Source organism: Corallococcus exiguus (genome assembly GCF_009909105.1).
Classification (GTDB): domain Bacteria; phylum Myxococcota; class Myxococcia; order Myxococcales; family Myxococcaceae; genus Corallococcus; species Corallococcus exiguus.
This window is the reverse complement of record NZ_JAAAPK010000003.1, coordinates 339632-397302: the sequence shown is the minus strand read 5'-3', so window position 1 is coordinate 397302 and position 57671 is coordinate 339632. Positions and strand designations below refer to the sequence as shown.

The window sequence follows — 57671 nt, the reverse complement described above, 5'->3', positions numbered from 1 at the left end:
TGGCCCACTCCAGTTCGCGGTTCTTCTCCAGGAGCGCGTCCTGCAACGCCTTGAGCCGCAGCATGGACTTCACGCGCGCGCCCAGCTCCAGCATGTCGAAGGGCTTCACCAGGTAGTCGTCCGCGCCCAGCTCCAGCCCCTCCACCTTGCCCGCCGCCTGCCGGGCCGTCATCAGGATGACGGGGATGAAGCCGAAGCCGCCCTCGCCCGCGTTCGCCTTGACGATGCGGCACACCTCCACGCCGCCCAGGCCCGGCATCTCCACGTCCATCACGATGAGGTCCGGCCGGCCCGCGCGGATGGCGGACAGCGCCTGCGTCCCGTCCAGCGCTTCCTTGAAGACGTAGCCGTGCGGGGCCAGGCCCTCGCGCACGTGGCGGATCTGCGCCGGATCATCGTCCACGATGAGCACGGTGCGCCCGGAGAAGTCGTTGGCGGGTCCGCTCCTGCGCACGCCCTCCGGCATCCGTTTCCTTTCGGCTTCCGGCATGAGGCGCCCACCCCCCAACAGGATGCGGTCGTGGCCCGACGTCGCGAGTGTCCCCTGGGGCGGGAACCCCGTGGGTGGATTCTCCTCCGGGTGGAGGGCGCTGCCAAGGGCCCTCCCGGGCACCCGCGGACACGAGGCCGCCGGGCGTCCAGGGCCAGACAGGTCCGGTGCGGGCTACGGCGCGGATTTCACCAGGCGTGCGCGGTACACGGGCTCCCCGGATGACAGGTAGCGCCGCTCACGGGTGGAGGGCACCTCCTCCGGGTCGTACGGGTGGAACACCCCGGCGCCCAGCGGGTTGTGGAAGCCCGCCGCCTCCAGGATGCCCAGCATGGCCACCCCGCGGTCCTGCACGTCGGTGCGCATGTCGAAGCGGCCACCGGGCTTGAGCAGCCCCAGCATCACCTTCGCGAAATCCGGCTGCACGACGGCCCGCTTGGCGTGCGAGCGCTTCCACCACGGGTCGGGGAACTGCAGGTGGATGACGTCCAGGGACCCGGGCGCGAAGATGCGCGGCACCACGAAGCGCGCGTCGGATTCGACGACGCGCAGGTTCTTCATGCCCGCCTTCTCCGCGCGCATCTGCGTGTCGCGCGCGTACTTCTTGCGCCACTCGAAGGCCACGAAGCGCACGCCGGGGTTGCGGCGGCAGTACTCCAGCGCGTGCCCACCCGCCCCGGAGCCGATCTCCAGCTCCAGCGGCCCGGTGAAGCCGAACTCCGCGTCCCAGTCCGGGGGCGCTTCCAGGGGGACGAACTTGAGGCCGACCGGTTCAGGGAGCAGGGCAGGGCGCATGGCGGGAACGGGGGGCCTCTAACCATGGAGCCGCGTGGGTTGGCCAGGGCAAAAGCGCGCGGGGTGGTATAGGGAAGGGCCATGAAGGTCTTCCAGTCCGTGTCCGAGGCGGGCCGCCAGCTTCAGGGGCAGGCCCTCGCGCTGGGCAACTTCGACGGCGTGCACGTGGGCCACCAGGCCCTCTTCGCGGAAGCGCTTCGCCACGGCCCCGCGAACGCTCTCACCTTCCAGCCCCACCCGGGCAAGGTGCTCCAGCCGGACCTGGCGCCCAAGCTGATTACGCTCCTGCCGCGCAAGCTGGAGCTGCTCGCCGCGTGCGGCCTGTCCCACGGGGTGGTGCAGCCCTTCACCCGCGACTACGCGCGCTCCACGCCGCAGGACTTCGAGGCCGCCCTCTTCGACACGCTGGGCGTGGGCCACGTCGTCGTGGGCAGTGACTACACCTACGGCGCCCAGCGCGCCGGCACCGTCACCACGCTGCGCGACGCCGCGGCGAAGCGGGGCGCCCGGGTGCACGTGGTGCAGCCGGTGAACGTGGACGGCGTCGTCGCGTCCTCGTCGCGGATCCGCGAGTACATCCTGGAGGGCAGGGTGGGCGCGGCCAGGCGCCTGCTCGGCCGCCCGTTCGACCTGGATGGCACGGTGGTGTCCGGCGCGGGCCGGGGGCGCACCATCGGCTTTCCCACCGCCAACGTGGACACGCAGAACGAGCTGCGGCCCGCGCCCGGCGTGTACGCCATCCGCGTGCGCCTCCTGGCGGAAGCGGATGGGCCCTGGCGGCCGGGGGCGGCCAACATCGGCGTGAAGCCCACCTTCGGCGGCACGGAGGTCACCATCGAGGCGCACCTCCTGGACTTCACCGGCGACCTCTACGGCAAGGAGCTGCGGGTGCAGTTCCTGGAGCGGCTGCGGCCCGAGCAACGATTTGGTTCCGCCGCAGAGTTGGTGGGTCAAATCAAGCGCGACGTGGAGGCCGCCCGCACCGTGGTGGCCCGCGGCGACGGGTAGGGTCTGTCGCGCCCTCTGAAAGAGGGCTCCGGACAGCAAGGGAGCACGCCAGGGCGCCTTGACAGGCCGCGCATCGGTTTCCTCTAATCCGGGAGGATCCGTGCCAGGGCTTCAGGCCCCTGTAGCATGGCCTCATTCCCCCCGCGGGTCCCGCTGACAGCCGGGGCTCTGGCTTTTCCCTCCTCACGCTCAAAGAGGCATCCCAGAAATGTCCGGTCGACTCGGTGAATTGCTGGTGCGCGAGAACCTCATCTCCGTCCAGCAACTCCGCAAGGCGCAGGAGGAGCAGCAGAAGAGTGGTGCGCGCATCGGCACGGCGCTCATCAAGACGGGCGCCATCGAGGAGTCGAAGCTCACCGACTTCCTGTCGAAGCAGTACGGCGTCCCGGCGATCAACCTGAAGGACTTCGACATTGATCCGGACATCATCAAGCTCGTGCCCAAGGAAGTGGCCGAGAAGCACCTGGTGATCCCGGTCAACCGCGCGGGCCCGTCCCTCATCGTGGCCATGTGCGACCCGTCCAACATCTTCGCGGTGGACGACCTGAAGTTCCTCACCGGCTACAACATCGAAGCCGTCGTCGCGTCCGAAATCTCCATCCGCGAATCGATTGAGCGCTACTACGCGGAGAAGGGCCCCTCGCTGGAGGACATCGTCGGCGACGTGGGCGACGACATCGAGGTCGCCAAGGAGGAGCAGGAGAACGTGGATGAGATGGCCAAGGCCGCGGATGACGCGCCCGTGGTCAAGCTGGTGAACCTCATCCTCATGGACGCCATCAAGAAGCGCGCGTCCGACATCCACATCGAGCCGTACGAGAAGGACTTCCGGGTCCGCTTCCGCATCGACGGCGTGATGTACGAGGTGATGCGCCCGCCCATGAAGCTGCGCAACGCCATCACCAGCCGTCTGAAGATCATGGCGTCGCTGGACATCTCCGAACGCCGCCTGCCGCAGGACGGCCGCATCAAGATCAAGATCGGCGGCGGCAAGGAGATGGACTTCCGCGTGAGCGTGTGCCCCACGCTCTTCGGCGAGAAGGTCGTGATGCGCTTGCTCGACAAGAGCAACCTGCAGCTGGACATGACCAAGCTGGGCTTCGACGCGACGCCCCTGGCCTGGTTCAAGGAGGCCATCGACCGTCCCTACGGCATGGTGCTGGTGACGGGCCCCACGGGTTCCGGCAAGACGACGACGCTGTACTCCGCGCTCTCCAGCCTCAACGACGTGGGCACCAACATCTGCACCGCGGAAGACCCGGTCGAGTTCAACTTCGCCGGCATCAACCAGGTGCAGATGCATGAAGACATCGGCCTGAACTTCGCGGCCGGTCTGCGCTCCTTCCTCCGCCAGGACCCCGACATCATCATGATCGGTGAGATCCGCGACTTCGAGACGGCGGAAATCGGCGTGAAGGCGGCGCTCACGGGCCACCTGGTGCTCTCCACGCTTCACACCAACGACGCCCCTGGCACGGTGAGCCGTCTGCTCAACATGGGCATCGAGCCGTTCCTCGTGACGGCGTCGCTCAACCTCATCCTCGCCCAGCGTCTGGCGCGCCGGCTGTGCCCCGCGTGCAAGCGCCCCGCGGAGAAGGTGGACGAGCAGGCCCTCATCGACGCGGGCATCCCGCCGGACAAGATGGGCACCTTCACCATGTACGAGAAGGTCGGCTGCCGCGAGTGCAACGACCGCGGCTACCGCGGCCGCGTGGCCATCTACGAGGTCATGCCCTTCTGGGACGGCCTCAAGGAGCTGGTCATCAACGGCGCCTCCGCCGCGGAGCTCAAGCAGGAGGCCATCCGCCTGGGCATGAGCAGCCTGCGCATGAGCGCGCTCAAGAAGCTCATGGACGGAATGACGACGCTCGAAGAGGTCGTGGGCAACACCGCGCCGGACCGCTTCTAGTTACCCCACCTCCTCTCCACACTTCTTCCTCCGACAGGACACGCATCCGTGGCCAACCTGCACCAGCTCCTCAAGGCGATGGTCGAGAAGGGCTCTTCCGACCTCCACATCACCACCGGCTCGCCGCCGCAGCTCCGCGTGGACGGTGAGCTCGTCCCGCTCAAGACGGCGCCGCTCACGCCCGTGGAGACCAAGCAGCTCTGCTACTCCATCCTCACGGACGCCCAGAAGCACAAGTTCGAGGAGGAGAACGAACTGGACCTGTCGTTCGGCGTGAAGGGCCTGTCGCGCTTCCGCGCGAACATCTTCATGCAGCGCGGCGCCGTCGCCGGTGCGTTCCGCACGATTCCCTTCAAGATTTTGACGTTCCAGGAGCTGGGCCTGCCGCCGGTGGTGGCGGAGCTGGTGAAGAAGCCGCGCGGCCTCATCCTGGTGACGGGCCCCACGGGCTCCGGCAAGTCCACCACGCTGGCCTCGATGATCGACAAGATCAACACCGAGCGTCATGAGCACATCATGACCATCGAGGACCCCATCGAGTACCTGCACCCGCACAAGAACTGCCTGGTGAACCAGCGCGAGGTCGGTGCGGACACGCGCAACTTCAAGACGGCCCTCAAGTACATCCTCCGCCAGGACCCGGACATCGTGCTGGTCGGTGAGCTCCGAGACCTGGAGACCATCGAGGCGGCGCTCACCATCGCGGAGACGGGCCACATCTGCTACGCGACGCTGCACACCAACAGCGCGGTGCAGACCATCAACCGCGTGCTGGACGTCTTCCCGCCGTACCAGCAGCCCCAGGTGCGCGCCCAGATGTCCTTCGTGCTGGAGGGCGTGATGAGCCAGGCGCTCGTCTCCAAGGTGGGTGGGCCGGGCCGCGTGCTGGCCCTGGAGGTCATGGTGCCCAACCCCGCCATCCGGAACCTCATCCGCGAGGACAAGGTCCACCAGATCTACTCGTCCATGCAGGTGGGCCAGGCGAAGTACGGCATGCAGACGTTCAACCAGGCGCTGGCCGCCCTTCTGGCGCGCCGGGTCATCTCCCAGGACGAGGCCTTCGGCCGTTCTTCCGACCCGGAGGAGCTGCGCAACATCCTCGCCTCGGGTGGTGGAACGGGCGGAGCCCAGCGGCCGGCCGGGGGAGCGGGTGCCCGTTAGTTTTGGGGCATGAAAATCACAGGTTAGACTCCTCGCCCTCCCCGGAGGTCCCGTCATGGCAGCACCCGCAGTGCAACAGAAGGCGACAGCGTCCAAGAAGAACAGTGCCCAGTTCCTCTGGGAGGCGAAGACCAAGAGCGGGGAGAACAAGAAGGGCGAGATGGAGGCCCCGGACATCGAGGCCGTCAACGCGCGCCTGAAGTCGCTCGGCCTCAACCCCACGAAGGTGCGCAAGAAGGGCGCCCTCGACGGGGCCATCTCCCTGCCCGGCATGGGCGGGGTGACGGGCAAGGACATCCTCATCTTCACCCGTCAGTTCGCGACGATGATCGACGCCGGCCTGCCGCTGGTGCAGTGCTTGGACATCCTCGCCAGCCAGATGGACAACCCCGCCTTCAAGAAGGTGGTGTTCGCCATCAAGAGCAAGGTGGAGCAGGGCAGCACCTTCGCGGACGCGCTGAAGGAGCACCCCAAGATCTTCGACGAGCTCTACGTGCAGCTGTGCGCCGCGGGCGAGGTGGGCGGTATCCTCGACACCATCCTCAACCGGCTCGCCGCCTACCGTGAGAAGAGCGAGAAGCTGAAGGCCAAGGTCAAGAGCGCCATGACCTACCCGTCGGTGGTCATCCTGGTGGCCATCGGCGTGACGGCGCTGCTGCTGCTCAAGGTGACGCCCGTCTTCGAGAAGATGTTCGCGGACTTTAACTCCAAGCTGCCCGGGCCCACCCAGGTGGTCGTGGACATGTCGAAGTTCGCCCAGGCGTACTTCATCCACACCGTGGTCGGCATCGCGGCGGTGGTGTTCTCCTTCACCTGGAGCTACCGCCAGCCCAAGGGCCGCAAGTTCTGGGACAAGGTCTTCCTCAAGATGCCCCTGTTCGGCGACGTGCTCCGCAAGGTGGCCGTGGCGCGCTTCACGCGCACGCTGGGCACGATGATCTCCTCCGGTGTGCCCATCCTGGACGCGCTGGACGTGACGGCGAAGACGGCCGGCAACCGCACGGTGGAAGAGGCCATCTACTACGTGCGCGGGAAGATCGCCGAGGGCAAGAACATCGCGGGCCCGCTCCTGGAGACGAAGGTGTTCCCCTCCATGGTGGTGCAGATGATTGGCGTCGGCGAGGCGACGGGCGCCATGGACACCATGCTCAACAAGATCGCCGACTTCTACGACGACGAGGTGGACACGGCGGTCAGCGCCCTCACCTCGATGATCGAACCGCTCCTCATGGTGTTCCTGGGCGGCGTGGTCGGCGGCTTCCTCATCGCCATGTACCTGCCCATCTTCTCGCTTGCCGGCGCCATCAAGTAGCGCGGGCGGTGGAAGGCTGATGCGCGGCGTGGCCCCCGGGCTGCGCTCGCGTCTGGTGTGGCTGGTGTTGTTCCGCACCGTGGCGGCGAGCCTGTCGCTCGTCGTGACGGTGGCCCGGCTGGCGACCCAGCCCGCGCAGGAGCCCAGCCGCGCGGACTCGCTGTCGTTCGGTGTCATCGCGGCGGCCTACGTCCTCACGGTGGTGACGGGCCTGCGCTTGCGCCGGGGCACCGCGGGGCGCCTGGACGCCGTGGTGCAGGTGGTGGGCGACGTCATCATCGCCACCGGCCTGGTGTTCCTGAGCGGCGGCGCGGAATCGCCGCTGACGTTCCTCTACAGCCTGGCCGTCATTGGCGCGGCGGTGGTGTTGGATCGGCGTGGCGCGCTGTGGGCCGCGGTCGTGTCCTCGCTGGCCTTCACCGGGCTGCTGCTGGTCATGCGGCTCACCCTGCCGGCGGACGCCCCGACGATGGCGCCCTCGCGGGTGCTCTTCGTGCTGGGCAGCAACGTGCTGGCGCTGGGCCTCATCGCCGTGCTGTCCGGCTACCTGTCGCGCCAGCTGTCCGCCACGGGCGGTGCGCTGTCCCAGAGCGAGGCGGACCTGCGCCGGCTGGGGCGGCTGCAGCAGCTCATCCTGTCCTCCATGCCGTCGGGGCTCGTCACCTGCGACGCCGAGCGGCGCGTCACCTTCCTCAACACCGCGGCCTGCGGCATCCTCCAGGTCACGGACAGCGCGTGCGTGGGCCAGACGCTGGAGAAGCTCCTGCCGGGCGTGTCCGTGCTGGCGCCGCGCGCCACCCGGGGTGAGCTGCGGGTGAAGACGCCGGGGGGCCAGCGGGTGCTGGGGTTGTCCGTGTCGCCCCTGGAGGGCGAGGCGGGCTCGCTGCTCATCGTCTTCCAGGACCTCACGGAGCTGCGGCGCATGGAGGAGGACCTCAAGCGCACGGACCGGCTGGCCAGCCTGGGTGCGCTGTCCGCGCAGCTGGCGCATGAAATCCGCAACCCGCTGGCCGCCATGCGCGGCTCCGCGCAGCTCCTGGCCCAGGACCCGTCCGGTGACGTGGTGGTGACGAAGCTCACCGGCATCCTCACGCGCGAGGCGGACCGGCTGGCGCGGCTGGTGGAGGACTTCCTGCGCTTCGCGCGCCCACCCGAGCCGCAGCGCCGGCCGGTGGCCCTGGACACGCTGCTGTCGGAGACGGTGGACATGCTCCGCGCGGATCCGCTTTCACGCGAAGTGCAACTGGAGGTGCGCCTGTTGGACGCGCTGACGGTGCCGGTGGATCCGGACCAGCTGCGTCAGGTGCTCCTCAACCTGGTGCGCAATGGCATCCAGGCGGCGGGTCCAAAGGGAACCGTCCGGGTGGCGCTGGCGCGCGCGGACAAGGAAGCGCAGATTCGCGTGTGGGACTCGGCGGGAAGCATCACGGAGGAGATGATGGGGCACCTGTTCGAGCCGTTCTTCACGACCCGCAACGGTGGCACCGGGCTGGGCCTGTCCACCGCGCACTCCATCATCCACGCGCACGGAGGCACCATCCGCGTGACGTCCAATCCCGCTGAAGGCACCGAGTTCCTCGTGGGGCTGCCCCTGTGACGGCGCCGCTCCCCCATGACGGTGGGTCGCGCGGCCACGTGCTGGTGGTGGACGACGAGCTGTCCATGCGCGAGTACCTGGAGATCCTCCTGGTGAGGGAAGGCTACGCCGTGACGAGCGTGCCCTCCGTGGAGAACGCGCGCGCCATGTTGGAGAAGGACCAGGTGGACCTGGTCATCTCCGACATGAAGCTGGGCTCGGGCAGCGGCCTGGACGTGCTGCGTACGGCGCGCTCGCGCAAGGAGCCGCCGGAGGTGGTGCTCATCACCGCCTTCGGCACGCCGTCCTCCGCGGTGGAGGCCATGCGCGAGGGCGCCTACGACTACATCTGCAAGCCCTTCGACAACGAGGAGCTGCGGCTGCTGGTGCACAAGGCGCTGGAGAAGCGCGCGCTGCGCCAGGAGAACCTCACGCTCAAGTCGCGGCTCCTGCCCGGCCTGGGCGGGTTGCTGGTGGGGACGAGCCCCCGCATGCGCGCCCTGTGGCAGCTGGTGGAGAAGGTGGCCCCGGGCCGCAGCACGGTGCTGGTGACGGGGGAGAGCGGCACCGGCAAGGAGCTGGTGGCGCGCGCCATCCACCTGCGCGGCCAGCGCGCCGCCCAGCCCTTCCTCCCCTTCAACTGCGGCGCCCTCAATGAAGGCGTGCTGGAGAGCGAGCTGTTCGGCCACCTGAAGGGGTCCTTCACGGGCGCCACGCATGAGCGGCCGGGCCTGCTGGTGTCCGCGGCCGAGGGCACGGTGATGCTGGACGAGGTGGGCGAGATGCCGCTCGCCACGCAGGTGAAGCTGTTGCGCGTGCTGCAGGAGCGCAAGGTGAAGCCGGTGGGCAGCGCGGCGGAGATTCCCTTCCAGGCGCGCGTCATCGCGGCCACCAACCGCCGGCTGGAGGCGGAGGTGAAGGCGGGCCGCTTCCGCGAGGACCTCTTCTACCGGCTCAACGTCATCACGCTGGAGCTGCCCCCGCTGCGCGAGCGGCCGGAGGACATTCCGCCGCTCGCCACGCACTTCCTGGCGCGGCTGGCGGAGGAGCTGGGCCGGCCGGCCCTGCGCTTCGCGCCGGAGACGCTCGCGTTGATGGAGCGCTATGCGTTCCCGGGCAACGTGCGCCAGCTGCAGAACATGGTGGAGCGCGCGGCCACGCTGTCGGACTCGGAGCTGCTGGGGCCGGGGACGCTGCCGCCCGCGGTGCGCGGTGAGTCGGAGCCCCTGAGCCGCCCGGGCGACAGTGGCGAGCCTTCGCTGGGCTCGGGCTTCAACCTGGAGCGCCACCTGGACGAAAGCGAGCGGCGGCACCTGCTGGCCGCGCTCAAGCAGTCCCAGGGCGTGAAGACGCGCGCCGCGGAGCTGCTGGGCCTGTCCTTCCGCTCCTTCCGCTACCGGTTGGCGAAGCACGGCCTCACGGAAGAACTGGACGAGCCGTCCCCCCGGTCGTGACGGACTCCCGGGCGTCTTCCGCCTCCAGGGCCATGAGCGCGGGCTCGGCCAGGTAGCTCAGCCGCTTGGTCTCCAGCGACAGCTGGCTCACGCCCTCGAGCACCAGCCCCACGAGTCCCGACAGCGCGCCCAGCAGCACCAGGCCCGTGCACAGGATGGCGGTGGGGAAGCGCAGCACCTGGCCCGTCTCGAAGAACTGGAGGAAGACGGGAATGGACAAGAGCAGCGCGGTGACGACGAGCACCGCGCCGATGGTGCCGAAGAACTGCCGTGGCCGCAGCAGCCGCTGCAGCCGCAGGATGTGGCGCAGGATGCGCAGGCCGTCGCGCCAGGTGTTCAGCTTGCTGTGCGAGCCCTCCATCCGCTTCGCGTAGCGCGTGGGCACCTCACGCACGGGCATGCGCAGCTGCAGCGCGTGGATGCTCATCTCCGCCTCGATTTCGAAGCCCTCCGAGGCGCAGGGAAACGACTTGATGAAGCGCCGCGACAGCACCCGGTAGCCGGAGAAGATGTCCGACAGTCCCTTGTCGAAGAGGCTGGCCACCACCTGGTTGAAGAGCCAGTTGCCGGCCACGTGCCCCGCCCGGTAGGCCTCGTTCTCGGTGTGCACCCGCGTGCCCACGACCATGTCCAGGCACTCGTCCTGGAGCAGCCGGGCCATCCCTTCCGCCGCGCTGGCGTCGTAGGTGCCGTCACCGTCCGCCACGACGTAGATGTCTGCGTCCACGTCCGCGAAGGCCCGCCGCAGGACGTTGCCCTTGCCGCGCCGGGGCTCGGCGCGCACCTGGGCGCCCGCTTCTCGTGCCACCCGGGCCGTCTCGTCCGTGGAGGCGTTGTCGTAGACGTAGACCGTCGCCGTGGGCAGTGCCTGGCGGAAGGCCTGCACCGTGTGCGCGATGGCCAACGCCTCGTTGAAGCAGGGGAGGATGACCGCGATGCGGGGCGGCATCGCGAGGCTCGGGCGGCTCATTCGGAAGGTCGGCAAAAAAAGGGGCCACGTCCTCGTGGCGTGGAGCGCCACTCTACACGCTCCTTCCGCTGATCCACGCCCCGGGCCGTTGCGCTACGCTGCCGGGCCTTACCCATGGCTCCTCCCCCTGGCAGGTCCCCCTTCCCCCCGCTCGTGCTGGCCGCCGTGCTGTTGCTGGCCCACGCGGCGCTCTGGCTGTCGTACTTCAAGGGCTTCCGCCTGGACCTGGGGAGCATCGACCTGCCAACGCCCCGGTACCTCCTGCTCGCGGCGATGATGGGCTTTCTCGGCGTCCCCGTGGTGGTGTGCCTGGCGCTCGCGGGAGGCCGGGGCCTCCGGGCGGAGCCCCTTCAGCGCTGGCGCTCCGCGTGGCGCGACTACCCTGACCGCCGGAGCCTCGTGCTGCTGGGGCTGATGGGCGTGCTCATTCCGCTCGCCATCCAGTCGCTGCTCCTGGGGCACGCGCCCCTCACGGACGACGAGGCCTCCTACCAGCTCGCGGCGCGCCTCCTGGCCTCCTTCCGGCTGTGGGTGCCCTCGCCGCCCCTGAAGCTCTTCTTCGACAACGGCTTCCTCGTGAATGACGGGAAGCTGTACAGCCAGTATTTCCTCGGGTGGCCGTTCCTCCTGGCGTTCGGCATGAAGGCGGGCGTGCCCTGGCTCATCAACCCGCTGCTCGCGGGAGCGACGACGGTGGCCGTCTTCCTGGTGGCGCGCGAGTGGTTCGGCTCGGCGTGGGCGCGCGTCGCGGGGCTCTTGTGCCTCGTTTCGCCGCTGGTGATGACGGGCGCGGCCACGATGATGTCGCACACCGCGGTCCTCTTCGCGCTGGCGTGGTTGCTGTACTGCGTGCAGCGCTCTCGCGCGGGTGCCGGCGCGGTAGCGAGCGCGGGCGTGGCGTTCTTCTTCTGCCTGGCGTTCTGGACGCGGCCCGCGACCGCGGTGGGCCTGGGGGCGCCGCTGCTCGTGTGGTGGGCCATGGGGCTGTGGCGGGGCGAGCGCCGAGGGGTGCCCGCGCGGGTGGGCGCCTTCCTGGCGGTGGCGGTGCCGCTCGCGGCGCTGTTCCTCGCGGCCAACGCCGCCCAGACGGGCTCGCCGTGGATGACGGGCTACCACGCGGGCCTGTTCTACGCGCGCGCCAACGCCTTCCGCTTCGCCACGTTCGCCCCCGATTCCGCGAGCGGGGAAGGCTTCTGGTACTTCTTCGTGGACCGCTCCCCGTGGCTCGCGGTGGGCCGCGGCGTGGTGGCGCTCTTCCGGCTGAGCGTGGATGGCTTCGGGTGGCCGCTGGGGCTGGCGCTCGCGTGTCTCGCGCGGGGGCCGCACGCGCGCTGGCTGGCGGCGAGCATGGCAGGGCTCTGGGTGATTCACATTCCCGTGGCGGACGCGGGCATCGACTCGTTCGGGCCGGTGCACTACTCGGAGGCGATGCTGCCGTTGGTGCTGCTGACCACGGACGGACTGCGCACGCTGTGGCGCTGGGCATGGGCGCAGGGGCGGCCGGGGCTGGTGCCGGGCACGGTGGCGGGGCTGCTGCTGGTGTGCGCGGCCATGTACCTGCCCCCGCGGTGGACGACGCTGGCCCTGCTGGCCCGGGACGTGCGCGCGCCGTTGGAGTTCGTGGAGCGCGAGGCGCCGGTGCCGTCCATCGTCTTCACGCAGCACCCCATCGCGCCGCCCTGTCAGTCGGCCCCGGCGCGCCACTTCGTGTTCACGCGGCCCAACAACGGTCCGGACCTGGACGACCCCGTGCTCTGGGCCAACCACCTGGGCGTGGAGCGGGACCGGGAGCTGATGAAGCGCTTCCCGGGGCGCGAGGGCTACCTGCTCGTCGTGTCGCGCAAGGACTGCCAGCACCGGCTCGTCCCGCTCGACCAGGCCTCCCCCGACCGCTTCCCCTCGCCGGTGAAGGAACTGCCCTCGGATTTCCCCCCGCCGGAGTGACGTGCCCCGTGTCCGAGCGGCCCTGCGGCCTGCCCCTCAGCGCGCAAGCCGCGCGAGCGTCTGCTCGTAGTCCGTGATGAAGCGCTCCAGGCCCCACCGCTCGCGTCCCCAGCGCGCGACCTGCTCGCGCGGGGGCGGGGAGGCCAGCAGGCTTCGCACCGCCGCCGCCAGCGCGTCCGCGCCCTCCACCCGCAGCACGCCGGGCGCGTCCGAGACGTTGGCGGTGAAGGACGGATCCGTGGACACCACGGCGGGCAGCCCCGTGAGCATGCCCTCCTGGAGCGTCAGGGGCAGGCCCTCGCCCCGTGAGGGCAGCAGCAGCACGTCCGCGCACGCGTAGAGCTCGTGCATGCGTGCGTGGTCCACCTGGCGCAGGTGGTCGGTCCCCGTCAGGCCCTCGATCTCGGAGGCGAGCGGGCCGTCTCCGGCCACCACCAGCCGGATGCCCTCTGGGGCAAGCCTCCGCTGCACCTCGGCCACCAGCGACACCCCCTTCTTCGGCACCAGGCGCGCGGCGAAGAGGACGAGGGGCGCGGACTCGGAAAGGCCGAAGGCGGCGCGGGCCCGGCGTCGTGCTTCCGGGGCGAGCGGCTGGAAGCGCGGCGAGAACCCCAGGGGAATCAGGCGAAGGGAACGCTTCAGGCCCACGCGGGAGAAGTAGGCCTGCACGTGGGGGCTGTACGTCACCACCTCGGTGGCGGACATCAGCACCGCGCGCCCGAGCGTCCGGTAGGCCACGTCCTGCACGGTGTCCAGCACCCCTCCGTAGGGGACCTCACCCACGTGCTGGGTGATGAGCAGCGGCTTGCGGTGGCGCCGGCAGAGCGCGGCCGTCATCGCGGAGGACAGGTAGAGGCAGTCGTGCGCGTGCACCACGTCCACCTCGCGCACGAGCGCGTCCAGCTGCCGCCAGCCCGACGGGGCCCACACCGGCATGGGCACATGGAGGTTGCGCTCCAGCCAGTTCCACGCGGCCACCCGCACGCGCGCGTCGGAGACCCCGGGCGGCTCGGGCGTGGCGCCGGAAATCCACCGCACGTCGTGGCCCCGCTCGCGCAGCCCCTGGAACAGCGTCTCCACCATGATTTCGATGCCGCCAGGGTGGGGCGGCATGAAGTTCGAGACCTCGAGGATGCGCATGGCGAATGGGCCCATCGCGCGGCGGTCCGGTCCGTCTCTCTTGACGGGTGGGAGCCGGCGCGGGCGGTCCCACCATCGCACGGGCCGCCGTGCCACCGAGAGCCGCATGTGACGCGCGGGCCGGGCTCCCTGCTCAGGGAGCGGACCCTCCGGCGCGGGCCGCCGCCGCCTCGTGCTCACGCGCCTGCGCTTCATGCCCCAGCGCGCGGTGGACGCGGCCCAGCGCTCCGAGCACCGCGGGCGCGTCCGGTGCCAGCCTCCGGGCCTCCTCCAGCGAGACCAACGCCTCCTGCGCGTGTCCTGTGCGCAGCAGCGACTCGCCCAGGGAGACCCGGGCGTCGACGCTCGTTGGCGCGAGCCGGACCGCCTCCTGGAAGGCCCGCGTGGCCGCCGCGTCGTCCCGCAGCGCGTGCAGGGCCTCGCCCAGCTGGTAATGGATGCCGGATTGGTCCGGCATCCCGACGAGCGCGGCTTCCAGCAGCTCCCGGGCCCGGGCGGGTTGCCCCGCCTTGATCAGGGCCCGGGCCAGGGCATTCACGGTGGGGGGATGGGTGGGCCGCAGCCTCACCGCGTGCTCCAGCGCGGGCAGGGCTTCGTCCACGCGTCCCTCGCGCAGGAGGGCACTCCCCAACTGGTAGTGCGGCGTGGGCGCGTCCGGGCTCACCTCCACGGCGTTCGCCCACAGGCTGACCTCGTCCTGCCAGACGCCCACCTGCGTCGCGGCGCTCGCGGTGGCCGCCAGCAGCACCGCGCCCGCGACGACCGCGGGCACCAGGGCTCCCGAGGATGCGGCCTCGCGGCGCGCCCGGGCGCTCCAGGCGCCCCATGCCGCGGCGACGCCCAGACAGAACCCCACCGACGGCAGGTAGTCGTAGCGCTCGGAGACCGCGCTCTCTCCGAGCGCGCGAAGGTGCAGCGCCGGCAGCAACGGCAGCATCAGCCACGCCAGGCCCAGCCAGGCCCCGGGCACCCGCCGCCGCAGGCGCACCAGCCCCGCCGCCACGCCCAGCGCGACCCCCAGGCCCACCCACGCCCGGACTGCCGTGAGCGAGGTGACGAGCTCGAAGGGGTGCAGCACGCTCAGGCCCGAGGGCAGGACGAGCAGCCGCGCGTGTTCCGCGAGCAGCGGCAGCGCATTGAACAGCGCGAGACCGGGAGGCACTGAAGCCCACCCCGAATTCACCATGGCGCCGCCCACGGCGTGCAGCCGCAGCGCCAGATAGACGGTGCCGGCGAGCACCAGCGGCCCGTAACGCCAGGCCCACTCGCGCTTGTGTTCAGCGGAAGGCGGCGGGCGGTCCACCAGCTCCCAGGCGAGCAGCATGCCGGGCAGCACGGCGGAGACCTCCTTGAAGAGGAGCGCCACCAGCCACAATCCCGCCCCCGCCACCGCGCGCACGGGCCGCAGCGGCCGGATGGCCACGCACGCCAGCATGCCCAGGCCCGCGGTCGTGGCGGCCACGTCCATGACCGCGCTCACCCACGCCACCGCTTCCACGTGCACCGGGTGGACGGCGAAGAGCAGCCCCGCGACCAGGCCAGCCCCCGGCCGCTGTCCGTCCAGCACGCGCCGGGCCAGGACCCAGACGAGCAGCGACGCGACCGTGTGCAGCAGCAGGGACATCAGGTGGTATCCCCAGGGCGCGGTGCCCGCCACGCCGTGCACGGCCAGGAGCAGCACGTGGGTCATCGGCCGGTAGAACGCGGCGCTCGCGGAGGCGCTGGGAACGAAGCCGAAGAGTTGCTGGGTGAAGATGTCCCCCAGCGCCGCCGCCGAGCGGATCCACGGGTTGGCCTCCACGAGCACGTAGTCGTCGTAGACCAGTCCGCCCGTCAGTGCCGGCGCGTACACGGCGAGCGCCGCGAGCACCACGGCCACGGCCTGGAGTCCTTCGCGCGAAGGCCCGGCGGCGTGGGAGAGGGGAGGGGCGGAAGGCACGGAAGGGATCAAGAAGGAGGCTCCCACGGAGGCTGGGGCCACGATACCCGATGCCCCGGAGCGCCGAGGGGACACGAACCTGGCAGGCCAGCAGGCGTGGGGCGCGGGTGCCCGGAGGATGGCCCACCGGCCCCCTGGCCAGGGGCGGGAGCGGAGTGGGTCGGTGGTAGGGTCCACCCCCTCTCGACCCATGGCCTCCACTCCCTTCCACGGTCCGCCTCCGCGCGCCTCCCTCCAGGTCCTATGGGTGGTCCTCGCGGCGCTGCTCGTCCACGCTCCGGCGCTCGCGAACGGCTTCGTCTACGACGACGTTCCCCTGCTCCTGGAGAACCCCTGGCTGCGCTCCGTGGAAGGGCTTCGCGCCGCGTTCAGCCACTCCCTCTTCGGCTTCGTCGACGACGGCGCGGACTCGGGGCTGGGCTCGGGCTACTACCGGCCGCTCGCGCACGTGACGTTCTGGCTGCTGCGGGCCGTCTTCGGGACCGCCCCCTGGGGCTACCACCTGCTGCTCATCCTGGCGCACGCGGGCGCGTCCGTCCTGGTGTGGAGGCTGCTGCGGACCTGCCTGCGCGGCGGCGAGGGCGGGGAGGACGTGTCCGGGTGGGCGGCCCTCACGGGAGCGCTCCTCTTCGCCCTGCATCCGGTCCACACGGAGGCGGTGGTGTGGGTGAGCGGCTGGATGGACCTGAGCGCCTGCCTCGCGCTGCTGCTCACGGCGCGGTTGCTCGTGCCGGGCCCCGTGTCATCCCCGCGCGCGTGGCTGGCCGCGCTGGCGTGGCTTGGGGGGCTGCTCCTCAAGGAGACGGCCATCGTGCTGCCGGTGCTGCTCGTTGTCCTCGAGTGGGGCACGGGCACGGCATCGGTGGGGTTCCGGGAGCGGCTGCGGCGTCATGGCCCCCTGGCCGTGGCGCTGGCGGTGTACGCCGCCCTCCGGCTGAGCGCGCTGGGGCTGGCCGCGCCCGCGGATCCGCGACGGCTGTCGAATGGAGGCGCGAGCCTGGCGGACGCGCTGTCGCTGGTGACGCGGTTCGGAGGCAAGCTCCTCTGGCCGCACCCGCTGGTGGCGGCGCCTCCCGCGTCATGGGTGCGCTCCCCGTGGGAGCCCGCGGTGCTCCTGGGGGGATTGTGCGTGATGGGCTTCCTGCTGCTGCTGGGCTGGGCGGTGCGAAGGCGCCAGGGCGCGGTCGTGACGGGGCTGTTCTGGCTGGCCGTGCCCCTGCTGCCCGTCCTGGCCCTCCAGTCGCGCGGCGTGGAGGCCTACGCGGAGCGCTACCTCTACCTGCCCTCGGTGGGGTTCGTGCTGCTCGTGGCGGTGGGGCTGCGGGCCCTGCTCGAGCGCTGGCCCGCGAGCGCCCGCGCGCTGACGCTCGCTTCCGGTGGGGTGCTGGCATCCTTCGCCCTGCTGACGCTCTTGCGCATCCCCGTGTGGCACGACGAGGTGTCCCTGTGGGAGACAACCGTGGAGCAGGTCCCCGAGCGTCCGTCAGCCCATGCGTGGCTGGGCGCGGCCTACCTGAACGTGCGGCGCGCACCGGAAGCGGTGCCCCACCTGGAGACCGCCGCGGCGGCGCTGCCCGGGAACTACCGCGTGCGCAGCGACCTGGCCGTCGCCTACGCGATGACGGGGCGCTTCCAGGACGCCGTGCGCCAGCTAGAGGCGGCCATCCGGCTCAAGCCCCGGAGCGCCACCCCGCGCCACAACCTGGGCCTGACGCTGCGCAGGGCAGGGCAGTTGGACGCGGCGGTGGCGCGCTTCCGGGAGGCCCTCCAACTGGAGCCCGCCCGCGCGGACTCGCACCTGGAGCTGGGCCGCACGCTGTTGCAACTGGGCCGGCCCCGCGAGGCCGAGGCCGCCCTCACGGAGGCGCTCCGCCTCAAGCCGGACCTGGAGGCCGCGCGCCGGGCGCTGGCGGCGGCCCGGTCCGCGCCGTCCACCGCGCAGCCCGGGCCGTGAGCTTCAGCGGAAGTCGCGCCGCTCGAAGATGAACATGGCCAGCGCGGTGAAGACCGCGGCCCACGCCGTCCCGTAGCCCAACGCGGACAGCAGGGTGGTCGCGTCGACGGGCAGCGCGTACGTGGCCTGGGGCTTGAAGTTCATCCGCTCCAGGTTGGGCAGCATGTAGAAGATGATGCGGCCCATCCAGCGGACCAGCTGGCTCTCCGAGTAGCTGGAGATTTCATACAGGTCCCCCGCCAGGTGCCCGGCGAAGTACAGGCCCGTCGTGCAGATGGAGGACACCGCGGGGCCGCAGAAGCTGGAGAAGAGGATGCCCGCGCTGCTGAGCACGAGCAGCTCGAACCACATCGCCCCGGCCGCCACCAGGTGCGTGGAGTGGATGGGCGTGCGGAACAGCAGCAGCTGGCTCAGGAAGATGAGCGTCATCGCCACCAGCACCACGCCCAGCGTCAGCATGGTGCCCGCCAGGCGCGCCAGGAGGAACTGCGTGCGCGACACCGGCTTGCTCACCATGAGGAAGATGGTGCGCCGCTCAATCTCCCGGCTCAGCAGGCCGCACGACAGGAAGATGGCGAGGAAGGCCAGGATGAGGCTCATCATCCCCAGGCCGAAGTCGGTCAGCACGCGGTCGAAGGTGGTGACCGTCACCTCCGTCACCAGCGTGGAGGACAACAGGACGATGACCGCGAACACGCCCACCACCACCGTCACGCGGTTGCGGCGCGCCTCGCGAAAACCGTTCCACATCATCGCGCTGAACGCGCTCACGTGTTGATCTCCCCGCCCACGCTCGTCGCGCGGCCCGAGTTCTTCAATGCGTCCATGAACAGCTGCTCCAGCGAGAACCGCGCCGGCTGGATGCGGTTCACCCGACCGCCCGCGCCCAGCACCCCGCCCAGGAGCCGCTGGCTGTCCGCGTCCGACACCTGCAGGAGCACACGCCCGTCCAGGGCCTGCGCGGACTCCAGCACCACGCCCAGCTCCTTCACCTTCTCCAAGGGCAGGTTCTCCACCACCATCTCCACGGTGGGCACCTGCGCGGACACCAGCTCCTGCACGCTGCCTTCGCGCACGCGCCGCCCGCCCACCAGCACCGCCAGGCGGTCACACAGGGCCTCCACGTCCGGGATGATGTGGCTGCAGAACAGCACCGTCGTGCCGTGGTCCCGCTCGGCGAGGATGAGGTCGCGCATCTGCCGGCGGCCCAGCGGATCCAGGCCGCTCGTCGGCTCGTCCAGGATGAGCAGCTTCGGCCGTCCCACCAGCGCCTGCGCCAGCGCCACGCGCTGCACCATGCCCTTGGAGTAGCGGCGGATCTGCAGCTTCTCCGCGCCCGCCATCTCCACCGCGCCCATCACCTCCGTCACCCGCCGGTCCAGGTCCTGGCCGCTCAAGCCGGACAACTGTCCCGCCAGCGTCACGAACTCCCGCCCGGTGAGGTACTCGTAGGGCGCCGGGTTCTCCGGCAGGAAGCCCACCAGCCGCCGGGTGGCCGCGTGGTCCACCGGCTGCCCGTACAAGAGCGCGGTGCCGCCACTGGGCCGCACCAGGTTCATCAGGATCTTGATGGTGGTGGACTTGCCTGCACCGTTGGGACCGAGCAGGCCGTAGATCTGTCCGGGGCCCACCTGGAGATCCAGGCCCTGGAGCGCCCGCACGGTGCGGTTGAGCCAGAAGCCGACCTTGTACGTCTTGGACAGCCCCTGGGCCTGGATGGGAAGGGCTTCAGGGTGTGGTGTCTGCATTGGAACTCGTGCCCTCCGGGTGGGCGTTGGGGCGGATCCGCTTTCCGTCGGCGGTGCGCTCATCGTAGATGACTTGCAGGCGGAACTCCGAGGCCGAGGAGTACACCCGGCCGCCGTCTCCAATGAAGAAGCGGCCACCCAACGGATCCGCTGGCAGCCGGGTCATCCCTCCATCCTCCACCAGTGCTTCCAAGGTGGCGGGAGCGCGGCCGTGCCGGGTGCGGTAGCGCTCCACCTCCGCGTCCAACTGCTGGAGCACGCGCTCCTGGAGGATTTCCCGGACGCGGCGGTCGTAGGTCTGGCGCGTCTCTTCGTCCTCGGCGCCGTCGCGCATCATCACCGCCAGGGACAGGCCTGTGTCGAAATCGCCGGCCTGGGCATACAGCCGCGTGGCCAGCGCCGAGTACCAGGCCGGCGCATCCCTCCGGCGCGACAGCTCCGTGATGATGTCCGCCGCTTCCTTGTACTCGCGGTGGAAGAACATCAGGTTGTAGGCAAGCTGGAACCACGTACGCGAGTTCTCCGGCACGTTCCGGGTCCCCTTGCGCAGCAGCTTCGTGGACTCCTCCACGTTGGCGTACTGCTCACGTCCCAGGTGGATGGGGATGGTCGTCCCTGCGAACCAGTAGACCGTCGCGAACTTGGGATCCAGGTCCGTCGCCAGGTCCGCGTAGGCGTAGACGTCCCGGTAGTCCGTAGGGGTCCTGGATCTGCCGATGCGGTTGAGGGTGAGGATCCAGAAGTAGTCGGTCACCAGCCCCAGCTGTCCCCTGAAGACGGCGCGCAGCAGCCCGGGGCGCGGCAGGAGCGGCCGGTCGTTCACCCGGAGCGTCGGGGTAGGTGGGGCCGCCAGCAACACGACGCAGAGCAGGGCGGCGGGCAACAGCAGGGCAGGCAGCTTGCGCATGGGTTCCACGAAACGCCAACGGGGTCCCCGGAGTGATCCCGGAGACCCCGCGTGCTGATCATGCCTCCTCGTTCAGACGGAAGCCAGTGACATCACGGGCAGCTGACGTCGTTGTACGCGTTGCCGGGCTCGCCACCGGAGACGGCGTCCTGGTCGTTGCCGCAGACGTCCGCCAGGTCGACGGTGGTCGCCGCGGAGGTGATGCCCCACGTGTCGGCGTTGTCGTCGTTGTCGACGTTACCGAAGGCCGTCGCGTTGAAATCGCAGGAGGGGCAGCTCGCGACACCGGGAATCACGCCGGCGGTGAGCGCCTGGGTGCCCGAGGACGGCTTGTTCTTGAAGCGGGCGATGTCCTGGCCGATGCAGCCGGTGGTGTACAGGCGGTCAGCAACCGCCGCCGGCTCAGAGCAGTCGGCCAGGCCGTAGCTGTAGCGGTTGCCGGCCTCAGGCGTGAAACCCAGCTTCTTGAAGTCGATGATGTACGTGTCCTTCTCGCCGAAGTACGCCTTCTGGGAGGTGTACAGGGCCTTCAGGTTGGTCTTCGCCTCCGACTGCTTCGACTTCGCCTGGAAGCGCATGAAGTTCGGGATGGCGATGGCGGCCAGGATGCCGATGATGGCGACCACGATCATCAGCTCGATGAGGGTGAAGCCACCCTTCTTCCGGAAGAGACGGTTCATCATGATTGGGGACTCCGCAGTGGGCAGAGGGGGGTTGAACGACGCGGGAACTCTTAGCACGAAGAGTGCCACGCCGAACAATCCGCCCAACCCCCGGGATTCCCAGGGCAGGCGGGCTGGGCAGGGGATGGATCACCCGTAGGCCTGCCAATTTTTGTCACTGACGCTGACGGTTTTCGTCCTCCATCGCGCAGTCGCCAGCTCCGGAAGCGGCGGGTAGGATTCCGGCTCCGTGACGTTCACCTACGCGCCGGGCTGGGCCGAGCCCCTCTTCATCCTCTTCCTGTTCATCCTCGGCCTGTGTTTCGGCTCGTTCCTCAATGTCGTCATCGCGCGGGTGCCGGAGGGCCTGAGCATCGTGCGGCCCGGCTCCCGCTGCCCGAAGTGCGGGCACGTGCTCGCCTGGTACGAGAACATCCCCGTCCTGTCGTGGCTGGGGCTGCGCGGGAAGTGCCGCGGCTGCGGCATGCCCATCTCCCCGCGCTACGTCCTGGTGGAGCTGCTCACGGGGCTGTTGTTCCTCGCGTGCCTCAAGCGCTTCGACTGGACCTATGAGCTGGTGCCCGCGCTGGTGCTGGTGTTCCTGCTGGTGCCCCTCACCTTCATCGACCTGGAACATTGGATCCTCCCGTTCTCCCTGACGCTGCCGGGCATCGCCGCCGGCGTGCTGCTGGCCATTCCCCAGGGCGAGGGCGCGGTGGGGCAGGCGGTGCTGGGCGCCGCGGTGGGCTTCCTCGGCTTCCGGCTGATGGAGTACGTGGGCTGGCGCGCCTTCAAGCGCGAGGCGCTGGGCGGCGGGGACAAGTTCCTCGTCGCGCTGCTGGGCGCGTTCCTGGGCTGGCATGCGCTGTTGGGCATCCTCTTCTTCTCGTCGCTGCAGGGCTCCATCGTGGGCGTGGCGCTCCTGGTCCTCACGGGAAGGGCGGGCCCTCGCGGCGCGCCGGAGGCGGAAGCCACGCCTGCCGCTCCCACCCAGGCTCCCCAGGACCCCCAGGCCGACGCGCCTCTCACTCCGTCCGAGGGGGCTCCGGCGGAAGCTCCGAAGGTGGAAGAAGGGGAGCCCGAGCCCACGATGACGTGGGACTTCACGAAGCCCGGCCTGCCCCTGTGGAAGCGGGTCGTTCTCGTCCCCTGGTGCCTGCTCTTCCAGCCCATCCCGGACGCGCAACTGGACGAAACGGGTGAGGAGGAGGAGTGGGTCCCCGGGCCCACCAACATCCCCTTCGGCCCGTGGCTGGCCCTGGCGGGGTTGGAGGTGATGCTCCTGGGGCCTTTGCTCGCGCGCGTGCTGCCCCTGGACGTGGCGCTGATGCTCGGGGGGACGCGGTGAAGAACCCCGCGCCGGTGCGGGGATGAAGTGGCGCATCGCCAGCGTGGCGTTCCTCCTGGGCTCGCTGTCCACGGGGCTGTCGTGGCTGACCCTGCAGCCGGTGCTCATCCGCCTGCTGGACACGGCGCGCAGGCTGGCGCTGCCGGGGTCGCTGGACATGGAGAGCCTGGCGCGGATCCGCGCCTTCTTGCCGCTGGCGCTGGGCCTGGATCTGCTGGTGCTGACGGTCCTGGCCTATGGCGTGCTGGACCTGGCGGTGGGCCGACCGCTGCGCGCCATGGAGAAGTCCGTGGAGCAGCTGGGCCGGCTGCAACTGGACGTGCCGCTTCCCGAGCAGGGCGGGCCATTCCTGTCGCGCATCCAGCGCGAACTGCGGCGCATGGCGGAGGCGCTGCGCCAGGAGCAGGCCCTCACCCGCGCGCAACTGGAGGCGCTGCGCGAGGCCAACGCCCGGCTCGCGCGGGCACAGACGGAGCTCGTCGCCTCCGAGCGGCTGGCCACGGTGGGCAAGCTGGCGGCGGGCGTGGCGCACGAGGTGGGCAATCCGCTCGCGGGCATCCTGGGCTACCTCTCACTGGCGCGCTCCAGGGCGCGGGAGCCGGAGCTGACGGACTTCCTGGAGCGCATCGACCACGAGGTGCTCCGCATCGACCGCATCGTGCGGGGGCTGCTGGACCTGGGCCGTCCGGCCAGCACCCAGCCCGGGCCGGTGGACGTGGGGCAGGTGGTGGAGACGTGCGTGCGGCTGGTGCGCGCCGGGCCGGAGCTGGACCGGGTGGACGTGACCCTGGAGGTGACGCCCGGCCTGCTGGCCCGCGCGGATCCAGGCCCGCTGTCGCAGATCCTCATCAACCTGCTGCTCAACGCGGCCCAGGCCATGGGGGGCGAGGGGCGCGTGCGCATCTCCACCCGGCGTGAGGACGCGCTGCTGCTGGTGGAGGTGGAGGACAGCGGCCCGGGCCTGTCGCCGGAGGTGCGCGCGCGCCTCTTCGAGCCGTTCTTCACCACCAAGGGCCGGCAGGGCACGGGCCTGGGACTCGCGGTGTCCCTGAATCTGGCCCAGGGCATGGGCGGCCGGCTGGACGCGCGCGACGGAGCGGGCGGCGGCGCGTGCTTCCGGCTGTCGCTGCCAGCGGCCTGACGGCGGGGCCGGACGGCATATGATGGGCATCCCCCATGCCCCTCTTCCGCACCATCCTCGTCGCCGACGACGAGCCGTCCATCCGCCACATCCTCACCCTGGTGCTCACCGACAAGGGCTATGACGTGCGCGCCGTCGCCGACGGGGACGAGGCCCTGCGCGAGCTGTCCACTCGCGCGTATGACGTCCTGGTGACGGACGTGCGCATGCCCAAGCGCGACGGGCTGTCGGTGCTCCGGGCGGCGCTCGCGGAGCAACCGGGCCTCACCGTGGTGGTGATGAGCGCGTACGGCTCCCAGGAGCAGGCGCTGGAGGCGGTGCAGGCGGGCGCCTACGACTACGTCCAGAAGCCCTTCAAGCCGGAGGAGATCGTCCTCGTCCTGCGCAAGGCGGAGGAGCGCGAGCGGCTGGTCCGCGAGAACCGCCGGCTGCACGAGGCCCGGCTCCCTGGCGCCTCCGGGGGCCACATCCTGGGGCACAGCGCCTCGCTCCATGCGGTGCTCAAGCAGGTGGCGCGCGTGGCGCCCGTGGACACCACCGTGCTCATCTCCGGGGAGAGCGGCACGGGCAAGGAGCTCATCGCGCGCGAGCTGCACGGAAAGAGCCGCCGCGCCGCCATGCCCTTCGTCGCCGTCAACTGCGGCGCCATCCCCCACGGCCTGCTGGAGAGCGAGCTGTTCGGCCATGCGAAGGGCGCCTTCACCGACGCGCGCACCGCCCGCCGGGGCCTGTTCGCGGAGGCCGACGGCGGCACGCTCTTCCTCGACGAGGTGGGCGAACTGCCCCTGGGCGCGCAGGTGAAGCTGCTGCGCGTGCTGCAGGAGGGGGAGATCCGCCCGGTGGGCGAAAGTCGCGTGGAGCGCGTGGACGTGCGCGTGGTGGCCGCCACGCTGCGCGACCTGGGCAAACTGGTGACCCAGGGCGACTTCCGCGAGGACCTCTATTACCGCCTCAACGTCGTGAACCTCACCCTGCCGCCCTTGCGCGAGCGCCGCGAGGACATCCCGCTGCTCGCCCACGCCTTCATCCAGCGCTTCAACCGCGACCTCAACCGCGAGCCACCGGTGGAGGGATTGACCCCGGAGGCGGAGGCCCTGATGACGGCCTACGCCTGGCCGGGCAACGTGCGCGAACTGGAGAACGCCATGGAGCGCGCGGTGCTGCTCGCGGAAGGCACCCACGTCGCGCCCGGCAGCCTTCCGGAAAAGCTGTGGGCGGCTTCCGCACCCGCCCCGGCCGGGACGGCTGCGCCGCTACAGGCCGGGAGCGACCTGTCACTCAAGCGCGCCATCCGGGAACTGGAGGAGTCCTACATCCGGGCAGCGCTGCGGCGCACGAAGGGCAACCGCACCCGGGCGGCGGAGGTGTTGGACATCAGCCACCGGGCGCTCCTCTACAAGATCAAGGAGTACGGCATCGATCCGGACGCGGAGGGCTCCCGGGCCTGAGGGGTGGGGAGACGCCCGGCGGGCAACCCTTGAGGAATCCTCCGGCGCCATTTGACGGAACGCCGCCGGGGCCGGAAAATCGGGCCTCCGCGATGGTGGGCCAGGGGGCGCGCGGTCGTGGCGGACTTTCACGGCGCTCTCCCGTCCGCAGGGCGGCCGGGCGCCAAGCACTTTTTAGGAGGGGTATCAAGCCGGTGCTACGCTGGCGCCCTCTCCGATGGAGTTACGCATGGCGAAGGGCAAACTGGCACTCGGGCTGGATATCGGGTCGACGTCGATCAAGATGATCATGCTCAAGGAGCAGCGCAAGCGCGGTGAAGTCGGCTACGCGCTCCAGAGCTTCGGAATGAAGCCGCTGCCTCCCGAGGCCATCGTGGACGGCGCGTTGATGAACTCCACGGCCATCGTCCAGGCCGTCCAGGAGCTGATGTCCGAGCTGAAGGTCAAGGGCAAGGACGTCGCCATCGGCGTGTCCGGCCACTCGGTCATCATCAAGAAGATCCAGATGCCCCGCATGAGCCAGGAAGAGCTCGAGGAGAGCATCCAGTGGGAGGCGGAGCAGTACATCCCCTTCGACGTGAAGGACGTGAACATCGACACGCAGATCCTGGACGGCGGCGGCAACGACGCCACCGGCCAGATGGACGTGCTGCTCGTCGCCGCCAAGAAGGACATGATCAACGACTACACCACCGTGGTCTCCGAGGCGGGCCTCGCTCCGGTGGTGGTGGACGTGGACGCGTTCGCCGTCCAGAACATGTTCTCCACGAACTACGAGCTGCCGGACAAGGAGACCGTCGTCCTCATCAACGCCGGCGCCTCCGTGGTGAACATCAACATCATCGCCAACGGCGTCACCGTCTTCACCCGTGACGTGACCATCGGCGGCAACCAGTTCACCGAAGAGATCCAGAAGCAGCTCAACGTCTCCTACGAGGAGGCGGAGGCGCTGAAGATCGGTGGCAACCGCGCGGACGCGGACGCCGTCGTGCCGCAGGACGTGGAGCGCGTGCTCTCCAGCGTGGCGGAGCAGGTGGCCGGTGAAATCCAGCGCTCGCTGGACTTCTACGCGGGCACCGCCGCGGACTCGAACTTCACCAAGGTCTACCTGTCCGGCGGCACCGCGAAGATCCCCGCGCTGTTCAAGACCATCGAGGCGCGTACCGGCGTGCCGGTGGAGATCCTCAACCCGTTCCGGAAGATCGAAGTGGACAACCGCAAGTTCGACCCCGCGTTCATCATGGACGTGGCGCCCATGGCCGCGGTGGCAGTGGGACTGGCGCTCCGGCGCCCGGGCGACAAGCTGGGCTGATACCGCTCTGGCCACGAGGAAATCACGAACATGATGATCCGAATCAACCTGCTGCCCGTCCGGGCGGTGAAGAAGCGGGAGATGGGCCAGCAGATCCTGGCCCTCTACGCCGCGGTCCTGATCGCCGCGGTGGCGGGTAACTACTTCTGGTACGCGGACCGCGACGGCGAACTGCAGCGCGCCAACCAGGGCATCACCCAGACGCGCGCGAAGATCGCGGAGCTGGAGAAGGTCATCGGCGAGGTGACCAACATCAACGCCCGCAAGACGGAAGTGGAGAAGAAGCTCGCGGTGCTGGACACGCTGCGCAAGGGCCGCAACGGGCCGGTGCGCATGCTGGACGCGCTCTCCTCGTCCATCCCCAAGAAGGTCTGGCTCAAGAACTTCTCGGAGGTGTCCAACAAGGTCACCATCGACGGTTCGGCCGTCAGCCACGACGAGGTCGCGGAGCTGATGCGCGGTCTGGGCAGCATGGTGTGGACGCCCAAGGGCATGGGGCGCCTGGTGGATCAGGGCCGCACGGCCAGCAAGACGTCGCGCGTGGAGCTCTTCAACACGGAGACCGCCGTCGTGGAGGAGTTCTCCGCGAATGAAATCAAGCCCTTCTTCGGCAACGTCGAACTGAGCAACGCCGTGCAGACCCGGCCCACCGTTGCCAACGGGCCGACGGTCGTCGACTTCAAGCTCACCCTCACCGCCAACTACGCCATCTGATTGGCGGCGAAGGACCCCTGTCATGGAAAAATATCTGGATCAACTCGCGAAGGCCCCCCCCGCGGCGAAGTTCGGCGGGCTCGCGGCCATCGTCGTCGTCTTGACCGTGGGCAACTTCTTCTCCTTCATCCAGCCCACGGAGGAGAACATCGCCCGCCGCGCGACGGAGCGCCGGAAGCTGGACCAGGAGCTCGCGGAGAAGAGCGAGATCGCCCAGAACCTCAACGAGCGCCGCCGTGAGATGGACGTGCTCGAGCAGAAGCTGGCGGAGGCCCTCACGGAGCTGCCGGAGCGGCGCGACATGGAAGAGCTGCTCGCGCAGATCAACGACATCGGCAAGAAGTCCGGTCTGGAGATCGCCCGCGTGGAGCCCGGCAAGGAGTACGTCGAGGGCAACGAGTTCTTCGCGCGCATCCCCATCCGGATGACGGTGAGCGGCAACTACCACGAGATCGCCATGTTCCTGCAGGAGATGGCGAACATGCGCCGCATCGTGAACGTCAACAACATCAAGCTCGATGGCGCGACCCTGAAGAACGAGAAGGTCGTCCTCCAGAGCACCTTCCTGGCGACGACGTTCCGGTTCGTCGACACGAAGGGCGCGAAGAGCACCGACAAGAAGAAGAGCAACTAGAAACTTGATCCGCCCGGCAACAAGGGCGACAAGGGATGACGCGGATGAAGACGTTCAAGTCCACGATGACCGTTGCGGTGATGGCGCTGACCCTGTCCGCTTGTGAGGACACGCCCAAGGCCCCACCCCCTGCTCCCCCCAAGGCCGCCGCCCCCGCGCCGGCCCCAGTGGCGGAGAAGACCGAGGCGTCGGCGGCGCCAATGTTCGTCTACACCTACAGTCCGGTGGGCAAGCGGGATCCATTCCGCAGTCCTCTGGAGGAGCTCGGGCCGGTGGCGCGTGACGCACCGGAGCGGGCCTGCAATGAACCCCTGTGCGTGTTCGACCTCGACCAGCTCAAGCTGGTGGCGGTCGTCACGGGGGATGCCAGCCCACTGGCGATGGTCGAGGACCCCCTGGGTCGCGGCCACATCGTCCGGCGCAACACCCGCGTGGGGCGCCAGGGCGGCAAGGTCACACAGATTCTACGGGACTCGGTCACCGTCACCGAGGTCTTCACGGGCGCCAAGGGCGAGCTCATCAGCAATCCGGTGAGTCTCCAGCTCAAGGCGGATGGTGTGAAGGACCCCGCCTACAACCTGATGACGGGCAAGAACTGGGAGTAGCGCCCCACGGCGCGCCCGCGGGCAGTCGTCGCCCGCATCCAACTTGTTGAGGGGACGCATGCTCGAGCAGAGCGCTGTGACGAGGGGCAAGTGGATCATGGCGACCGCATGGGCGGTCGTCCTGGCAAGCGCCAAGGTGTACGGCGCGGATCTCAATACGCTGAGGGACCTGCAGGTGTCCCGGACGGGAGCCGGTGCCCAGGTCGTGGTGACCGGGACCCGGCCGCCCACCTTCACCGTCTTCCGGCTCAGTGGGCCGGAGCGGCTGGTGGTGGACCTGTCGTCCGCGGATGCCACCGGCATCAAGGGGCACCATGACGGCACCGGTCCGGTGTCCGGCGTGGTGGCCGCCCAGTTCTCCGACGCGCGCGCCAGCGTGGGCCGCGTGCTGGTGGCGCTCGACCAGGCCTCCCAGTACGACGTCCGCGCGGAAGGCAACCGCGTGGTCATCTCCGTGGACGGCTCTCCGGTGGCCCCCGCCGCCGCGACCGCCCAGGCTCCGGCTGAAGCGAAGCCGGCCGAGCCCGCGCCGAAGGCCGAGCCCGTGCAGGCGGTCGCCGCCGCGCCGGTGAAGGCCGCGCCCGCGCCCGTGGTGGAGGCGATGGTGGCGGTGGTGCCGGAGGAGGGGACGTCCTCCAAGGCCGCCCCGTCCCAGGCGCCGGGCCGTGAGAACGTCGTCGCCACGGAGGCGGATGAGCGCGAGGTGGCCCACCCGGCCCAGCGCATCACCCGGCTGTCCCTGGAAGGCGAGTCGCTGCGCGTCGCCGCCGACGGCGAGATCGCCCGCTTCGAGGTCCTGGAGCTGGTGGACCCGCCGCGCCTGGCCGTGGACGTGTACGGCGTGGGTCTGAGCGCGAAGGCGCCCAAGGTGAAGGGCAACCTGCTCAAGGACGTGCGCGTGGGCGCCCACGAGGACAAGGTGCGCCTGGTGCTCGTGGCCAAGGGCGACATGCCCGCCTACCGCGTGGACCGCGCCGAGCGTGGCCTGGAAGTCGTGCTGGGAAGCGCGGTGGCTCGCAAGTCCAAGCCCTCGCAGCCGCGTGACGCGGTGGCGGAGACGGAGCCCCTGCGCCCGCAGCCCCTGCCCGTGCAGGAGTCGGCGAAGCCGCAGCCCGCGGTGGCGCAGGCCGCGCCGCAGCTGGCGGTGGTGGAGGTCAAGGACCTGTCCTTCGACGAGAGCCCGTCGGGCGGCCGCGTGCAGCTGAAGCTGTCCGGCGCGACGGCGTGGAAGGTGGACCGGCCGGATCCGCGCAGCGCGGTGCTGACGCTGGAGAACGCGCGGCTGCCCAAGAAGCTGGAGCGCAGCCTGGACACCAGCGCGCTGGACACGCCGGTGAAGATGATCAGCGCCTTCAGCGTGCCGGGTGAGGGCCGCAAGGTTCGCCTGGTGGTCGCCGCGGACGGCGCCATCGAGGAGAACGTCACCCAGGGCGCCAACAGCCTGAGCTGGCGGCTGGACGTGCAGGGCGTGAAGACGGAGGAGGTGGCCGTCACCCAGCGCACCGCCGGCTTCACGGCGGAGGCCCCGGCGTACGCGGCGGAGGGCGCGCCCCAGCAGGCGCGCTACCGTGGCAAGCGCGTGTCCTTCGAGTTCAAGGACATCGACATCCAGAACCTGCTGCGCGTCATCGCGGAGATCTCCAAGCGCAATATCGTCGTGGCCGATGACGTGGGCGGCCGCGTGACCATCCGCCTGCGCAACGTGCCCTGGGACCAGGCGCTGGACCTCATCCTGCGCACCAAGCAACTGGGCCAGGAGCAGGTGGGCAACATCATCCGCATCGCGCCGCTGAAGACCCTGGAAGAGGAGGCGCGGCTGCGCCAGGAGCGCAAGAAGTCGCTGCAGCAGCAGGAGGACCTGCTGGTCAGCCTGGTGCCGGTGAACTACGCGGTGGCCAACGACATGTCGTCGCGCGTGAAGGACGTGCTCAGCGACCGTGGCACGGTGACGGTGGATGTGCGCACCAACGTGCTCATCATCAAGGACATCCGCTCCAACACGGAGAAGGCGCGCGCCCTGGTGCGCAGCCTGGATACCCAGACGCCGCAGGTTCTCATCGAGAGCCGCATCGTGGAGGCGAGCACCAACTTCAGCCGCAACCTGGGCGTGCAGTGGGGCGGTCAGACGCGTCTGTCGGCCGCGTCCGGCAACCCGACCGGCCTCATCTTCCCCAGCACCGTCGGTGTCACGGGCGGCGCGGGTGGCACGGCCCCGGGCGTTCCGGCCCAGCCGAACTTCGCGGTGAACCTGCCGGCGGCGGTGGGTGCGGGCGTCGGTGGCGCCATGGGCTTCGCCTTCGGCTCCGCGGGCGGCGCCGTGCAGCTCAACCTGCGCCTGTCCGCTGCGGAGTCCGAGGGCACGGTGAAGACCATCTCGTCGCCCAAGGTCACCACGCTGGACAACAACACGGCCCGCATCAGCCAGGGTCTGTCCATCCCGTTCAGCCAGACGTCGGCCGGCGGCGTGAACACGACCTTCGTGGAAGCGCGCCTGTCGCTGGAAGTCACGCCGCACATCACCCAGGACGGCAGCATCCTCATGTCCATCCAGGCGCAGAACAACCAGCCGGACCCGTCCAACACCGGTGCCAACGGCCAGCCGTCCATCCAGCGCAAGGAGGCCAACACCCAGGTCCTCGTGAAGGATGGCGACACCACGGTCATCGGCGGCATCTACGTGCGCCGCGGCAGCACCTCGGCTGAATCGGTGCCCTTCCTGTCGAAGATTCCCGTGCTCGGCTTCTTCTTCCGGAGCACCCTGGAGACGGATGAGCGGCAGGAACTGCTCATCTTCATCACGCCCCGCATCCTCAACCGGCAGACCATCGCGCAGAGCCTCTAACGGCCTCGCACCCTGATTGGGAGAGACATTCCAATGAAGCCCTTCCTCATCGCGGCGGCCCTGTCGCTCGGGCTCTGCTCGTGCTCCGAAAGCACCCCCGTCGTCCAGATCCTCCAGACCATCCAGCCGGACGAGTCCTGCTCGTTCAACGTCGGCGATACCGGCATCGCGAATGGTTCGCTCAACCTGGCCTACCGGAACGGGTACCTGCTGGGGCTCGTCGTCAAGTCGAACTACTCGAGCACTCCCATCGACGTGAACGGCGTTCCGTTGGAGCCGGAGACCGACATCGGAGGCTCCGCCACCGCCTTCGTGGACACGCTGAAGCTGTCCTACGCCTCGACGCCGAACATCAGCATCCCCGACGGCGAGGTTCCCTACTCGGCGACCATCAATCCCTCGTCGGACGCGAACCGGCTGGTGGTCAACCTGATGACCGCGGAAGCCGCGACGGCCTTGCGGGCCGCCCTGTCCGGGACCGCGACGGCCACGGTGCGGGTCACCGCGCAGTTCACGGGCAAGTTCGCGTCGGGCGGCAAGAAGTTCGAGTCGAACGAGATCGTCTTCGGCATCGATGTCGCCAATGGGGCCGGCTCGCTTCGGACCTGCGCGACGGGTGAGGCCCCCGAGGTCCCGGAGGGCCCTTGTGGTTCGGGTGCCGGCCAGGATGGTCAACTTCCCTCGTGCCAGCCCGGGCCCGCGGCCCCGATCGTCGGGGGCTAGATGGCCTTCCGCACGCACCTTGAAGCGGTGGTGAACCAGGTGGACGGAGCCCTCGCGTGCAGCGTGATGGGCTTCGACGGCATCTCCGTGGAGACGTTCCAAAAGGACGAAGCCACGGAGCTGGACGTCTCCGGCACCTGGGTGGAGTACGCCAACCTGCTCACGCAGTTGAAGAACGCGGCCGAATCCCTGAAGACGGGCACCGTCACCGAGGTGTCCGTCAACAGCGAGAAGGTCCTCACCGTGATGCGCATGCTGACGCCGGAATACTTCCTGGTGTTGGCCCTGCGCGCGGACGGGAACTTCGGCAAGGGGCGCTATGTCCTGCGCGTCACCGCGCCGCAGGTGAAGGCGGAGTTGTAGCCGCGCACGTCCGCTCGGGCAGGGGGCTTGTTGACCCTGCCCGGCGACGCAGCGTGCCTCCGCTTTCCCCTTTGCAGGAACCAGGGCATGGGCTAGACACCCCGGACTTTCGCCTTTACGTTCGTCCCAGGAGTCGGTCCCATGGCCGGGTATGTCGATACGTCTGAATTCCGCAATGGTTTGAAGATCTTGTGGGAGGACAAGCCGTACGTCATCGAGTACTTCCAGCACGTCAAGCCTGGGAAGGGCTCCTCCTTCACCCGCACCAAGATCCGCAGCCTGCTGGACGGTCGCGTCCTGGAGCCCACGCTGAAGTCCGGCGACAAGGTGGGCACCCCGGACATCGAGTCCAAGGACATGCAGTTCCTGTATGTCCAGGGCGACGAGTACCACTTCATGGAGAAGAAGACCTTCGAGCAGACCTTCCTGACCAAGGAAGGCCTCGGGGAGTCGGTCAACTTCCTGAAGGAGAGCCTCGACGTCGAGATCCTCTTCTGGAACGGCAAGGCCATCAACGTGACGCTGCCGAACTCCGTGGACCTCAAGGTCATCAAGTGCGACCCGGGCGTGCGCGGCGACACCGTGTCCGGCGCCCTGAAGCCCGCCACGCTAGAGACCGGCTACAGCGTCAACGTGCCCCTGTTCATCAACGAGGGCGACGTGCTGAAGATCGACACGCGTGAAGGTGGCAAGTACCTCACCCGCGTGGCCACTGGCGGCTGAGAGCAGCTTCCCTTCACCTGGCGACCCGGGAGGGGTCCGAATGGCAACGAAGCGCAAGGCAACCCGGCCGACCGTGTCCTCGGGCGCGGCCTCCGGGCGGGATGCGGGTACCACGTCGCTGGACGTGGAGGCCCTCCGGCAGATCGTCGAAATCCTGGAGGCCTCCGACGTCACCCGGTTGGTGTGGACGAAGGGCCCGGAGAAGCTCTACATCCGCCGCGGTCACGCGCCGGAGACGACCATCGTCCACCACACGGCGCCCTCGGGCCCCGGGGTGACGGTGTCGCCGCCGGTGGAGTACGCCGCTCCGGCCGCCCCGCGGATGGCGCCCGCCGCCGCGCCCGCGGCCGCCGCCACGGCGCCGGAGAAGCCCGCGGAGAAGCCGGGCCACCAGGTGACCAGCCCCTTCGTGGGGACGTTCTACCGGACCCCCGCGCCGGATCAGCCCCCGTTCGTGGACGTGGGCACGGTGGTGCGCAAGGGCCAGGTGCTCTGCATCGTGGAAGCGATGAAGTTGATGAACGAAATCGAGTCCGAGGTCTCCGGCCGCATCGCCGAAGTCCTCGTGGAGAACGGTCGCCCGGTGGAGTTCGGCCAGGCGCTGTTCCGCATCGAGCCGGCCTGAGTCTGCTGACCCGTCAGGCGCGTCCGGCCCTCTCCGGGCGGGACGCGCCCCAGGCCCTCGCGAAGGAGCACGGCCGTGTTCAAGAAGGTTCTGGTCGCCAACCGCGGGGAGATTGCCCTGCGGGTCATCCGCGCATGCCGTGAGCTGGGCATCGCCACCGTGGCGGTGCACTCCACTGCTGACGCCAACGCGCTGCACGTGCGCTTCGCGGACGAGGCCGTCTGCATCGGGCCGCCTCCGTCCAAGGAGAGCTACCTCAACGTGCCGCAGCTGCTCTCCGCGGCGGAGATCACCCGCGCGGACGCCATCCACCCGGGCTACGGCTTCCTGTCGGAGAACGCCGAGTTCGCGGAGGTCTGCGAGAACTGCAAGATCCGCTTCATTGGCCCGCGCCCGGAGATGCTGCGGCTGATGGGCAACAAGGTGCGCGCGCGCGCCGCGGCCCGCGAGGCCGGCCTGCCGTTGCTCCCGGGCAGCCCCGGCGTGGTGAAGGATCCGCGCGAGGCGGAGGCCTTCGCGAAGGAGATTGGCTTCCCGGTCATCCTGAAGGCGGCGGCGGGCGGTGGCGGCAAGGGCATGAAGATCGTCCGCGAGCCGGGTGTGCTCGCGCAGGCGTTCTCCACCGCGCAGGCGGAGGCCCTGGCCAGCTTCAACAACGGCGACCTCTACATCGAGCGGTACGTGGAGAAGCCGCGCCACATCGAGATTCAAATCGTCGCGGACGAGCACGGGAATGTCATCCACCTCAACGAGCGTGAGTGCTCCGTGCAGCGGCGGCACCAGAAGCTCATCGAGGAGAGCCCATCCCCCGCGCTCACGCCGGAGCTGCGCCAGCGCATGGGCGAGGTGTCCGTCGCCGCGATGCGGAAGATCCGCTACAACAACGTGGGCACCATCGAGTACCTGCTCGACGAGCGCGGCGAGTTCTACTTCATGGAGATGAACACGCGCATCCAGGTGGAGCACCCCGTGACGGAGTTGGTCATGGGCGTGGACCTGGTCCGTGAGCAGATCCGCATGGCCTACGGGCACCCCCTGCGCTTCAAGCAGGAAGACGTGCAGATACGCGGGCACGCCATCGAGTGCCGCGTGAACGCGGAGGACCCCGTCACCTTCGCTCCGTGGCCGGGCAAGATTACGGGCTACAGCGTGCCGGGTGGCTACGGCGTGCGCGTGGACTCCGCCGCGTACGAGAACTACACGGTGCTGCCGCACTACGACAGCCTGTTGTCCAAGCTCATCGTGCACGCGGAGGACCGCGAGACGGCCATCCGCCGCATGCAGCGCGCGCTCTCCGAGTACGTCGTGGAGGGCATCCGCACCAACATCCCGTTCCACCGGGCCGCACTGGCGGAGGAGTCCTTCCAGGAGGGCAACTACGACACCCGCTTCGTGGAGCGCCTGCTGGCGAGCGAGACGGGTTCGCGCCGGCTCAAGAAGGCCGTGGAAGAGACACCGTAGCGCCTTGCCGTGAAGGCGTGGAAAACCCGCCGGGCGTGCGAGCGTCCAGGCGGGTGATCCATCCCTGGGGGAGGGCAGGCTGTTTCTTGACCCGCATCGGAGGATTCCGTTAGCCTCCGATGCTCCCCCCCAGAGAAGGACTGAAACCCGCGAAGTTCCTCGGGGTTTCTGCCTGTCGGAAGCGCACGCTCGATGGACAAGAACAAGATCATCGAAGCCGCCGCGAAGCTGGTCGCGAAGGGCGCGTACGACAAAGCCATCAAGGAGTATCAGAAGGTCCTGGAGGTCGACCCGAAGGACATCCGGGTCCTCCAGAAGATGGGGGAGCTGTACCAGAAGAAGAACGACAACGCGCAGGCGGCGCACTTCTTCACCAAGGTCGCGGAGAGCTACTCCTCGGACGGCTTCTTCCTCAAGGCCGTCGCCCTCTACAAGCAGGTCCTCAAGCTCAATCCGAACCTGCTGGAGGTGAACCTCAAGCTGGCGGAGCTGCACCAGCAGCTGGGCTTGATGTCGGAGGCGATGGCGTACTTCCAGATCGTCGCCAACCACTACGACAAGGCGGGCGACACCAAGTCGAGCCTCGACACGCTGAAGAAGATGGTGGATCTCGACCCCGAGAACGTGGCGTCGAAGATCAAGCTCGCGGAGCTGTATGCGCGCGAGAACATGACGAAGGAAGCGGCGCAGGAGTTCAAGCGCGCCGCGGAGTACCTCAAGCGCAACGCTCGCGCGGATGACTGGCTTCGCGTCGCGGAGCGCCTCTCCGCGCTGGAGCCGGACAACCTCCCGCTCGCGAAGGAGCTGGCCGCGTCGTACCTGCAGCGCGGCGACCAGAAGCGCGCGCTCGCCAAGCTCCAGGTGTGCTTCAAGGCGGATGGTCGCGACGTGGAGACGCTGACGCTGCTGGCCCAGGCGTTCCAGGGGCTGGGCCAGATCTCCAAGACGGTGTCCGTCTACAAGGAGCTCGCGAAGATCCACCAGGAGCGCGGCCGCACCGCTGAGTCCGACGGCGTGTGGACGCAGATTGAGCTGCTGGATCCGCAGGATCCGGATCTGCTCGCGCGCCGGGGGCCCGTCGCCGAACCGGAGCCGGAGCCCGAGCCTGTCGCCGCGCACCACCCCGTGGAGGAGGCCGCGCCCGCGTGGAGCGCTCCCTCCGCCACGGTGCCTCCGATGTCCCGGCCCCTCCCCGTCGCGCCGCCCGCGGCCGTGGTGCCGCCTCCTCCTGCGGGGATGAGCCGCGAGCAGCTGGCCAAGCTGCTGACGGAGACGGACGTCTACGTGAAGTACGGGCTCCACGACAAAGCGCTGGAGCACCTGCGCAAGGTCTTCTCCGTGGATCCGGAGAACCTGGACGCGCACGAAAAGGCGTACCACATCTACGTGGCGGCCAATAACGGCGCGCAGGCGTCCGAGCAGCTGCTCAACGTGCTGCGCCTGTGCACGCGCCGCGCGGACGTGCAGCGCGCGCAGCCGTACCTGGCGACCATCCTCCAGGAGAACCCGGCGCATCCCGAGGTGCCCGCCTTCCTGTCCGTGCTCCGCGCGGAAGGGGGCTTCGTGGCGCCGGCGGCGACGCCGGGCGTGGAGTCGCTGGAGGAGGACGCCATCCTGGTGGACTCCAACGAGGACGAGATCCTCGTCGCGGAGCCACCGGAGGACGCGCTCGCGCAGCCCGGCGGTGACGAACTGGCGCTCGCGGCGCTGAGCCACGGTTCTGACTCGGACGAAATCGTCGACGACGAGGTCTCGGAGACCACGTTGAGCGGCGAGGAAGCCGTGATGGGCGAGCCCATCAGCTCCGCCGAGAACACCGTCTACGACCTGCCGCCGCAGGACGACCTGGTGATGGGGTCCGACGAGGACTCGCTGGTGCTCGCGGACGAGCCGGGCCTGGGCGATTCGGATGTCTCCGGAGGCTTGGACGACGAGCCGCTGGTCGCCCAGGACGACGCGCTGGCGTACGCGGCGGACGCGGGCGACGAGCCCATGGTGCTCGCGGACGAGCCGGGCGGCATGTCGCTGGGCGACGAGGAAGAGGCGCCGCCCACGCGCATCCTGTCCCCGTCGCGCGCGCTGCTGGAAGAGGCCGCGCCGAACACGCGCCAGTTGCCGACGCTGGGCGACAGCGACGACGACGAGGCCCTGGTCGAACCCGGCATGTCGCTGGGCGAGGACGACGACGCGCCCACGCGCGTGGGGCTCGCGCCCCTGGATGCGTCCGCGCTGGACGACGCGGGCCTGGACGAAAGCTTCGCAGCGCCGGCGGAAGAGCCCTCGTACACGGGCGACATGTCGCTGGGCGACGAGTACGAAGACGAGCCCACGGCCGCGCACATGGTGCTGCCGTCGCTGCAGGGGCTGTCCTACGACGAGCCGCAGGCCGAGGCGTTCGCGGACGAGCCGGAGCCGGAGCCCGAGGCCCTGGCGGATGAGCCGGAACCCGAGCCTGAGCCCGAGCCGGAAGCGGAGCCCGAGGAGGAGCCTGCCTCCGAGGAGTGCGACGAGGCGTCGTTCTTCCTCGACCAGGGACTGCTGGAAGAGGCGCGCGAAATCCTGGAGACGGTGGCCATCGCGTTCCCCGGCCACGTGCGCGCCGGCGAGCTGATGGCGCGGCTGGAGGAGATGGAGGCCGGCGGTGGCGCGGCCCCCGAGGACGACGCTCCCTCGGAGCCCCTGCACGTGCCTTCCGTGCAGCCGGTGACGGAGGCGTCGCTCGACGACGGCGCCGGTGGTGGCGATGCGTTCGACCTGGCGGCGCAGCTGGCCGGTGAGCTGGACGACCTGGGCGGTGAGTCGCTGGCGGCGGTGCCCCCGGCGGAAGAGGACTTCCAGTACTCGGTGGACGAGGTCTTCGCCGAGTTCAAGAAGGGCCTGGCCAAGGTGGTGAAGCCCGAGGACGTGGACACGCACTACGACCTGGGCATCGCCTACAAGGAAATGGGCCTGCTGGACGACGCCGTCCATGAGTTCGACGTGGCCCGCCAGGGCAGCGTGGGCACTCCGCGCGAGCTGGACTGCCTGACGATGATTGGCATGCTGCACACGCTGCGCGGCAAGCCGGAAGAGTCCGTGGCGGTGTTCAAGGAAGGCCTCTCCAACGTGCTCGCGACGGGCGAGGTGGCCAAGGCGCTGGGCTTCGAGCTGGCGAGCGCCTACGACGCGCTCAACGAGCAGGGCAAGGCGCTCTTCCACTTCCAGCGGGTGGCCGCCATGGACGCGAAATACCGCGACGTGGGGTCGCAGGTGACGCGGCTGTCGGCGCTGACCGCACCGGAGGAGGACCCGCTGCCTCGCGCCGGAAAGGGCCCGGCGACGCCGGTTCCCGCCGCGGGCGTGCCGAAGGCTCGTAAAGTAGGGTACGTGTAGCGCGTCCCCCCACGAGGCCCGGCGAGCGATGACGACCTACCTCGATTTCTTCGAACTCACCCAGGAGCCGTTCTCCAACGCTCCGGTGAGCCGCTTCTATTACAACTCCGCGCAGCACTCGCAGGCCCTCACGCGGCTGATGCACGCCGTGGGCTACATGAAGGGCCTGTCCATCCTCATTGGCGACATCGGCGCGGGCAAGACGACGCTCGCCCGGCGCATGCTCGACTCGCTTCCGGAGTCCGAGTACGAGGCCGCGCTGCTCGTCATCATCCACTCGGGCATCACCGCCCAGTGGCTCCTGCGCCGCATCGCGCTCCAGCTGGGCGTGGAGAACCCCGCGCAGGAGAAGCTGGCGCTCCTGTCGCAGCTCTACCAGCGCCTGCTGCAAATCTATGAGTCCGGCAAGAAGGCCGTCGTCCTCATCGACGAGGCGCAGATGCTGGAGACGCGCGAGCTCATGGAGGAGTTCCGGGGGCTGCTCAACCTGGAAGTTCCGGAGCGCAAGCTCATCTCCTTCGTCTTCTTCGGCCTGCCGGAGATTGAAAAGAACCTGAAGCTGGACCCGCCGCTCGCCCAGCGCGTGGCGCTCCGCTACAAGCTGGAGCCCTTCACGGCGGAGTCCACGGAGGCGTACGTGAAGCACCGGCTGCGGCTCGCCGGCTGCCCGCGCATGCCCTTCACGCCGGAGGCGCTGCTCGCCGTGCACGAGCACTCCGGCGGCACCCCGCGCGTCATCAACACCCTGTGCGACAACGCCCTCTTCGAGGCGTTCCTCGCGCGTTCGGAGACCATCGGCGCGGAGCTGGTGCACCGCATCGGCAACAACCTGGGGCTCCAGGGTGGCTCGGCTGCTTCCCAGGCAAGCGAGCGGGCGAGCGCGCCCGCCACCTCGCTGCCCCGGACGGCGAACACCAAAATCGACCTGGCGGAGATCGACCGCTACCTCGAGGGACTCGGTAAGCTCTAGCGGCTTGTCCCTCCCCAGCCGCAACAGTGCAGCGCGCAAGGCGCTCTTGTTGGTGCTCCTCGTGGTGTCGGGGAGCATCCTGCTGTTGCGTCAGCCGTTCACCTGGGACGCCGCCTGCACCCTGGCGCGCAGGCAGCTGCCGGACCTGCTGGGCGTGGGCATCGGCATCGGCCGGTGCGAGTTGGATCCGCTGGGCTCGCGCGTGGTGCTGCACGGCGTGTCGGTGTTCGCGCCGGGCAGGGACACGCCGCTGTTCGCCGCGGACGAGGCGGAGGTGGGGCTGGGCTTCCTGTCTCCGCTGTCCCGCCGCTTCATGCTGGGCCATGTGCGCGTGCGCCATCCGCGCGTGGCGCTGGATTTGTCCCGGCCCTCCTCGGCCCCTCCTTCCTCCGACGGGACGTGCCCGCTCACGCCGCTGACCCGCGTGGGCGTGGGGCGCGTGGACATCACCGGCGCGGAGGTGCGCCTCGCGCTGCCGGACGGGCGGGGCGTGGAGGTGGAGAACCTGGACGTGGGGTGGGTGGAGCACTGGGGCGTGATGGAGCTGGAGGTGGGCGCGCGGCGGGGCCTGGTGCGCCTGGGCGCGGGCGGCGGCGAGCTGACGCTGGGGCAGCTGGGCTTCACCGGCACGTTGGATCCGGACGAAGGGCTGCTGGACGTGGAGCGCGCGGAGGTGACGCTCGACGACATCACCGCCACGGTGTCCGGCCGCGTGGAGACGCTGTGTCATCCGGTGCTCGCGCTGGACGCGCAGGTGTTCCTGCCGCTGCGCACGCTGTCGCAGGCGAAGCTGTTGCCGCGTCCGGCCACGGGGCATTTGTGGACGCGCCTGTCCATCACCGGGAAGCCTTCCGCGCTCGCGGTGGGCGCGGACCTGTCCGCGAGCAACCTGGCCTATGAGCAGTACGGTCCGGTGAGCCTCAACGCGCGCCTGTCGTACGCGGGGGACCGCGTGCGCGTGGAGTCGCTGGAGGCCCCGCTGGGCTCCGGCAAGGTGAAGCTGTCAGGCGCGTTGAAGCTCACGCCGGAGCTGCCCGTGGACGTGACGCTCCAGACGGAGGACGCGTCCTTCGGGCGCATCCTGGAGCGCGCGGGCGTGGCGGGCTCCTGGGTGGACTTCCCCGCGACGGCGAACGCGCACCTCACCGGGACGCTGCTGCCCCGGCCGTCGTTGTCCGGGCCGTTGGACCTGCGCAGCGGCCGCTTCGTGCTGGCCACGCGCGCGTTCGACGCGCCGGTCAGCGCGGGCAAGACGCTGCTTACCTTCGAGCGGGGCCGCGCGCAGACGGCCGTGAAGCTGTCGGGGGACCGCGTGTCCTTCAGCCGCCTCACGGTGGAGTCAGGCCGCTCGCGCGTGCACGGCGACGTGACGCTCTACTTCGACACCGCGCGCGGCCTGGACATCCAGGGCAACGGCGAGCTGGAGCTGTCGGACTTCGGCCACATCGCGGAGCTGCCGTGGTCCGGGAAGGGCTCCGCGAACTACTCCATCGTGGGGCCGTACTCGGACGTGAAGGTGGACGCGAGCCTGTCCCTGCGCGACTTCACCTTCTGGGGCTTCGGCCTGGGCGTGACGCAGGCGAAGCTGTCGTACTCGAACGGGCTGCTGTCCTTCCCGTCGCTCACCGGCCAGAAGGGGCGCACGCAGTACTTCGGCAACGCGAAGCTCACCTTCGCGCGCCTGCTGCACCTGCGCCTGGATGTGACGGTGCCGCAGGGCCGCACCGAGGACCTGGTGGACCTGGTGGCGGGCCTGAGTCCGTCCATCGCCGTGGTGCAGGGCCAGTTCGCGGGCGCGGCTTCCGGGCGCGTCGAAATCGACAGTCCCCTGGAGAAGCTGGAGGGACTGGTGGCCTTCGACCTGCGCGACACCACGTACCTGGGCCGCCGGCTGGGCGCGGGCTCCGCGCGGCTGCGCTTCGTGGACGGCAAGGAGATGGTGCTGGAGCGCACCGTGCTGGATGGCCGGCTGGGGCGCACCTGGGTGGAGGGCTCCTTCGGCTTCACCGCGGGCGCGCTGGACTACCGCTTCGGTGGAGAGAACCTGTCGCTCGCGGAGGCCGTGGGGCAGGAGACCGCGGAGGAGATGGGCATCCAGGGCACGCTCGCGCTCGCGGGCACCGTGGCGGGTTCGGCGGACAAGCCCGACATCCAGGCCACGCTGAAGGGCCCGCGCATCACCTTCGCGTCGCGCGACCTGGGCGCCATGGACCTCACGCTGCGCCAGGAGGGCAAGCAGCTGCGCATCACCGGCCGCCCGTTCCGCGACGCGCAGGGCTACCTGAACATGACGGTGAAGGAGCCCTACCTCTTCGACTCCACCGTCGACCTGCTGCTGCCTGAAATCAAACCGCTGCTGCCGCAGGTGCCGGCGTTGGCGGGTGTCACCGGCATGCTCGCGGGGCGCGTGACGCTGCAGGGCCCGCTGTTGCAGCCGGAGGCCTACTCGGTGGGGGCGACCGTGCGGGAGCTGTCGCTCGCGCGGGGCGACCTGCGCGGCCGCAACCAGGGGCCCATCGTGCTGACGTACATCAACAACCGGCTGGACGTGCAGCCCTTCCGCTTCAGCGGCGCGTCGGTGGATTTCACGTTGGGCGGCTGGATGAGCCGGCGCGCCATCAACATGAGCCTGCGGGAGGGGCGCATGGACGTGCGGCTCCTGGAGCCGCTGTTGCCCGGCATGGAGCGCGTGGGCGGCCAGCTGCGCGTGGACGCGGAGGCCACCGGATCGATGGACGCGCCATCGGTGGTGGGCACCGCGGAGCTGTCCGACGTGCGCCTGTCCATGCGCGACCTGCCGCTCACCGTGCGCGGCATGTCCGGCCGTCTGGAGATGACGGGCCAGCGCGTGCTGTTGGAGCACCTGCAGGCCCAGGTCAACGAAGGTCAGGTGTCCGCGCGTGGCGACATCCGGCTGGAGCGCTTCGTGCCCAAGCGGCTGGCGCTGACGCTGCAACTGGATGCCGTGCCGTACCGGATGACGGAGGACCTGCCGCTCACCGTGTCCGGCCTGCTGCAGGTGGTGGGTCCGCCCACGGGGCCCACCGTCACGGGTGGGCTGGACATCATCAAGCTGCGCTACCAGAAGCCGCTCGACATCGAAGCGCTGCTCAAGACGATGCAGAAGAAGCCGAACCTCGCCGTGGGCGGTGGGGGCGAGCGCGCGAGGGACCCCTTCTTCACCTGGGACGTCAACGTGCACTTCGGCGACGTGCGCGTGGACAACAATCTGGCGAAGGCCCGGCTGCTGGGCGACGTGCGGCTGACCGGCACGGACGTGAAGCCGGGGCTCCTGGGCCGCGTGGAGGCGGCCGAGGGCAGCCAGGCGTTCTTCCGCAACAACCTCTTCACCATCGACCAGGGGCAGCTGGAGTTCCGCGACGCGTCCGGCATCGACCCGGTGTTCGAGGTCCAGGCGCAGACGTCCGTGCGCGAGTTCGTGGTGAAGCTGCATGCGTTCGGCCGGCCGGCCAACCCGCTGGTCGTGCTGTCCTCGGAGCCGGTGCTCACTGAGGGTGACATCCTGTCGCTGCTGACACTGGGTGTGACGAGCGCGGACAAGGACACGGCCGCGTCGGCGAGCTACGGTCTGGCGGCGGAGGCCCTCTTCAACGTGTCAGGACTGGACCGGCAGGTGCGCCGGTTCCTGCCCAGCAACCCCGTTCTCAGGGACTTGTCCCTGCAGATCTCCACCACCTACAACGACGCCACCCGGCAAGCGGAGCCGACCGCACAACTTGAGTCGAAGTTCCTGTCCGAGCAGCTTAAAATCGGGATGACCCAGCCAGTGAGTGGGCGAGGCACCCGGGCACGCGCTGAGTACCGCTTCGACGACCGTCTTTCCGCACAGGCCCAGTGGGACAACGAGAACAGCCAGGCGTCGTTCGGAAACCTCGGGCTCGAGCTGAAGCTGGGCTGGGAGGTCGAGTAGCCGCGCTGGCCGCGGTGGTGCTCCTCGTGTGCGCGCTGCCGGCCTTCGCCGCGCCCGTGGGCCACGACGATGACGCTCCGGATGTGGTGGCCGTGGAGCTGCACCTGCCGGAGGGCATGGCCCCGGACGGGCTTTCGGGCCTCGTCACCCTGCGCAAGGGACAGGCGCTGACGCCGGGCGCGGTGCGCAAGTCGGTGGAGCAGCTGTTCGCCACGGGGCGCTTCGCGGACGTGGTGGCGTTCACGCAGGAGGTACCGGGGGGCGTGCGGCTGGTGTTCAAGCTCACGCCGCTGCCGCTGCTGTCGCACGTGGCGGTGCGGGGCAACCAGGTCCTCACGTCCGGGGAGCTGCTGGAGGCGAGCGGGCTGCTCCAGGGCGGGCCGTTGGATCCAGAGGAGCTGGACACCGCGGCGGACGCCGTGCGCGAGGCCTACCAGCGCAAGGGCTACGACGCCGTCGACATCCAGGTGGAAGAGAGGCCGGTGCCCGCGGGCGGCGTGGCGGTGACGCTGGTGGTGGCGGAGGGCAAGCCCACCCGCGTGCGGCAGGTGACCTTCTCCGGCAGTCCCGCGCTGCCGCTGCCGCGACTGGTGGAGGCGCTGGGGATGAAGCCTGGGGAGGTCTTCGACCGGGCGAAGCTGGACGGTGGCCTGGAGCGGCTGCGCGTGCTCTTGCGCGAAGGCCAGCACTGGCGGGCCTGGGTGGGCACGCCCACCGTCGTCGTGGAGGACAGCGAGGCGTCCGTGGCGGTGCCGGTGTCCGCGGGGCCCGCGTTCCACCTGCGCTTCACGGGCAACCGCCGCTTCCCGGACTCGCTGCTGGCGCGCGTGGTGGCCTACGACGGCGAGGAGGCGATGGACGAGACCGTGGCGGCGCGTCTCGCGCGGCGGCTGGAGGCGTTCTACCGGCGGCGCGGCTTCCACGACGCGCGCGTGCGGTCGCTGGAGGTCATCCGGCCGGACGGCGAAGCGGCGGTGCTGGGCTTCCAGGTGGACGAGGGCGCTCCGCTGCGTGTGACGGACGTGCGCTTCCATGGCAACGCGGCGCTGTCCTCCGACGTGCTTCGCTCCATGCTCACCAACCAGGTGGCGGCGCTGGAGACGTGGCCGGAGCTGGACCTGCCCATGCGCGAGGACCCGCTGGAGACGGAGGGCCGCGATCGCCGCAACGACACGAGCATGATGTCTCCGCCAGACCCGTCCACGGTCTACGTGGAGGACACGTGGCTGGAGGCCGCGGACGCGATGACGACGGCCTACCGCGAGCAGGGCTTCGCGTCCGCGCAGGTGACCTTCCGGGGCCTCACGCTGGACCGGGTCCATCACACGGCGGACGCGGACTTCGACGTGGAGGAGGGGCCCCAGGCGTTGATCCGCGCGCCCATCTTCCTGGGCATCCCGCTGGAGGTGGATCCCGTCTGGGTGAACCTGCTCCTGCCCGTGGGGACGCCGCTGAGCTTCGAGAAGGTCGACCAGGCGCAGGCCGCGCTGGAGCGGGGACTGGGCCGCGAGGGCTATCTCTTCGCGCACGTGAGCAACTCGGTATCGGTGGAGGAGAACGGCACCTCCGCGCAGGTGACCTACCGCACGGACGCGGGGCCTCGCGTGCGAGTGGGGCAGGTGCTGCTCCAGGGGCTGACGCGCTCGGATCCGGACGTGGTGCTGGCGCAGCTGGACCTGAAGCCCGGCGCCCCGCTGTCGGTGGAGGCCTTGGCGGAGGCGCAGCGCCGGCTGTCGCGGCTGGGGCTGTTCCGCCAGGCGGAGGTGTCGCTGGCGGACCCCAACCGCCGCGAGGCTTCCAAGGACGTCCTGGTGACGGTGCAGGAGCGCCCGCGCATCGACGGCGAGGTGTCCGGCGGCTACTTCCTGGTGGACGGTCCGCGCATCACGCTGGACACGGCGTGGCGCAACCTGGATGGCCGGGGGCTCAACCTCCTGGCTCGCGGCAAGGTGAACTACGCGGGCGCGAGCGCGGAGGCGCTGTCGTCCTCGCGGCTTCCGGCCGGGTGCTCCACGGGAGAGCTGTCCGGCGAGGCGTGTACCTCCGACCTGGATGGCTTCAGCGGCCTGGGCGGGCGCGGCAACCTGGCGCTGTCCCAGCCCCGGCTGTCCTTCCTGGCGCCGCAGGAGATTGGCGCGCGGTTGGACCTGATTGGCGAGCGCGTGCACCGGCCGTCGTACCTGTCCACGCGGTTCGCGGCGGTGCTGGGCGCGGACTGGGCGCTGGCGTCGTGGGTGAACGTGTCGCTCCAGTACGAACTGGAGAACAACCGGCTGCGCTCGCGCGGAGGCGTGCTGGAGCTCATCAACCGCGCGGACCAGGAGCGCCTGCGCTACCCGTACGGCGACTTCGCGCTGCACTCGCTGCGCCCGTCCATGACGTTGGACTTCCGCGACGACCCGGCGAACCCGCGGCGCGGCATGGTGCTGAGCAGCAGCGTGGAGTTCATGCGCGGCATCAGCGTCCACCCCACGGACGTCGCGGGCAACCGCGTGCCGGAGTTCCCCATCGACGGCGTGAAGCTGTCCGGCAGCGTGAGCGCGTACGCGCCGCTGGGCCGCCGCGCGAGCGTGGCGGTGAGCGCGCGCGCGGGCACCATCGTGCCGCTGACGCAGGGGGCGCAGAACATCGGGTCCAAGCTGTTCTACCTGGGCGGCTCCTCCAGCCTCCGGGGCTTCCGCGAGGACGGCGTGCTGCCGCAGGACGTGCGCGAGGTGCTGCACCAGCGGCTGGCCGCGTGCCGCGCCGTGATTTCCCCCGCGGGCTGTCCGGACGACCTGAAGGCGGTGCTCGCCGGGCAGGTGCCCGCGAGCCAGGGCGGCGAGCTCTTCACGCTGGCCAAGGCGGAGCTGCGTGTGCCGGCCATCGCGGCGGTGGACCTGGGGCTCTTCTTCGAGGCGGGCAACCTGTGGCAGGACCGCACGCTGTTCGACCCGGGCGTGCTGCGCTACGCGGCGGGCGTGGGCCTGCGCTACGTGACGCCCGTGGGGCCGCTGGCCTTCGACGTGGGCTTCAACCTGGACCGCGACGAAGCGCTCAACGAGGCGCCCACGCAGTTCCACTTCAGCATCGGGACGTTCTGACCGGAGGCCCTTGCCCATGCGAACCCACCGTGCGCGCCGTGGAGTGGCCTGGGGCCTGGGGCTCTTGGGATGGCTCGCGCTCGCGTGTCAGCACGGACCGGACACGGCGGAGAAGGCGCCGCGTCCCGCGTGGATGCCTCCAGAGGGCACCTGTCCTCGCGGCGCGCAGCTCCAGATGGAGCGGCTGGGGCTGAAGGTGGGGGACCGCATCCCCGTCATCGTGGACAGCATCCAGGACCACCCGGGTCCGGCCCGGTACAACTACAGCTTCGTCATCGCGCTGCCGCAGGCGGAAGGGGAGGCGAAGCTGCCGGGAGCGCGCATCGGCGGGCGGCTCTACGTGACGAAGCACCGCGTGTTCGGCCGGTATGATCGCATCTTCACCCCGGAGAGCGGCGCCACGTCCGTGCCCTTCTGCGGCGTGCTGCTGGACACGCGCTGGGACCGGGACGGCGAAGGGCTCATCGCGTATCCCAGCCCCATGAAGGGCTTCTCCGTGGTGCAGGACAACACGGGCGTCATCCAGGTGGTGGACCGCTACCCGTGAGGCCCGCGCGTCAGTCGACGTGCAGGGTGTAGAAGCGCTCGTTGGAGAAGAGCAGGTCCGCGACGTTGAGCAGGAAGGTGAAGTCGCCCGGGCTCGTGGGCTTGCCGAAGAGGATGCCGTCCTTCGTGTCCAGGAGGATGCCGGGTGGCAGTGCTCCGCTCTTAACGCTCCAGTTGCCTGTGCCGCTGGCGCGCACGGTGTAGCTGTAGTCGGAGCCCACGCGGCCCATGGGCACGGCCTTCGACAGCAGGGTGACGGTGCCGGGAGCGCTCGTGACGGTGATGGAGAGCGTGCTGGTGGTGGACTGGGGCGGGGTGTCGCTGTCCGTCACGACCACCGCGAACGTCCTCTTCCCGGACTGGGCCGGGGTGCCGGTGATGAGGCCGTTCGACGCGAGCGTCAGCCCCGACGGCAGCGCCTGTTCTGGCTCGAGGGCGAAGGTGTATGGCCCCTTGCCTCCCGTGGCGGAGACGCGCTCGGTATAGGCGCGATTGATGAGGGCGTCCGCCAGCGGCTCCGGCCCCGCGACCCGCAGCAGCGGACGGACGCGCAGGGTGAGGCTTCCGCTGGCGCGCTTCGTCGGGGTGCTCAGGTCGGTCACCTGCACCGGGAGGACCTGGTCCCCCGCCTGCGTGGGCGCGCCGGTGACGCGGCCCTCGGTGTCGAGCAGGATGCCCGCGGGAAGCGGGCCGGTGGCCTCGAACGTGTACGGCGGGGTGCCTCCCCGCGCCTGGAGCTGGCCTGAATAGGGAGTGGACTCGACAGCCTCCGTCAGGAGGGACTCCAGCGCGAGCGCGGCGGGGCCCGCGTCATTGCTTCCCGCGTCTGTTTGCCCCGCGTCCGGTTCCCCCGCGTCCGTCGCGCCGGCATCCCGGGCGCCCGCGTCCGACTCCGTGCCTCCATCCTGCTCCGTGCCCGCGTCCGGAGGGTCCACGGGCTTGGGGTCGTCGTCGCAGGAACCCCCCTCGCCACAGGCCGGCAGACAGCGGTTCTCCGAAGTGAGGCACGACGTGCCGGAGGGGCAGCCGCCGGCCGTGTCGCACATGGCGAAGCGCGACAGGTCCGGTGCGAACGTGCACGCCCCCATCGTGAGGACGAAGGCACCCGTCAGCGCGGCGAACAGTTTCCTCACGGCAGCTCCCAGATGAAGGACACCGTTCCACCGACGCCGAGCATCGCGCCCGCGCCCAGCAGCACGTTGGACGTCCGCGCCTGGCGGCGGCCCGTTTCCAGCTGCGCCGTGATGCAGTCCGCGAACGCCTCGCCGGCCGTGGCGCAATCACCGCCGTTCTTCGACAGCTTCGACTCCGTGCGCCGCGCCGCCAGCCCGAAGCCCACGCCCGCGAGGAGCGCCGCGCCGCCCACGCCCCACAACACCTTGGGCAGCACGCGCGAGCCCTGGGGCTCCCGGGCCGCCTGCGTCGTCACCAGGGGCGACCACACCTGCGCAATCGCCTGCCGCGCCCGCGCGTCCGCTTCGCCCGGCATCGTGGCCGGAGCCTCGAACTGCGCTCGCGTCTCCGGGCCCCGCGCGTCCGTCACCGTGAGCGCCACGCTGCGCTTGCCTCCCACGCCCAGCGCCACGCCCCGCACCAGCCTGCGCACGCCCAGCGCCGAGGCCTGCGCGCTCCGGCACGCCGCGTCGCCACACGCCGTCAGCGCCGCGCCAGACCCACGCAGCCGCGCCACCGTGTCCTCGCGCGACTCCAGGCACGCCTCCGGCAACGCGGCCACCGCGCGCCGCGTGGCGTCCTCCAGTTCACGCGCGTCCGCGGACGGCAGGGCCAACCTTTCGAAGGGCATGAGCACCACGCGCGTGTTCGCGTCGCACGGCGCTGACACGCGCAGCAGCAGCAACAGCAGGGATGCGGGCAGGCTCATGGCAGGCTCAGGGCACCAGCACGGCGTCGGCTTCGTCCGACGACGGCGTGATGCCGAGGCTTGCCATGTAGCCCCGGTAGAAGCGCGGCCCGAAGGGCACGGAGAAGAGCTTGTCGCGCATCACGTCCTGCACGGCGCCCCGGGCCGCCACGCTGGCGTCGTGCCAGGGCAGGCCGCCCGCGTCCACCACCTCCGACGCGCGGCTGATGGCGAACGGCGCCTCCCGGCCGCTGCCGCGCAGGGAGTAACCGCGCCCCAAGGGCAGGGCCACCACCAGCGGACGCTCGCGCTCCTTGTGCAGCTCCACCACGCGGATGCCGCGCGAGTCTTCCACCCACAGCCGGCCCGCCAGTCCCGTGGGCACCATCAGGTAGCCCAGCGACGCGGCGTCCCCCAGATCCGTCAGCGCGAACGCGCGGTTCAGCGCGGGCGGCTGGATGAACACGTTCGGCTGGCCCCGCACGTCGTCCGTGCCCTGGCTCGCGGCGGCCACGAAGGCCCGCAGCTCCGCGTAGTCCACCTTGCCGTCCCCGTTGACGTCCCCCGCGCCCGACAGCGCCGAGCGCACCATGTGACTGAAGACGCCCGAGCGGATGGCGCTCCACTCCTGGCTCTCCTGCTCCGAGGCCGTGGACAGCACCACGCCCACCTGCGGGAAGCGCGCCAGCTCGCGGTTGCCCAGGATCCCCTTCACAGCATCCACGTACGCGGGGCCCACCGGCAGCGCGCCGCGCGAGTGCACGAAGAAGTACGAATCACACGCGTCCACGATGAGCTGCAGGAAGGACGCCTTGCTGGGCGCGACCACGCGCTCATACAGCTCCGTGCGCGTCAGCGGGCCGTCCAGCAGGCTCACGGAGCCTTCGCCCGCGGCGCCGCGCTTGCCATGGCCTACGAACACGAAGGTCAGCACGGGCATGGCGCCCTTCGCCCGGTCCTCCGCCATGCGGGCGTTCAGGCGGGCGAGCGCGGCCCCCAGCGCGGGGTGCGTGGGCGGGCGCGTCTTCGCGGCGAGCCCCGGGTGCAGGGCCTGCGTCTCCGCGTCCAGCACGCTCAGCAGCACCACCTCGCGCGAGCGGGGCGCGAACAGTTCGTAGTACCGGGCGCCGTCATCGTCCGCGTAGCGCAAGGGCGCCTGGGATGGCTCGGTGCCCGTGTTGCTGGCCACGATGAGGGCGTAGTGCACCTGTTCCGGCGTAGCGCTCGCGGCGCTCCCCGCCAGGAGTAGGAGAACACCCAGGACCAGCGGCCTGTGAGAGGACATATGCATCAGGGGTTTGCGCGATGCGCTGTGCGAAAGGATGCCACGGGGCGCAACCGACAATCCACTCGGCGCCGCTCGCGACAACATACGGATGACGGGACCATAACGGTCGCGGTAAGCCCCTGAGGGATGGAGTGGGATGACGACACGCTGCGCCGCTTTCGCGAAGGCACCCCAGCGGTGCTGGCGGAGGTGTATCGCGCGCACGCGGAGCCGCTCGCTCGTCTGCTCAAGGCGGCCGCATGGCGGGGAGCCTTCACCCGTCTAAGGAACGCGATGGAGCTGGAGAACACGCTGTTGGAGACCTTCGCGCGCGCCTTCGAGCCGCGCACGCGCGCTGCCTACAACGGCACGCGTCCCTATGCCCACTTCCTGATGGGCATCGCGCGCAACGTGCTGCTGGAGCAGTCGCGCGAGCGCGAGCTGGTGGGCCGCGACGAGGCCTTCGAAGGGCTCACCGAAGCCTCCTCCGAGGAGGGCGGGCTGGACGAGCTGTTGGAGGACCGCGAGGTGGAGGCGCTGCTCGCGGCGTTCAAGGGCGGCCTGTCACGTGAAGAGCAACAGCTGTTCGAGCTGCGCTTCAGCGAGGGCCTGCCCCAGGAGGAGGCCGCCACGGCGTTGGGCCTCACGCGCATCCAGGTGCGGCGGCGTGAGTTCGGGGTGAAGTCCCGGTTGCTGGGGTTCCTCCAGTCGAAGGGGTACCTCCAGGACCTGGAGACGCAGGGCTGGAGCTTCTTCAAGCGCCGGGGTGCGCGATGAGTGGGTGTGACGACCGCCGGGCGAAGCAGGCCATGGCCGCGCTCTTCGAGAAGGGCCGCGACGGGCTGGACGCGGACGGCTTCGAGCGCCTGCGCGCGCACCTGGCCACCTGTCCCGACTGTCAGGAGACGTACACGCGGCTGTCGCGCGTGGAGTCGGTGCTGGAGCAGCGGGCGCTGCCCCGGAGCAGGAGCGCGCTCCTGGAACAGGCGTTGTTCGCCAGGCTTCAGCCCGCCCCCGCGCGCAGGAAGTGGTTCGCGTCTCCACTCTTCATGCCCCTGGCGCTGAGCGCCGCCGCCGCGACCGTGGCGCTGCTCGTCGTGACGCCGTCGATGGATCGCTCCGGGCAGGACGTGCCGGAGTGGCAGGCGCGTTCGTCCGCTCCAGGCGAAGGGGCCTGGGGCGTGCGCGCCTTCTGCATCTCGCCCGAGGGCACGGTGCTGGCGGAGGCCCGGCCCGGTGGGACGCTGACGTGCGCGGAGGGCAACGCGGTGCAGTTCAGCTACACCGCGCCGGAGCGCGTGCGCCTGTCGCTGGAGGGGCTGCCGAAGGAAGGCGAGCCGCTGCGCTTCTTCCCGAGCGAGGGCCCGGCCCCGGAGGTCGCAGCGGGCGTGGATGTCACGCTGCCGTTCAGCACGCCCGTGCAGGGTGGGTGGCTGACGGGCCCCGTGCCCGTGCGCGCGCACTTCACCGACGCGCAGGGCCGCACCGTCGCGGACACGCAGGTCACGCTCAAGCCGCGCTGATCCGTCTCCGCGTCACCTCATCCAACCCCACGAACGAACAACCCCCCTCCCGTGCAGGCACGGGAGAGGGGCGGGGACTGCCGTACCTTGTGGGGTCCGTGAGTGACTACGGACGCGGGACACGGCGATCCACTTCCGCGGTGCCGGTGTACTGCGTGGCCACGTTCAGGAAGCCCTTGAGCTGAACGCGCCACGTGCCGGCGGGTGGGTTCGAAATGGTGACGGCCTCACCCGTGGAGGTGCCCTCGGCGCTGGTCGCGACGAGCTCCCCGTTGGGGCCAAAGACATACAGGTCCAGGTCGTAGGCCGGGTTGCCCCAGGCCGTCTTGATGCGCAGGGCGTTGGCGCCCGCGGGCACGGTGAGCGAGTGCTCGTGCTGCGCGGCCCTCAGGGACAGATCCAGGATGGGAAGGTTGATGCTCGTCTTCACCGTGCCCGTCCAGGAGGGCAGGGCGGTGGTCTGCGTGGTGTAGCGGATGCCCACGGCGTCATTCACGAGCTTCGTCGCCGCGTACACGTCCGCGTAGCCCGCGCCCACCTCCCACGTCTCCAGCTGGCGCGTGTTGCCCGCCGCGTCCTTCGCGTACATGGGCCGAGCGGTGGCCTGCACCGCCGCGAGCACGCCGTCCATGTTGAGGGCGGGGTTCACCTCCAAGAGCAGCGCGGCGACGCCGGACATGTGCGGCGCGGCCATGGAGGTGCCGGAGCTGGCCGCGTAGAACGGCTCCGGGTGCAGCAGGTCCAGGCCCAGGTACGGCTGCATGATGGTGGCGGTGAGCGCGCGCGCCGCCACGATGTTCACGCCCGGCAGCGTGATGTCCGGGTGATGGAATTCATCGCCCGGGATGCCCCGGCTGGAGAAGGACGCCAGCTCGCCCGGCGCGTCCTGGCTGAGCAGGGGATTGGTGGCCGCGGTGGTGTCGCGTGACGTACCGGCCGCGACGGAGATGGCGCACGGCGAGGCGCTGTACGGGTTGAGTGTGTCGGGGTCGGAGCCCTCGTTGCCCGCGGCGAACACCACCACCATACCCAGGTCGTAGGCGCGCTTCGTCGCGATGGAGATGGGGTCGAGCGGCGCGAAGTGGCTGCCGCTGGTGCCCCACGAGTTGGAGATGACGCGCACGTTGTGCGTCTCGCGGACGTCGGGGTCCATGAGGAAGTCGAAGCCCTCCAGCGCGAACAGGATGCTCAGTGCGTCGCCGGTGCCCACGCCCAGCAGCTTCGCTCCGGGGGCCACGCCCTGGTGCCTTCCCCCGGAGCGCGCGCCCGAGCCGGCGATGATGCTGGCGCAGTGCGTGCCGTGGCCGCTGGTCAGGTCGCTGTTGGGCGTGTCCACGTACAGCGCGCCGCCAATGCCCAGGTCCAGCGGGGGCGCGACGACCTTCACGTTGCGCGCCACGTTGGGGAAGTCGCCGTGCGTGCCGTCCAGGCCGGAGTCGATGACGCCCACGCCGATGCCCGCGCCCGTCGTCTCATACGCGGTGCGCGCGGTGTCCGCGTGGATGTACGGCACGCTGGTGTCCAGGAAGTACTGGAGCGGCTTGTCCTCGTAGATGGACAGCAGGCCCAGCGGTTGGAGCTCCTGGCGCAAGGCGGCGACGAGCTTCGGCGTCACCGGGACCTTCAGCGCCACCATGGGCAGCGACTTGAGCGCCAGGACGTTGCCCAGGCCCAGCCCCTGCGTCAGCCCGCCCAGCGTGCGCGTCAGGCCGCCCAGCACGGCGTCCAGGTTGAGCACGCCGCCCGTCGCGTTCGCGGTGTTGAAGGACAGGATGAGCGTGCGCACCGAACCGTCCGTGTGCAGTGCCGGGTCCACCACCGCCTGGGCAAGCGCCGCCTGTGTCGCGCTGGACGCATAGAGCGCGTTGCAGGCGCTGGGCGTCGCGGCCGCGGCCGTGACGATGGACCGCGAGGACGACGCGACAGCGGGTGCCCCTTCCGCCTTCGAGCCCTCTTCCTGCGGGGTGCTCGCGCCACACCCCAGGACGGCGGCGGTGGCGGCGGCCCAGCCCAGCGACAGCAATCGCTTCATGTGGTGCGCTCCCCGGGTGTGTCGCGGCTTTTCAAAGTCCGCACAAAAGGGGTGTGTCGGGGGCGCGTTCTCGTGGATCCCCGCCGTACCGGATTGTTCTGTAGTGGCTGAATCCGTGAGCTGTCGGGGAAGGGGGTCTTTCCCACCCCTGTCGGTGACAGTGTCCGGAGCGAGGGCGGGCCCGGGGTGGGTCGCCGGTATACAGTCCGCGGCGTGTTCTACGCGTGTGTGCGGGCGGTGGTGGCGCTGGCGTTGCGGCTCTTCTACCGGGTGAAGGTGAATGCCCCGGGCGAAGCGCCCTCTGGGCCGGTGCTCTTCGTGGGCAACCATCCGAACGGGCTCATCGACCCGGCGTTGGTGTTCATCCTCACGCGGCGCCAGGTGACGTTCATGGCCAAGGCGCCGCTGTTCAAGCTGCCCGTCATCGGCTGGCTGTTGAAGGGTTTGAACGCGCTGCCGGTGTATCGCAAGCAGGACGACCCGACGCAGATGGGGCGCAACGAGGGCACGCTGGATGCGGCGAAGGGCGCGCTCGTGCAGGGGCGGGCCATCACCATCTTTCCGGAGGGCAAGAGCCACTCGGAGCCGGAGCTGGCGGAGCTGAAGACGGGGGCGGCGCGCATCGCGCTCAACGCCGCGCGCGAGGGCGCCCCGGTGCGCATCGTCCCGGTGGGGCTCACCTACGCGGAGAAGAACGTCTTCCGCAGCGAGGTGCTCATCGACCAGGGAGCGCCCATCGACGTGCAGGCCTTCCTGCCAAAGGACGCGGCGTCGGAGCAGGACGCGGTGCGCGCGCTGACGGAGCGGGTGGCGGAGGGCCTGCGCTCGGTGACGCTGAACCTGGAGCAGTGGGCGGACCTGCCGGTGGTGCAGGTGGCGGAGCAGCTCTATGCCTTCCGCCAGGGTGGCGCGCTGGACGCGGAGCGGCTGCGGCTGTGGGCGCGCGGCGTGCGGCTGTTCCGGACGCAGGAGCCGGAGCGCTACGAGCGCCTACGCCAGCACCTGTCCTCGTTCGGCAGCCGGATGGCGCTGGTGCAGGCCGCGCGGCCGGAGGACCTGTCCGTGGAGTACCGGCCGGGCAACGTGGTGCCGTTCGCGGTGAAGACGCTGGCGCGGCTGGTGTTCGGGCTGCCGCTGTTCGCGCTGGGGCTGGCGGTGTTCGCGCTTCCCTATCCGCTACCCCGGATGGCGGCGCGGCGGGCGGAGCTGGACATCCAGGCCACGGTGAAGTTCCTCACCGCGGTGGTGGTGTCCGTCGTGTGGTGGTGGGGCCTGACGGCGGTCGCGGCGGTGTGGGGCGGGTGGGCGTGGGGGCTGGGGACCTTCGTGGGCATCCCGCCGCTGGCGCTGTTCACGCTGTCCTTCGCGGAGCGCTGGGACGCCATCCGTCATGATCTGGAGCTGTTCTTCACGCTGGGCAACCGGAAGCGCCTGAAGGCCCGGCTGCTCTCGGAAGGGGAGCGGCTGGCGGGCGAGGTGGAGCGGTTGGCGGAGGAGTACCGGCCGAAGCTCGACGCGCCCGTCGCTCGGTAGCGGGTGGCGTGGGCGGACCGGAAGATCCGCCGATGCCGTCGAAAGGCCCGCCCTGCTGCCATCCCGGGCCGGTCGTTAGGTTCCCCGAACGGAATCAACGACCGGCACGAGGAGCAGGGCAATGGCGGCATACGACGTGGTCATCGTGGGAGGCGGCCCTGGTGGGCTCAACGCCGCGCTGTATCTGGGGCGCGGGCGGAAGAAGGTGCTGCTCTGTGACGCGGGCACGCCGCGCAACGCGGCGGCGGAGCACATGCACGGCTTCGGTTCGCGCGACGGCATCCCGCCACCGGAGTTCCGGCGCATCAGCCGCGAGCAGCTGAAGGCCTATCCCAACGTGGAGGTGCGCGACACGCGGGTGGGCTCCGTGGAGAAGCACGAGGGCGGCTTCCGCGTGGCGTTGGGTGACGGCACGTCGGTGGACGCCCGGCGCCTCCTGCTGGCGATGGGCGTGGTGGACGTCATGATGGACATCCCCGGCTACAAGGAGCTGTGGGGGCCCAGCATCTTCCAGTGTCCCTACTGTCACGGCTGGGAGGTCCAGGACCAACCGTTCGCCATGCTGGCGAAGAACCCGCAGTACCTGGACGGCGCACCCATCATCCAGAACTGGTCCAGGGACCTCATCGTCTTCACCCACGGCGCCTTCGAGGTGCCACCCGAGCAGCGCGAGAAGCTCCAGGCCCTGGGCATCCCCCTGGAGGAGCGGAAGATCCGCGCGCTGCATGGGAAGGACGGACGCCTGGCCGAAGTGGAGCTGGAGGACGGGACGCGCATCGCCCGCAGCGTGATGTTCTCCGCGCCGCCGCAGAAGCAGCACGAGCTGGTGACGCGGCTGGGGCTCGAGCTGGATGACCTGGGCTACGTGAAGGCGAGCCCCACGGGAGAGACGTCCGTGCCCGGTGTGGTCGCGGTGGGGGACATGACGACGCCGATGCAGGCGGCCATCGCGGCGGCCAGCGCGGGCACCATCGCCGCGGCGATGATGAACCACGCCCTCATCCTGGAGGACGCGGACCGCCGCTTCACGGAGGTGACGGGGAAGCCCGCCCCCTCACGGCAGAAGGCGCACTGAGACGAAGGTCCGTCAGTGCGCGGACGGCGCGCGGTGCTGCTTGCGCCACGCGGCGGGCGTGAGCCCCTCCGCGCGCCGGAACAGGCGGATGAAGTGCGTGGCGTCCGCATAGCCCACGCGCTCCGCGATGATGTCCACGCGCTCGTCCGTGGACATCAGCCGCCGCCGTGCCTCCGCCATCCGTCCGGAGATGATCCACTCCACCACGCTGCGGCCCGTGGCCTGCTTCAGCGCGGTGGTGACATGCGCGGGCGAACGGCCCACGGCCGCGGCCACCTCGCGCAGCGAGATGGGCTCCAGGCAGTGGCGCTCGATGAACGTGAGCGCATCCCCCGCGAGCGACGCCCGCGACTCCACCGGCGTCCACGTGCTGGAGCGGGCCACCTCCGCGAGCACCAGGGAGAAGAGGCTGCGCGTCACCTGCTCCCCCAGCGCGCGGTGCGGTGCGCGCGTCTCCGCGTGCAGCTCCGACAACAGCCGCACCAGGTGCTCCTGGCGCCCGGACGGAATCGGCACGACGGCGGAGGCGCCCTGGCGCACGCGCTCGAAGGGCTCCAACAGAGGCCCCACCTCCGTGTGCGTGAAGGCGGACGGATGGAACCCGAGCCCCCAGACCTCCGCCCGCTCGGACGCCACCGTGCGGTGCTTCTCACCCGCGGGGATGAGCATCACGTCGCCCGCGGACACCGTCAGCCGGGTGCGCTGGTCGATGACGGCCCGTCCGCCCGTGTAGAGCGCGAGCACCGCCTGCGGATGCGAAGCGGCGTGGGGGGAGGGCGCCTGCTGGGCATGACCGCATGCGACGACCAGGGTGCTCGACGACGCATCCCAGACGTGCACCGGCTGCGAATGCACGACATCCACGAACGCCTCCGCTTCCTTCCCCGGCGAGCAGTGAGCCTGCTCGCGTGAACCGAATGGGGCCTCGGATGCATTCCGGGCCCCGGCGTTTCGAACGAGGGCGGTCAGCCCTGCTGCACGCGCGGCGTGGCCTCCCGGAACAGCTTCGCGCCCAGGAGGAGCGCCAGTCCGCCCAGCAGCACCGGCACCGCGTTGATGGCGATGGCGGTGTGGAGGCTGGCCATGTCGGCGATGTGCCCGATGAGCGTGGGCGAGATGGCATCCCCCAGCATGTGGATGCACAGCACGTTGAGGCCCATGGCGAAGGCGCGGAAGGCGGGCGGCACGCAGTTGACGATGGCCGCGTTGATGGGCCCGCTGTTGAGGAAGATGAGGAACTGCGCCACGCCAATCGCCGCGAACGTCAGTGTCGTGTCCTTCAGGTTCACCGCCAGGTACATGCACGGCGCCGCGAGCAGCAGGCCGATGCCGGACAGCCACAGGCCGCCGCCCGCGCGCTTGCGGTCCATCTTGTCGCCCAGCCATCCGCCGGCCACGGTGCCCGTGAGGCCCGCCACCGCCGTGATGGCGCCGAACACCAGGCCCACGCGGCCCGGGTGCTCCAGCCACAGGTGACGCTCGCGCACCAGGTACGTGGGCATCCAGAACGCCAGGCCGCCAATGGAGAACGTCATCAGCGTGTAGCCGGCCGTCGTGGCCCAGAAGGCCA

General features: G+C 70.2%; 45 protein-coding genes (2 of these 45 running past the window's edge). 30 read left to right on the top strand and 15 right to left on the bottom strand.

All coding sequences use genetic code 11. From position 1 onward, the window contains the following. Positions 1 to 490 carry the 5' portion of a diguanylate cyclase gene (locus GTZ93_RS13160; RefSeq protein WP_139920431.1) on the bottom strand. Its footprint begins 554 nt before the window's first position, so 490 of the gene's 1044 nt are visible here — the first part of the coding sequence; its start codon is at positions 488 to 490; its stop codon lies beyond the left edge, outside the window. 174 nt (positions 491 to 664) lie between these two features. After that, positions 665 to 1285, bottom strand: a complete 621-nt coding sequence (trmB, locus tag GTZ93_RS13155) for a tRNA (guanine(46)-N(7))-methyltransferase TrmB (protein ID WP_120580211.1) — start codon at positions 1283 to 1285, stop codon at positions 665 to 667. An 81-nt stretch (positions 1286 to 1366) separates the two neighbouring features. On the opposite strand from trmB, the gene GTZ93_RS13150 reads away from it, so the two are divergent. The 6 genes from GTZ93_RS13150 to GTZ93_RS13125 all read left to right on the top strand — a co-directional run bounded on the left by GTZ93_RS13150 (position 1367) and on the right by GTZ93_RS13125 (position 9705). After that, positions 1367 to 2293: a bifunctional riboflavin kinase/FAD synthetase gene (locus tag GTZ93_RS13150; protein WP_120580212.1), complete on the top strand. Its 927-nt coding sequence runs from the start codon at positions 1367 to 1369 to the stop codon at positions 2291 to 2293. 208 nt (positions 2294 to 2501) lie between these two features. Beyond that, complete coding sequence (pilB, locus tag GTZ93_RS13145; RefSeq protein WP_120580213.1) at positions 2502 to 4202, top strand: type IV-A pilus assembly ATPase PilB; 1701 nt, start codon at positions 2502 to 2504, stop codon at positions 4200 to 4202. A 48-nt stretch (positions 4203 to 4250) separates the two neighbouring features. After that, the gene (locus GTZ93_RS13140; RefSeq protein WP_120580214.1) at positions 4251 to 5363 is read left to right on the top strand and encodes a type IV pilus twitching motility protein PilT; all 1113 of its coding nucleotides are present in this window, start codon (positions 4251 to 4253) and stop codon (positions 5361 to 5363) included. 55 nt (positions 5364 to 5418) lie between these two features. Then, positions 5419 to 6675 (top strand): type II secretion system F family protein, encoded by a 1257-nt coding sequence (locus GTZ93_RS13135; protein ID WP_139920429.1) that lies wholly within the window; start codon positions 5419 to 5421, stop codon positions 6673 to 6675. A gap of 19 nt (positions 6676 to 6694) precedes the next feature. Continuing rightward, entirely contained in the window at positions 6695 to 8272 is a 1578-nt protein-coding gene (locus tag GTZ93_RS13130) for a two-component system sensor histidine kinase NtrB (protein ID WP_180946123.1), read from the top strand. Positions 8273 to 8316: 44 nt separating this feature from the next. Further along, entirely contained in the window at positions 8317 to 9705 is a 1389-nt protein-coding gene (locus GTZ93_RS13125; protein WP_139920433.1) for a sigma-54-dependent transcriptional regulator, read from the top strand. Here GTZ93_RS13125 and GTZ93_RS13120 read toward each other — a convergent pair. Further along, entirely contained in the window at positions 9668 to 10675 is a 1008-nt protein-coding gene (locus tag GTZ93_RS13120; RefSeq protein WP_139920427.1) for a glycosyltransferase, read from the bottom strand. The two genes, GTZ93_RS13125 and GTZ93_RS13120, sit on opposite strands and share 38 nt — an antisense overlap. A 114-nt stretch (positions 10676 to 10789) precedes the next feature. Between GTZ93_RS13120 and GTZ93_RS13115 the strand changes: the two genes are divergently transcribed. After that, on the top strand, positions 10790 to 12619 hold the full coding sequence (locus tag GTZ93_RS13115; RefSeq protein WP_139920425.1) for an ArnT family glycosyltransferase: 1830 nt from the start codon (positions 10790 to 10792) through the stop codon (positions 12617 to 12619). A 36-nt stretch (positions 12620 to 12655) separates the two neighbouring features. Here the strand turns inward: GTZ93_RS13115 and GTZ93_RS13110 are convergent, their stop codons facing one another. Both GTZ93_RS13110 and GTZ93_RS43240 read right to left on the bottom strand, forming a co-directional pair. Further along, positions 12656 to 13759 (bottom strand): glycosyltransferase family 4 protein, encoded by a 1104-nt coding sequence (locus tag GTZ93_RS13110; protein ID WP_161662796.1) that lies wholly within the window; start codon positions 13757 to 13759, stop codon positions 12656 to 12658. Between the two features lie 133 nt (positions 13760 to 13892). After that, complete coding sequence (locus tag GTZ93_RS43240) at positions 13893 to 15698, bottom strand: tetratricopeptide repeat protein (protein ID WP_161662795.1); 1806 nt, start codon at positions 15696 to 15698, stop codon at positions 13893 to 13895. A 190-nt stretch (positions 15699 to 15888) separates the two neighbouring features. Here GTZ93_RS43240 and GTZ93_RS13100 point away from each other — a divergent pair, with 190 nt between their 5' ends. Next, complete coding sequence (locus GTZ93_RS13100) at positions 15889 to 17652, top strand: tetratricopeptide repeat protein (protein ID WP_139921319.1); 1764 nt, start codon at positions 15889 to 15891, stop codon at positions 17650 to 17652. Between the two features lie 3 nt (positions 17653 to 17655). Here the strand turns inward: GTZ93_RS13100 and GTZ93_RS13095 are convergent, their stop codons facing one another. The 4 genes from GTZ93_RS13095 to GTZ93_RS13080 form a co-directional block, all read right to left on the bottom strand. Beyond that, complete coding sequence (locus tag GTZ93_RS13095; protein ID WP_139921317.1) at positions 17656 to 18423, bottom strand: ABC transporter permease; 768 nt, start codon at positions 18421 to 18423, stop codon at positions 17656 to 17658. Further along, positions 18420 to 19400 carry an ABC transporter ATP-binding protein gene (locus GTZ93_RS13090; protein WP_120597151.1) on the bottom strand — a complete coding sequence of 327 codons (981 nt, stop codon included), beginning with the start codon at positions 19398 to 19400 and terminating at the stop codon, positions 18420 to 18422. Before GTZ93_RS13090 ends, GTZ93_RS13095 begins: the two co-directional genes overlap by 4 nt. Then, entirely contained in the window at positions 19381 to 20307 is a 927-nt protein-coding gene (locus tag GTZ93_RS13085; protein WP_120580504.1) for a pilus assembly protein PilG, read from the bottom strand. The genes GTZ93_RS13090 and GTZ93_RS13085 overlap by 20 nt, the downstream gene beginning before the upstream one ends. Positions 20308 to 20399: 92 nt before the next feature. Beyond that, complete coding sequence (locus GTZ93_RS13080; protein ID WP_139921315.1) at positions 20400 to 20990, bottom strand: prepilin-type N-terminal cleavage/methylation domain-containing protein; 591 nt, start codon at positions 20988 to 20990, stop codon at positions 20400 to 20402. Between the two features lie 229 nt (positions 20991 to 21219). Here GTZ93_RS13080 and GTZ93_RS13075 point away from each other — a divergent pair, with 229 nt between their 5' ends. From GTZ93_RS13075 to GTZ93_RS12990, 18 genes are all read left to right on the top strand, one after another. Next, positions 21220 to 22317 carry a prepilin peptidase gene (locus GTZ93_RS13075; RefSeq protein ID WP_139921313.1) on the top strand — a complete coding sequence of 366 codons (1098 nt, stop codon included), beginning with the start codon at positions 21220 to 21222 and terminating at the stop codon, positions 22315 to 22317. A 22-nt stretch (positions 22318 to 22339) separates the two neighbouring features. Next, positions 22340 to 23458, top strand: coding sequence for a sensor histidine kinase (locus tag GTZ93_RS13070; RefSeq protein WP_139921311.1), 1119 nt, complete (start codon positions 22340 to 22342; stop codon positions 23456 to 23458). Positions 23459 to 23493: 35 nt separating this feature from the next. Continuing rightward, complete coding sequence (locus tag GTZ93_RS13065) at positions 23494 to 24906, top strand: sigma-54-dependent transcriptional regulator (RefSeq protein WP_139921309.1); 1413 nt, start codon at positions 23494 to 23496, stop codon at positions 24904 to 24906. A gap of 229 nt (positions 24907 to 25135) precedes the next feature. After that, positions 25136 to 26218, top strand: a complete 1083-nt coding sequence (gene pilM / locus GTZ93_RS13060) for a type IV pilus assembly protein PilM (protein ID WP_014399064.1) — start codon at positions 25136 to 25138, stop codon at positions 26216 to 26218. A gap of 30 nt (positions 26219 to 26248) precedes the next feature. Next, the gene (locus tag GTZ93_RS13055) at positions 26249 to 26932 is read left to right on the top strand and encodes a PilN domain-containing protein (RefSeq protein ID WP_139921307.1); all 684 of its coding nucleotides are present in this window, start codon (positions 26249 to 26251) and stop codon (positions 26930 to 26932) included. Positions 26933 to 26954: 22 nt separating this feature from the next. After that, positions 26955 to 27566 carry a type IV pilus inner membrane component PilO gene (locus GTZ93_RS13050; RefSeq protein WP_120580498.1) on the top strand — a complete coding sequence of 204 codons (612 nt, stop codon included), beginning with the start codon at positions 26955 to 26957 and terminating at the stop codon, positions 27564 to 27566. A gap of 44 nt (positions 27567 to 27610) precedes the next feature. Beyond that, positions 27611 to 28171: a pilus assembly protein PilP gene (locus GTZ93_RS13045; protein WP_167548057.1), complete on the top strand. Its 561-nt coding sequence runs from the start codon at positions 27611 to 27613 to the stop codon at positions 28169 to 28171. 58 nt (positions 28172 to 28229) lie between these two features. Continuing rightward, positions 28230 to 31013, top strand: a complete 2784-nt coding sequence (pilQ, locus tag GTZ93_RS13040) for a type IV pilus secretin PilQ (protein ID WP_139921763.1) — start codon at positions 28230 to 28232, stop codon at positions 31011 to 31013. Between the two features lie 33 nt (positions 31014 to 31046). After that, entirely contained in the window at positions 31047 to 31736 is a 690-nt protein-coding gene (locus GTZ93_RS13035; protein ID WP_139921761.1) for a putative periplasmic lipoprotein, read from the top strand. After that, a complete protein-coding gene (locus GTZ93_RS13030) occupies positions 31737 to 32099 on the top strand; it encodes a roadblock/LC7 domain-containing protein (RefSeq protein WP_120566331.1) in 363 nt (120 codons plus the stop codon). Between the two features lie 141 nt (positions 32100 to 32240). Beyond that, entirely contained in the window at positions 32241 to 32822 is a 582-nt protein-coding gene (gene efp / locus GTZ93_RS13025; protein ID WP_120580679.1) for an elongation factor P, read from the top strand. Positions 32823 to 32862: 40 nt separating this feature from the next. Further along, positions 32863 to 33447, top strand: a complete 585-nt coding sequence (accB, locus tag GTZ93_RS13020; RefSeq protein WP_139921759.1) for an acetyl-CoA carboxylase biotin carboxyl carrier protein — start codon at positions 32863 to 32865, stop codon at positions 33445 to 33447. 75 nt (positions 33448 to 33522) lie between these two features. After that, positions 33523 to 34908 carry an acetyl-CoA carboxylase biotin carboxylase subunit gene (gene accC / locus GTZ93_RS13015; RefSeq protein WP_120580677.1) on the top strand — a complete coding sequence of 462 codons (1386 nt, stop codon included), beginning with the start codon at positions 33523 to 33525 and terminating at the stop codon, positions 34906 to 34908. 192 nt (positions 34909 to 35100) lie between these two features. Then, positions 35101 to 38280, top strand: coding sequence for a type IV pili formation protein SgmX (gene sgmX, locus GTZ93_RS13010; protein WP_139921757.1), 3180 nt, complete (start codon positions 35101 to 35103; stop codon positions 38278 to 38280). A 28-nt stretch (positions 38281 to 38308) separates the two neighbouring features. Next, on the top strand, positions 38309 to 39250 hold the full coding sequence (locus tag GTZ93_RS13005) for an ExeA family protein (RefSeq protein WP_120580675.1): 942 nt from the start codon (positions 38309 to 38311) through the stop codon (positions 39248 to 39250). A 4-nt stretch (positions 39251 to 39254) separates the two neighbouring features. Next, a complete protein-coding gene (locus GTZ93_RS13000; RefSeq protein WP_161662793.1) occupies positions 39255 to 43181 on the top strand; it encodes a translocation/assembly module TamB domain-containing protein in 3927 nt (1308 codons plus the stop codon). A gap of 14 nt (positions 43182 to 43195) precedes the next feature. After that, positions 43196 to 46264 carry a POTRA domain-containing protein gene (locus GTZ93_RS12995; protein WP_139920680.1) on the top strand — a complete coding sequence of 1023 codons (3069 nt, stop codon included), beginning with the start codon at positions 43196 to 43198 and terminating at the stop codon, positions 46262 to 46264. 16 nt (positions 46265 to 46280) lie between these two features. Next, a complete protein-coding gene (locus GTZ93_RS12990) occupies positions 46281 to 46811 on the top strand; it encodes a hypothetical protein (protein WP_121760683.1) in 531 nt (176 codons plus the stop codon). Between the two features lie 10 nt (positions 46812 to 46821). Here GTZ93_RS12990 and GTZ93_RS12985 read toward each other — a convergent pair whose 3' ends face one another. From GTZ93_RS12985 to GTZ93_RS12975, 3 genes are read right to left on the bottom strand one after another with little or no spacing between them, the layout of a single operon-like run. Continuing rightward, on the bottom strand, positions 46822 to 47943 hold the full coding sequence (locus tag GTZ93_RS12985; RefSeq protein ID WP_139920681.1) for an Ig domain-containing protein: 1122 nt from the start codon (positions 47941 to 47943) through the stop codon (positions 46822 to 46824). After that, a complete protein-coding gene (locus tag GTZ93_RS12980; protein WP_139920683.1) occupies positions 47940 to 48692 on the bottom strand; it encodes a hypothetical protein in 753 nt (250 codons plus the stop codon). The genes GTZ93_RS12985 and GTZ93_RS12980 overlap by 4 nt, the downstream gene beginning before the upstream one ends. A gap of 7 nt (positions 48693 to 48699) precedes the next feature. Further along, positions 48700 to 49956: a hypothetical protein gene (locus GTZ93_RS12975; RefSeq protein WP_139920685.1), complete on the bottom strand. Its 1257-nt coding sequence runs from the start codon at positions 49954 to 49956 to the stop codon at positions 48700 to 48702. A 129-nt stretch (positions 49957 to 50085) separates the two neighbouring features. On the opposite strand from GTZ93_RS12975, the gene GTZ93_RS12970 reads away from it, so the two are divergent. Both GTZ93_RS12970 and GTZ93_RS12965 read left to right on the top strand, forming a co-directional pair. Further along, positions 50086 to 50715: an RNA polymerase sigma factor gene (locus tag GTZ93_RS12970; RefSeq protein ID WP_120598584.1), complete on the top strand. Its 630-nt coding sequence runs from the start codon at positions 50086 to 50088 to the stop codon at positions 50713 to 50715. Next, entirely contained in the window at positions 50712 to 51461 is a 750-nt protein-coding gene (locus tag GTZ93_RS12965) for an anti-sigma factor family protein (RefSeq protein WP_121755590.1), read from the top strand. Before GTZ93_RS12970 ends, GTZ93_RS12965 begins: the two co-directional genes overlap by 4 nt. A gap of 106 nt (positions 51462 to 51567) precedes the next feature. Here the strand turns inward: GTZ93_RS12965 and GTZ93_RS12960 are convergent, their stop codons facing one another. Beyond that, positions 51568 to 53493 (bottom strand): S8 family serine peptidase, encoded by a 1926-nt coding sequence (locus tag GTZ93_RS12960; RefSeq protein WP_139920687.1) that lies wholly within the window; start codon positions 53491 to 53493, stop codon positions 51568 to 51570. A 213-nt stretch (positions 53494 to 53706) separates the two neighbouring features. Between GTZ93_RS12960 and GTZ93_RS12955 the strand changes: the two genes are divergently transcribed. Then, complete coding sequence (locus GTZ93_RS12955) at positions 53707 to 55026, top strand: lysophospholipid acyltransferase family protein (protein WP_161662792.1); 1320 nt, start codon at positions 53707 to 53709, stop codon at positions 55024 to 55026. A gap of 121 nt (positions 55027 to 55147) precedes the next feature. Beyond that, on the top strand, positions 55148 to 56101 hold the full coding sequence (locus GTZ93_RS12950) for an NAD(P)/FAD-dependent oxidoreductase (protein ID WP_139923832.1): 954 nt from the start codon (positions 55148 to 55150) through the stop codon (positions 56099 to 56101). Positions 56102 to 56113: 12 nt separating this feature from the next. Here GTZ93_RS12950 and GTZ93_RS12945 read toward each other — a convergent pair whose 3' ends face one another. Together GTZ93_RS12945 and GTZ93_RS12940 are read right to left on the bottom strand one after the other, a co-directional pair. Then, positions 56114 to 56965: an AraC family transcriptional regulator gene (locus tag GTZ93_RS12945; RefSeq protein WP_139923830.1), complete on the bottom strand. Its 852-nt coding sequence runs from the start codon at positions 56963 to 56965 to the stop codon at positions 56114 to 56116. A 101-nt stretch (positions 56966 to 57066) separates the two neighbouring features. After that, a protein-coding gene (locus GTZ93_RS12940) for a spinster family MFS transporter (protein WP_139923828.1) crosses the window boundary here: on the bottom strand, positions 57067 to 57671 show its final stretch. It continues 676 nt past the right edge of the window; 605 of the gene's 1281 nt are visible here — the last part of the coding sequence; its start codon lies beyond the right edge, outside the window — the gene reads right to left on this strand; its stop codon occupies positions 57067 to 57069.

Bases quoted from the DNA above. Each gene is read 5' to 3' on its own strand.
- trmB (WP_120580211.1), bottom strand. From the start codon at position 1,285: ATGCGCCCTGCCCTGCTCCCTGAACCGGTCGGCCTCAAGTTCGTCCCC.
- GTZ93_RS13150 (WP_120580212.1), top strand. From the start codon at position 1,367: ATGAAGGTCTTCCAGTCCGTGTCCGAGGCGGGCCGCCAGCTTCAGGGG.
- pilB (WP_120580213.1), top strand. From the start codon at position 2,502: ATGTCCGGTCGACTCGGTGAATTGCTGGTGCGCGAGAACCTCATCTCC.
- GTZ93_RS13135 (WP_139920429.1), top strand. From the start codon at position 5,419: ATGGCAGCACCCGCAGTGCAACAGAAGGCGACAGCGTCCAAGAAGAAC.
- GTZ93_RS13130 (WP_180946123.1), top strand. From the start codon at position 6,695: ATGCGCGGCGTGGCCCCCGGGCTGCGCTCGCGTCTGGTGTGGCTGGTG.
- GTZ93_RS13120 (WP_139920427.1), bottom strand. From the start codon at position 10,675: ATGAGCCGCCCGAGCCTCGCGATGCCGCCCCGCATCGCGGTCATCCTC.
- GTZ93_RS13115 (WP_139920425.1), top strand. From the start codon at position 10,790: ATGGCTCCTCCCCCTGGCAGGTCCCCCTTCCCCCCGCTCGTGCTGGCC.
- GTZ93_RS13110 (WP_161662796.1), bottom strand. From the start codon at position 13,759: ATGCGCATCCTCGAGGTCTCGAACTTCATGCCGCCCCACCCTGGCGGC.
- GTZ93_RS13100 (WP_139921319.1), top strand. From the start codon at position 15,889: ATGGCCTCCACTCCCTTCCACGGTCCGCCTCCGCGCGCCTCCCTCCAG.
- GTZ93_RS13090 (WP_120597151.1), bottom strand. From the start codon at position 19,400: ATGCAGACACCACACCCTGAAGCCCTTCCCATCCAGGCCCAGGGGCTG.
- GTZ93_RS13085 (WP_120580504.1), bottom strand. From the start codon at position 20,307: ATGCGCAAGCTGCCTGCCCTGCTGTTGCCCGCCGCCCTGCTCTGCGTC.
- GTZ93_RS13080 (WP_139921315.1), bottom strand. From the start codon at position 20,990: ATGATGAACCGTCTCTTCCGGAAGAAGGGTGGCTTCACCCTCATCGAG.
- GTZ93_RS13070 (WP_139921311.1), top strand. From the start codon at position 22,340: ATGAAGTGGCGCATCGCCAGCGTGGCGTTCCTCCTGGGCTCGCTGTCC.
- GTZ93_RS13065 (WP_139921309.1), top strand. From the start codon at position 23,494: ATGCCCCTCTTCCGCACCATCCTCGTCGCCGACGACGAGCCGTCCATC.
- pilM (WP_014399064.1), top strand. From the start codon at position 25,136: ATGGCGAAGGGCAAACTGGCACTCGGGCTGGATATCGGGTCGACGTCG.
- GTZ93_RS13055 (WP_139921307.1), top strand. From the start codon at position 26,249: ATGATGATCCGAATCAACCTGCTGCCCGTCCGGGCGGTGAAGAAGCGG.
- GTZ93_RS13050 (WP_120580498.1), top strand. From the start codon at position 26,955: ATGGAAAAATATCTGGATCAACTCGCGAAGGCCCCCCCCGCGGCGAAG.
- GTZ93_RS13045 (WP_167548057.1), top strand. From the start codon at position 27,611: ATGAAGACGTTCAAGTCCACGATGACCGTTGCGGTGATGGCGCTGACC.
- pilQ (WP_139921763.1), top strand. From the start codon at position 28,230: ATGCTCGAGCAGAGCGCTGTGACGAGGGGCAAGTGGATCATGGCGACC.
- GTZ93_RS13035 (WP_139921761.1), top strand. From the start codon at position 31,047: ATGAAGCCCTTCCTCATCGCGGCGGCCCTGTCGCTCGGGCTCTGCTCG.
- GTZ93_RS13030 (WP_120566331.1), top strand. From the start codon at position 31,737: ATGGCCTTCCGCACGCACCTTGAAGCGGTGGTGAACCAGGTGGACGGA.
- efp (WP_120580679.1), top strand. From the start codon at position 32,241: ATGGCCGGGTATGTCGATACGTCTGAATTCCGCAATGGTTTGAAGATC.
- accB (WP_139921759.1), top strand. From the start codon at position 32,863: ATGGCAACGAAGCGCAAGGCAACCCGGCCGACCGTGTCCTCGGGCGCG.
- sgmX (WP_139921757.1), top strand. From the start codon at position 35,101: ATGGACAAGAACAAGATCATCGAAGCCGCCGCGAAGCTGGTCGCGAAG.
- GTZ93_RS13005 (WP_120580675.1), top strand. From the start codon at position 38,309: ATGACGACCTACCTCGATTTCTTCGAACTCACCCAGGAGCCGTTCTCC.
- GTZ93_RS12990 (WP_121760683.1), top strand. From the start codon at position 46,281: ATGCGAACCCACCGTGCGCGCCGTGGAGTGGCCTGGGGCCTGGGGCTC.
- GTZ93_RS12980 (WP_139920683.1), bottom strand. From the start codon at position 48,692: ATGAGCCTGCCCGCATCCCTGCTGTTGCTGCTGCTGCGCGTGTCAGCG.
- GTZ93_RS12975 (WP_139920685.1), bottom strand. From the start codon at position 49,956: ATGTCCTCTCACAGGCCGCTGGTCCTGGGTGTTCTCCTACTCCTGGCG.
- GTZ93_RS12970 (WP_120598584.1), top strand. From the start codon at position 50,086: ATGGAGTGGGATGACGACACGCTGCGCCGCTTTCGCGAAGGCACCCCA.
- GTZ93_RS12965 (WP_121755590.1), top strand. From the start codon at position 50,712: ATGAGTGGGTGTGACGACCGCCGGGCGAAGCAGGCCATGGCCGCGCTC.
- GTZ93_RS12960 (WP_139920687.1), bottom strand. From the start codon at position 53,493: ATGAAGCGATTGCTGTCGCTGGGCTGGGCCGCCGCCACCGCCGCCGTC.
- GTZ93_RS12950 (WP_139923832.1), top strand. From the start codon at position 55,148: ATGGCGGCATACGACGTGGTCATCGTGGGAGGCGGCCCTGGTGGGCTC.